Annotated in this window: 51 protein-coding genes (2 of these 51 running past the window's edge); 39 read left to right on the forward strand and 12 right to left on the reverse strand. The window is 72.4% G+C overall.

Annotated elements, in window-relative coordinates:
- The 3 genes in view from ACFY61_RS12500 to mqnP are tightly spaced (each overlapping or abutting the next) and all read left to right on the forward strand, a layout consistent with a single transcriptional unit that may run on beyond the window.
- Positions 1-702, forward strand: partial view of a menaquinone biosynthesis decarboxylase gene (locus ACFY61_RS12500; protein ID WP_389470567.1) — the final stretch only. It extends 756 nt beyond the left edge of the window; the window shows 702 of its 1458 coding nt (coding positions 757-1458); the start codon falls outside the window, past its left edge; it ends in the stop codon at positions 700-702.
- The gene (locus ACFY61_RS12505; RefSeq protein WP_389470569.1) at positions 699-1172 is read left to right on the forward strand and encodes a hypothetical protein; all 474 of its coding nucleotides are present in this window, start codon (positions 699-701) and stop codon (positions 1170-1172) included. Before ACFY61_RS12500 ends, ACFY61_RS12505 begins: the two co-directional genes overlap by 4 nt.
- Positions 1172-2095, forward strand: a complete 924-nt coding sequence (gene mqnP / locus ACFY61_RS12510) for a menaquinone biosynthesis prenyltransferase MqnP (RefSeq protein ID WP_389471276.1) — start codon at positions 1172-1174, stop codon at positions 2093-2095. The genes ACFY61_RS12505 and mqnP overlap by 1 nt, the downstream gene beginning before the upstream one ends.
- A gap of 126 nt (positions 2096-2221) precedes the next feature.
- Here mqnP and ACFY61_RS12515 read toward each other — a convergent pair whose 3' ends face one another.
- Positions 2222-2824, reverse strand: a complete 603-nt coding sequence (locus tag ACFY61_RS12515; protein ID WP_389470571.1) for a rhomboid family intramembrane serine protease — start codon at positions 2822-2824, stop codon at positions 2222-2224.
- 65 nt (positions 2825-2889) lie between these two features.
- Here ACFY61_RS12515 and ACFY61_RS12520 point away from each other — a divergent pair, with 65 nt between their 5' ends.
- On the forward strand, positions 2890-3561 hold the full coding sequence (locus ACFY61_RS12520) for a UbiX family flavin prenyltransferase (protein ID WP_389470573.1): 672 nt from the start codon (positions 2890-2892) through the stop codon (positions 3559-3561).
- Positions 3562-3566: 5 nt separating this feature from the next.
- Here the strand turns inward: ACFY61_RS12520 and ACFY61_RS12525 are convergent, their stop codons facing one another.
- Positions 3567-3701: a hypothetical protein gene (locus ACFY61_RS12525; RefSeq protein WP_389470575.1), complete on the reverse strand. Its 135-nt coding sequence runs from the start codon at positions 3699-3701 to the stop codon at positions 3567-3569.
- A gap of 123 nt (positions 3702-3824) precedes the next feature.
- Between ACFY61_RS12525 and ACFY61_RS12530 the strand changes: the two genes are divergently transcribed.
- The 8 genes from ACFY61_RS12530 (at position 3825) to ACFY61_RS12565 (ending at position 13630) form a co-directional block, all read left to right on the forward strand.
- Positions 3825-4280 carry an Lrp/AsnC family transcriptional regulator gene (locus ACFY61_RS12530; protein ID WP_389470578.1) on the forward strand — a complete coding sequence of 152 codons (456 nt, stop codon included), beginning with the start codon at positions 3825-3827 and terminating at the stop codon, positions 4278-4280.
- An 80-nt stretch (positions 4281-4360) separates the two neighbouring features.
- A complete protein-coding gene (gene mqnE, locus ACFY61_RS12535; RefSeq protein ID WP_389470580.1) occupies positions 4361-5524 on the forward strand; it encodes an aminofutalosine synthase MqnE in 1164 nt (387 codons plus the stop codon).
- Positions 5525-5625: 101 nt separating this feature from the next.
- Positions 5626-6150 carry a GNAT family N-acetyltransferase gene (locus ACFY61_RS12540; protein ID WP_389470583.1) on the forward strand — a complete coding sequence of 175 codons (525 nt, stop codon included), beginning with the start codon at positions 5626-5628 and terminating at the stop codon, positions 6148-6150.
- Positions 6151-6179: 29 nt separating this feature from the next.
- Complete coding sequence (locus tag ACFY61_RS12545; RefSeq protein WP_389470586.1) at positions 6180-7658, forward strand: hypothetical protein; 1479 nt, start codon at positions 6180-6182, stop codon at positions 7656-7658.
- A gap of 53 nt (positions 7659-7711) precedes the next feature.
- Entirely contained in the window at positions 7712-8023 is a 312-nt protein-coding gene (locus ACFY61_RS12550; protein WP_389470589.1) for a DUF4229 domain-containing protein, read from the forward strand.
- A 354-nt stretch (positions 8024-8377) separates the two neighbouring features.
- Positions 8378-9703 carry a dicarboxylate/amino acid:cation symporter gene (locus ACFY61_RS12555; protein WP_389470591.1) on the forward strand — a complete coding sequence of 442 codons (1326 nt, stop codon included), beginning with the start codon at positions 8378-8380 and terminating at the stop codon, positions 9701-9703.
- A gap of 243 nt (positions 9704-9946) precedes the next feature.
- Complete coding sequence (locus ACFY61_RS12560; RefSeq protein ID WP_389470594.1) at positions 9947-11794, forward strand: AMP-dependent synthetase/ligase; 1848 nt, start codon at positions 9947-9949, stop codon at positions 11792-11794.
- 249 nt (positions 11795-12043) lie between these two features.
- Entirely contained in the window at positions 12044-13630 is a 1587-nt protein-coding gene (locus ACFY61_RS12565; protein ID WP_389470596.1) for an alpha/beta hydrolase, read from the forward strand.
- 69 nt (positions 13631-13699) lie between these two features.
- Here ACFY61_RS12565 and ACFY61_RS12570 read toward each other — a convergent pair whose 3' ends face one another.
- Both ACFY61_RS12570 and ACFY61_RS12575 read right to left on the reverse strand, forming a co-directional pair.
- Complete coding sequence (locus tag ACFY61_RS12570) at positions 13700-14893, reverse strand: lipase family protein (protein ID WP_389470599.1); 1194 nt, start codon at positions 14891-14893, stop codon at positions 13700-13702.
- 83 nt (positions 14894-14976) lie between these two features.
- Complete coding sequence (locus ACFY61_RS12575) at positions 14977-16020, reverse strand: AraC family transcriptional regulator (RefSeq protein WP_389470601.1); 1044 nt, start codon at positions 16018-16020, stop codon at positions 14977-14979.
- Between the two features lie 122 nt (positions 16021-16142).
- Here ACFY61_RS12575 and ACFY61_RS12580 point away from each other — a divergent pair, with 122 nt between their 5' ends.
- Together ACFY61_RS12580 and ACFY61_RS12585 are read left to right on the forward strand one after the other, a co-directional pair.
- Positions 16143-17882, forward strand: coding sequence for an AMP-dependent synthetase/ligase (locus ACFY61_RS12580; RefSeq protein WP_389470604.1), 1740 nt, complete (start codon positions 16143-16145; stop codon positions 17880-17882).
- 1467 nt (positions 17883-19349) lie between these two features.
- Positions 19350-21071, forward strand: coding sequence for a lytic transglycosylase domain-containing protein (locus tag ACFY61_RS12585; protein WP_389470605.1), 1722 nt, complete (start codon positions 19350-19352; stop codon positions 21069-21071).
- Between the two features lie 300 nt (positions 21072-21371).
- Here ACFY61_RS12585 and ACFY61_RS12590 read toward each other — a convergent pair whose 3' ends face one another.
- Positions 21372-21575, reverse strand: coding sequence for a cold-shock protein (locus ACFY61_RS12590; RefSeq protein WP_030012116.1), 204 nt, complete (start codon positions 21573-21575; stop codon positions 21372-21374).
- A 237-nt stretch (positions 21576-21812) separates the two neighbouring features.
- Here ACFY61_RS12590 and ACFY61_RS12595 point away from each other — a divergent pair, with 237 nt between their 5' ends.
- The 5 genes from ACFY61_RS12595 (at position 21813) to ACFY61_RS12615 (ending at position 27124) form a co-directional block, all read left to right on the forward strand.
- On the forward strand, positions 21813-22661 hold the full coding sequence (locus ACFY61_RS12595) for a menaquinone biosynthetic enzyme MqnA/MqnD family protein (RefSeq protein ID WP_389470608.1): 849 nt from the start codon (positions 21813-21815) through the stop codon (positions 22659-22661).
- A 132-nt stretch (positions 22662-22793) separates the two neighbouring features.
- A complete protein-coding gene (locus ACFY61_RS12600) occupies positions 22794-23408 on the forward strand; it encodes a hypothetical protein (protein ID WP_389470611.1) in 615 nt (204 codons plus the stop codon).
- Positions 23409-23472: 64 nt separating this feature from the next.
- Positions 23473-25200, forward strand: coding sequence for a serine/threonine-protein kinase (locus ACFY61_RS12605; protein ID WP_389470615.1), 1728 nt, complete (start codon positions 23473-23475; stop codon positions 25198-25200).
- A 63-nt stretch (positions 25201-25263) separates the two neighbouring features.
- A complete protein-coding gene (gene mqnC, locus ACFY61_RS12610; protein ID WP_389470617.1) occupies positions 25264-26463 on the forward strand; it encodes a cyclic dehypoxanthinyl futalosine synthase in 1200 nt (399 codons plus the stop codon).
- 10 nt (positions 26464-26473) lie between these two features.
- Positions 26474-27124 (forward strand): hypothetical protein, encoded by a 651-nt coding sequence (locus tag ACFY61_RS12615; RefSeq protein ID WP_389470620.1) that lies wholly within the window; start codon positions 26474-26476, stop codon positions 27122-27124.
- A 67-nt stretch (positions 27125-27191) separates the two neighbouring features.
- Here ACFY61_RS12615 and ACFY61_RS12620 read toward each other — a convergent pair whose 3' ends face one another.
- Positions 27192-28037, reverse strand: a complete 846-nt coding sequence (locus tag ACFY61_RS12620; protein WP_389470623.1) for a DUF3152 domain-containing protein — start codon at positions 28035-28037, stop codon at positions 27192-27194.
- 196 nt (positions 28038-28233) lie between these two features.
- Between ACFY61_RS12620 and ACFY61_RS12625 the strand changes: the two genes are divergently transcribed.
- The gene (locus ACFY61_RS12625) at positions 28234-28929 is read left to right on the forward strand and encodes a demethylmenaquinone methyltransferase (protein WP_389470626.1); all 696 of its coding nucleotides are present in this window, start codon (positions 28234-28236) and stop codon (positions 28927-28929) included.
- Positions 28929-29840, forward strand: coding sequence for a glutaminase (locus ACFY61_RS12630; protein ID WP_389470627.1), 912 nt, complete (start codon positions 28929-28931; stop codon positions 29838-29840). Before ACFY61_RS12625 ends, ACFY61_RS12630 begins: the two co-directional genes overlap by 1 nt.
- Here ACFY61_RS12630 and ACFY61_RS12635 read toward each other — a convergent pair.
- Together ACFY61_RS12635 and ACFY61_RS12640 are read right to left on the reverse strand one after the other, a co-directional pair.
- The gene (locus tag ACFY61_RS12635) at positions 29837-30757 is read right to left on the reverse strand and encodes an aminoglycoside phosphotransferase family protein (RefSeq protein WP_389470630.1); all 921 of its coding nucleotides are present in this window, start codon (positions 30755-30757) and stop codon (positions 29837-29839) included. The two genes, ACFY61_RS12630 and ACFY61_RS12635, sit on opposite strands and share 4 nt — an antisense overlap.
- A complete protein-coding gene (locus ACFY61_RS12640) occupies positions 30754-31290 on the reverse strand; it encodes a GNAT family N-acetyltransferase (RefSeq protein ID WP_389470632.1) in 537 nt (178 codons plus the stop codon). Before ACFY61_RS12640 ends, ACFY61_RS12635 begins: the two co-directional genes overlap by 4 nt.
- Before the next feature lie 95 nt (positions 31291-31385).
- Here ACFY61_RS12640 and ACFY61_RS12645 point away from each other — a divergent pair, with 95 nt between their 5' ends.
- Positions 31386-32669 carry a geranylgeranyl reductase family protein gene (locus ACFY61_RS12645; protein WP_389470635.1) on the forward strand — a complete coding sequence of 428 codons (1284 nt, stop codon included), beginning with the start codon at positions 31386-31388 and terminating at the stop codon, positions 32667-32669.
- 126 nt (positions 32670-32795) lie between these two features.
- A complete protein-coding gene (locus tag ACFY61_RS12650; RefSeq protein WP_389470638.1) occupies positions 32796-33686 on the forward strand; it encodes a hypothetical protein in 891 nt (296 codons plus the stop codon).
- A gap of 126 nt (positions 33687-33812) precedes the next feature.
- On the opposite strand, the gene ACFY61_RS12655 is transcribed toward ACFY61_RS12650, so the two are convergent.
- Positions 33813-34652, reverse strand: coding sequence for a C40 family peptidase (locus tag ACFY61_RS12655; protein WP_389470640.1), 840 nt, complete (start codon positions 34650-34652; stop codon positions 33813-33815).
- A 725-nt stretch (positions 34653-35377) separates the two neighbouring features.
- Here ACFY61_RS12655 and ACFY61_RS12660 point away from each other — a divergent pair.
- Genes ACFY61_RS12660 through nuoN form a run of 14 tightly spaced genes read left to right on the forward strand, consistent with a single transcriptional unit; the run spans position 35378 to position 51195 of the window.
- Complete coding sequence (locus tag ACFY61_RS12660; protein ID WP_150209166.1) at positions 35378-35737, forward strand: NADH-quinone oxidoreductase subunit A; 360 nt, start codon at positions 35378-35380, stop codon at positions 35735-35737.
- 15 nt (positions 35738-35752) lie between these two features.
- Complete coding sequence (locus ACFY61_RS12665) at positions 35753-36307, forward strand: NuoB/complex I 20 kDa subunit family protein (protein ID WP_389470643.1); 555 nt, start codon at positions 35753-35755, stop codon at positions 36305-36307.
- Complete coding sequence (locus tag ACFY61_RS12670; RefSeq protein ID WP_389470646.1) at positions 36304-37038, forward strand: NADH-quinone oxidoreductase subunit C; 735 nt, start codon at positions 36304-36306, stop codon at positions 37036-37038. Before ACFY61_RS12665 ends, ACFY61_RS12670 begins: the two co-directional genes overlap by 4 nt.
- Entirely contained in the window at positions 37038-38372 is a 1335-nt protein-coding gene (locus ACFY61_RS12675; protein ID WP_389470649.1) for an NADH-quinone oxidoreductase subunit D, read from the forward strand. The genes ACFY61_RS12670 and ACFY61_RS12675 overlap by 1 nt, the downstream gene beginning before the upstream one ends.
- Positions 38369-39115: an NADH-quinone oxidoreductase subunit NuoE gene (nuoE, locus tag ACFY61_RS12680; RefSeq protein WP_389470651.1), complete on the forward strand. Its 747-nt coding sequence runs from the start codon at positions 38369-38371 to the stop codon at positions 39113-39115. The genes ACFY61_RS12675 and nuoE overlap by 4 nt, the downstream gene beginning before the upstream one ends.
- Complete coding sequence (gene nuoF / locus ACFY61_RS12685; RefSeq protein ID WP_389470652.1) at positions 39115-40464, forward strand: NADH-quinone oxidoreductase subunit NuoF; 1350 nt, start codon at positions 39115-39117, stop codon at positions 40462-40464. Before nuoE ends, nuoF begins: the two co-directional genes overlap by 1 nt.
- Positions 40461-42953: an NADH-quinone oxidoreductase subunit G gene (locus tag ACFY61_RS12690; RefSeq protein ID WP_389470655.1), complete on the forward strand. Its 2493-nt coding sequence runs from the start codon at positions 40461-40463 to the stop codon at positions 42951-42953. Before nuoF ends, ACFY61_RS12690 begins: the two co-directional genes overlap by 4 nt.
- Entirely contained in the window at positions 42950-44326 is a 1377-nt protein-coding gene (gene nuoH / locus ACFY61_RS12695; protein ID WP_389470657.1) for an NADH-quinone oxidoreductase subunit NuoH, read from the forward strand. Before ACFY61_RS12690 ends, nuoH begins: the two co-directional genes overlap by 4 nt.
- Positions 44319-44960: an NADH-quinone oxidoreductase subunit NuoI gene (nuoI, locus tag ACFY61_RS12700; RefSeq protein WP_389470659.1), complete on the forward strand. Its 642-nt coding sequence runs from the start codon at positions 44319-44321 to the stop codon at positions 44958-44960. Before nuoH ends, nuoI begins: the two co-directional genes overlap by 8 nt.
- Positions 44957-45775 (forward strand): NADH-quinone oxidoreductase subunit J, encoded by an 819-nt coding sequence (locus ACFY61_RS12705; RefSeq protein ID WP_389470661.1) that lies wholly within the window; start codon positions 44957-44959, stop codon positions 45773-45775. The genes nuoI and ACFY61_RS12705 overlap by 4 nt, the downstream gene beginning before the upstream one ends.
- Positions 45772-46071, forward strand: coding sequence for an NADH-quinone oxidoreductase subunit NuoK (gene nuoK, locus ACFY61_RS12710; RefSeq protein WP_356850827.1), 300 nt, complete (start codon positions 45772-45774; stop codon positions 46069-46071). The genes ACFY61_RS12705 and nuoK overlap by 4 nt, the downstream gene beginning before the upstream one ends.
- A 9-nt stretch (positions 46072-46080) precedes the next feature.
- Positions 46081-47976, forward strand: coding sequence for an NADH-quinone oxidoreductase subunit L (gene nuoL / locus ACFY61_RS12715; protein ID WP_389470664.1), 1896 nt, complete (start codon positions 46081-46083; stop codon positions 47974-47976).
- Position 47977: 1 nt separating this feature from the next.
- Positions 47978-49564: an NADH-quinone oxidoreductase subunit M gene (locus ACFY61_RS12720; protein WP_389470666.1), complete on the forward strand. Its 1587-nt coding sequence runs from the start codon at positions 47978-47980 to the stop codon at positions 49562-49564.
- On the forward strand, positions 49561-51195 hold the full coding sequence (gene nuoN, locus ACFY61_RS12725; protein ID WP_389470669.1) for an NADH-quinone oxidoreductase subunit NuoN: 1635 nt from the start codon (positions 49561-49563) through the stop codon (positions 51193-51195). Before ACFY61_RS12720 ends, nuoN begins: the two co-directional genes overlap by 4 nt.
- Positions 51196-51272: 77 nt before the next feature.
- On the opposite strand, the gene ACFY61_RS12730 is transcribed toward nuoN, so the two are convergent.
- Together ACFY61_RS12730 and fahA are read right to left on the reverse strand one after the other, a co-directional pair.
- The gene (locus tag ACFY61_RS12730) at positions 51273-51890 is read right to left on the reverse strand and encodes a hypothetical protein (RefSeq protein WP_389470671.1); all 618 of its coding nucleotides are present in this window, start codon (positions 51888-51890) and stop codon (positions 51273-51275) included.
- Positions 51891-51990: 100 nt separating this feature from the next.
- On the reverse strand, positions 51991-53214 hold the full coding sequence (fahA, locus tag ACFY61_RS12735) for a fumarylacetoacetase (protein WP_389470674.1): 1224 nt from the start codon (positions 53212-53214) through the stop codon (positions 51991-51993).
- Between the two features lie 156 nt (positions 53215-53370).
- Between fahA and ACFY61_RS12740 the strand changes: the two genes are divergently transcribed.
- On the forward strand, positions 53371-54177 hold the full coding sequence (locus tag ACFY61_RS12740) for an HAD family hydrolase (RefSeq protein ID WP_389470676.1): 807 nt from the start codon (positions 53371-53373) through the stop codon (positions 54175-54177).
- Positions 54178-54329: 152 nt separating this feature from the next.
- On the opposite strand, the gene ACFY61_RS12745 is transcribed toward ACFY61_RS12740, so the two are convergent.
- Positions 54330-56309 carry a CocE/NonD family hydrolase gene (locus ACFY61_RS12745; RefSeq protein WP_389470679.1) on the reverse strand — a complete coding sequence of 660 codons (1980 nt, stop codon included), beginning with the start codon at positions 56307-56309 and terminating at the stop codon, positions 54330-54332.
- A 299-nt stretch (positions 56310-56608) separates the two neighbouring features.
- Here ACFY61_RS12745 and ACFY61_RS12750 point away from each other — a divergent pair, with 299 nt between their 5' ends.
- A protein-coding gene (locus tag ACFY61_RS12750) for a polyprenyl synthetase family protein (protein ID WP_389470682.1) crosses the window boundary here: on the forward strand, positions 56609-57242 show its 5' portion. Its footprint extends 377 nt past the window's final position; the window shows 634 of its 1011 coding nt (coding positions 1-634); it begins with the start codon at positions 56609-56611; its stop codon lies beyond the right edge, outside the window.

Below are 57242 nucleotides of genomic sequence, written 5' to 3' on the forward strand. Positions count from 1 at the left end.
AAGACCGTTCCGCTCCAGGTGCCCGCCAACGCCGAGGTGGTGCTGGAGGGCTGGCTGGAGCCGGGCGAGATGCTGCCGGAGGGGCCGTTCGGCGACCACACCGGCTTCTACACGCCGCAGGAACCGTTCCCCGCCCTGAAGATCGACTGCGTCACGATGCGGCGGCGCCCGCTGCTCCAGTCGATCGTGGTGGGCCGCCCGCCGACCGAGGACGGTCCGCTGGGCCGGGCCACGGAGCGGTTCTTCCTGCCGCTGCTGAAGATCATCGTCCCGGACATCGTGGACTACCACCTGCCCGAGTCGGGCGGCTTCCACAACTGCGCCATCGTCTCGATCGACAAGAAGTACCCCAAGCACGCGCAGAAGGTCATGCACGCCATCTGGGGCGCGCACATGATGTCGCTGACCAAGCTGATCATCGTGGTGGACAAGGACTGCGACGTGCACGACCTGCACGAGGTCTCCTGGCGGGCCCTCGGCAACACGGACTACTCCCGCGACCTCACCGTGGTCGAGGGCCCCGTCGACCACCTGGACCACGCCTCGTACCAGCAGTTCTGGGGCGGCAAGGCGGGCATCGACGCGACGAAGAAGCTGCCGGAGGAGGGCTACACCCGGGACGGCGGCTGGCCGGACATGGTGGAGTCCGACCCGGCGACCGCGGCCCTGGTGGACCGCCGCTGGAAGGAGTACGGGCTGTGAGCGAAGCAGCGGGACCGGCGCTGTTCGTCGGGGACGACACCGCGTACGTGGCGCTGGTGCGCCCCGAGCTGGACCCTGCCGATCCGGACGTCCGGCTGGCCGCGGAGCAGGCCGGGGTGAGCCCCGAGGAGTTCGCCGGCTCCGGCGACGTCTGGGCGCTGCTCTTCGAGGACGGGGAGGGCGGGGGCGACGGCTTCGAGCTGCCCGGGCTGCGGGACACCGAGGCCGTGGGCTTCGCCGAGCAGCTGCGGGCCGAGGTGGCCGGCGGGTCCGCGGAGTTCACCGTCGAGGGCGGCGGGGTGCTGCGCCTGGACGCCGCTCCGGCCGGCCCGGGCGAGTACGCCTTCACGGCGCGGGTCAGCCCGCCGGAGGGCGAGGAGGAGGCGCCGGCGGTGACCGTGCGGACCGGCGCGGTGCCGGCCGCCGGGCTGCTGGCCGACATCGACGCGTTCCTGGAGAGCCTCGCATGATGACCACCGCCGACGGAGTGGTCGGGCCCGGCCCGGCCGCCCCGCAGGCCACCGGGAGGGTCAGGGCCTTCCTGCGCCTCGTCATGATCGAGCACTCGGTGTTCGCGCTGCCGTTCGCCTACATCGCGGCCCTGACCGCGATGTTCGGGGCGGACCGGTCGGTGCACTGGGTGGAGCTGCTGCTGGTGACGGTCTGCATGGTGGGCCTGCGCACCTTCGCGATGGCCGCGAACCGGATCATCGACCGGGAGATCGACGCGCGCAACCCGCGTACGGCGGGCCGGGAGCTGGTCACCGGCGCGGTGTCCGTGCGGTCCGCCTGGACCGGTGCGGGGATCGCGCTCGCGGTGTTCCTCGGCTCGGCGGCGCTGCTGAACCCGCTCTGTCTGGCGCTCGCGCCGGTGGCCGTGGTCCCGATGGTGGTCTACCCGTACGGCAAGCGGTTCACGAACTACCCGCACGCCATCCTGGGGCTGGCGCAGGCGATGGGGCCGGTCGGCGCGTGGCTGGCGGTCACCGGCTCCTGGTCCTGGGACGCGGTGATCCTGGGCCTGGCGGTGGGCGTGTGGATCGGCGGCTTCGACCTGATCTTCGCCTGTCAGGACGTGGCGGCCGACCGCGACGAGGGCGTGAAGTCGGTCCCGGCCCGCTTCGGCGTCCCGGCCGCCCTGTGGGGGGCCCGCGCCTGCCACGTCGTCACCACCGCCCTGCTGGCCTGGTACGCGGTCGCGACGGACGCGGGTGCGCTGTTCTGGGTGGGCCTGGCCGTGGTGGCGGGCGCGTTCGTCTACGAGCACACGATCGTCAAGCCGCACGACCTGTCCCGCCTGAACCGGGCGTTCTTCACGGTCAACGGTGTGATCGGCATCTGCCTGTTCCTGGCGACGCTCGCCGACCTCTTCGCCCGCGGCCTGACGCTGTGACCCGCTGTCGCCGTGACCCTGACGCCGTGACCAGCTGACGCCGTGATCCGCTGACTCCGTGACCCGCACGGGTGAGCGCCGCTCGGCTCCCGCCCGCCGCGCCGCCGTGCCTGCGCCGGACCAGCGCTAGCCGTAGACCCCGGCGCCGTCCGGCCCGGGCGCGCGGCGGGGCCGGGGCAGCAGGAGGGCCGTGGCCGCGCCGGCCAGGAGGCCGATCAGGTGGCCCTGCCAGCTGACGGCGGGGTCGCCGGGGCCGAGGCCGGCCAGGATGGTGCCGCCCCAGATCGCGGCCACCAGCAGGCCCACCACGATGCCCACCGGGTCGCGTTCGACGAAGCCGCGCACCAGCAGGAAGCCGAACAGGCCGAAGACCAGGCCCGAGGCGCCGGCGGTGTTGGAGCCCTCGGGGGAGAGCAGCCAGACGCCCAGGCCGTCGGCGACCACTATCACCGCGCAGACCAGCAGGAAGCGGCGTACGCCGGCCAGGGCGGTGAGGAACCCGAGGGCGAGCAGCGGAAGGGTGTTGGCGGCCAGGTGGTCCCAGCCGAAGTGGATGAACGGCGCGGTGACCACCGAGCCGAGGTCGTCGGGATCGCGGGCCGTGATGCCGTACGCGTCGAGGGCGTGGCCGCCGGCCGCGTCCACCGCCTCCAGCACCCAGAGCAGGGCCACCCAGGCCAGCATGAGCAGGCCCGCGGTCCGCCCCCGCCGTCCCGTGGTCGTCGTCATGGCCGTACAACGTCCGGTACCCCGCCGGGAGTGCCCGCCCGGTGTGGCCGGATAGTCTCGGAGTCATGACTGACGGCAAGCGCACCCCATGGGTGGTGGGGGTTTCCGGGGCGTCGGGCACGCCGTACGCGGCGGCGGTGCTGCGGGGGCTCCTGGCGGCCGGGGAGAGCGTGGACCTGGTGGTCAGCCGGGCGTCGCGGCTCACCCTGCTGGACGAGACCGGCATCGCCTTCCGGGACGCGCACTGGCGCGAGGACCTCGCGCAGTGGCTGGGGCTGGGGGCCGACGGGAAGCCGGACACCTTCACGGACCTCGTGCTGGACGACGTGCGGTACTGGCCGGCCGGTGACCTGGCCGCCGGGCCGAGCAGCGGCTCGTACGCGGTGAAGGGGATGCTGGTGGTGCCGGCGTCCACGGCCTGCGTGGCGGGGGTGGCGCTCGGGCTGTCGAAGGACCTGTTGCAGCGGGTGGCGAGCGTGACGCTCAAGGAGCGGCGCCGGCTCGTGGTCGCGGTGCGGGAGACCCCGCTGAACGGCCAGACGCTCAGGCACCTGGTCGCGCTGGACGAGGCGGGCGCTGTCGTGCTGCCCGCCTCGCCGGCGTTCTACGCGGGTGCGACGCACATCCAGGACCTCGTGGACTTCGTCGCGGGGCGGGTGCTGGACGCGGCAGGGGTGCCGCACCGGCTGTACCGCCGCTGGGAAGGGGACCTCGGTGGTGCTCGGGCCGAGGGTTAGCGGGGCTAGCGCTTCTTGGCCGGGCGCGGCCTGCGGGTCTTGTCGACGCGGTGGGCGGCGGCGGGCTGATCGGCACGGGATCGGTTGGCCAGCTCCTGGAGCTGTCGCATGTGCGCGTAGGCCATCTCGATCGTGTACACGGTGTACCACTCCTGAAGATCGTCATTGATCTGATGAAAGATTTCACAGGGCTCTGACCCTGTGTGCCTTAGATTCTATACGTAAACTTGCGCGATCGCCGAACAATGGAAGGTTCCAGATAGATGGACGCGGTGGACAGGCAGCTCATCCAGGCACTCCGCGAAAACGGACGCGCCTCCTACGCGGAGCTGGGCCGGCTGGTCGGCCTCTCCGGACCGAGCGTCACCGACCGGATCAACCGGCTGGAGACCGCGGGAGTGATCACCGGCTACCGCGCCACCGTCGACGCGGCCTCGCTCGGCCTCGGCGTCACGGCGCTGATCGGCATCTCGCTCTCCGACGCGGCCGACCACGAGGACGTGGCGCGCCGGCTGCGCGACTTCGCGGAGATCGAGGACTGCTGGTTCATCGCCGGCGACGACTCCTACATGCTGAAGGTCCGGGCCGGCGACGTGGACGGGCTGGAGAAGATCATCCGCAAGCTCTCCGGCACCAAGGGCGTCTCCCGCACCCGCACCACGATCGTGCTCTCCACCAAGTGGGAGAACCGGGTCGGCGAGCTGCCCGAGGAGCGCTGAGAGTACGGTTGCTGGGGGTACCCCCGGGCGAAGCCTGGGGGAGGTTGCAGGACGGCAGACACACAGGAGGCGACCGGCCGATGGACGCTGGGCTCAAGCGCGAGCTGGAGGAGAAGGTCCGCTCCGGCGAGCGGCTGACCCGAGAGGACGGAATCGCCCTCTACGAGTCGGACGACCTGGCCTGGCTGGGCGGGCTGGCCCACGAGGTGCGCACCCGCAAGAACGGTGACGTGGTGCACTTCAACGTCAACCGCCACCTCAACATGACCAACGTCTGCACCGCGTCCTGCGCGTACTGCTCGTTCCAGCGCAAGCCGGGCGAGAAGGACGCGTACACGATGCGCATCGAGGAGGCCGTGCGCCTGGCCAAGGCCATGGAGAACGAGAACCTCACCGAGCTGCACATCGTCAACGGCCTGCACCCGAACCTGCCGTGGCGGTACTACCCGCGCTCGCTCTCGGAACTGAAGAAGGCGCTGCCGAACGTCTCCCTGAAGGCGTTCACCGCCACCGAGATCCACCACTTCGAGACCATCTCCGGCCTCTCGGCGTCCGAGATCCTGGACGAGCTGATCGAGGCGGGCCTGGAGTCGCTCACCGGCGGCGGCGCGGAGATCTTCGACTGGGAGGTCCGGCAGCACATCGTCGACCACCGCACCCACTGGGAGGACTGGTCGCGGATCCACCGGCTCGCGCACGAGAAGGGGCTGAAGACCCCCTGCACCATGCTCTACGGGCACATCGAGGAGCCGCGCCACCGCGTGGACCACGTACTGCGCCTGCGCGAGCTCCAGGACGAGACCGGCGGCTTCCAGGTCTTCATCCCGCTGCGGTACCAGCACGACTTCGTGGACATGAAGGACGGCAAGGTCCGCAACACCCTCCAGGCGCGCACCTCGATGGCCACGGGCGCCGAGGCCCTGAAGACCTTCGCGGTCTCGCGGCTGCTCTTCGACAACGTCCCGCACGTGAAGGTCTTCTGGGTGATGCACGGCGTGCAGACCGCACAGCTGGCGCTCCAGCACGGCGCGGACGACATGGACGGCTCGGTCGTGGAATACAAGATCACGCACGATGCCGACGACTACGGCACTCCGAACAAGCTCGGCCGGGAGGACCTCCTGGAGCTCATCCGGGAGGCCGGCTTCCGGCCGGTCGAGCGGAACACCCGGTACGAGGTCATCCGCGAGTACCCCGGCCCGGACGCCTCGCTGCGCGAGTCGCCCCAGCCGATGCGGGTCTGACGGCGCGACCCGCCCCACCTGTAGGAGTAAGCCCTGGCCTGGGTTGCCGGGGCTTACTCTTTTCCCTGGCGCGCAGAGCTTGTAATTACTACCCTAGGCCTATGACCCTTACCTTCACGTTCGATCCGGTGGTCGACCGCGAGCTCGCCGACGGCATCCTCGACCTCTGGGCCGACGTCACCAACGCGGGCGGCGCCGTCGGTTTCGTCCCCCCGGTCACCGCCGAGGACATCCGCCCCGAACTCCTCAAGCACCTGGACGCCGTCACCACCGGCCGCACCCGCCTGCTGGTCGGCCGGGACACCGGCGGCAGGGTCGCCGCCACCGCCTTCCTCGCCCTCAACACGCACCGCCTGATGACGCACTGGCTGTGGGTCTACACCGTGATGGTCCACCCCGACCTCCAGGGCCGCGGCGCCGGCCGCGCCCTGATGGCCGCCACCGCCGACGCGGCCCGCACGATCGACGGCATCGAGGCCGTCCGCCTCACCTGCCGCGGCGGCATGGGCCTCGAACGCTTCTACGAGTCCTGCGGCTACAAGGAGGTCGGCCGCGTCCCCGGCGCCATCCGCGTCGCCCCGGACGACGACCGCGACGACATCACCCTGCTCCTGCCGCTCCTCTAGGCTGAGCGGCCGGGGGAAGGGGGACGCCGGTGACGGGGTGGGCCGGGGCCTGGGACCAGCGGGCGGTGGCACTGGTCGAACTGCGCGGCACCGCCACGGACCACGAGCTCTTCGAATCGGCCCTCCAGGCCCGCGGCTGGCCGGTGCTGGAGCGACGGGGAACACGGGTCACGGCCGTGACCGAGAGCCGCGCCTGGTACGTGGTCGAGCTCCGGTTCCCGGGGTCGTCGTTCCGCGCGGCGGACGGCGGACGGATGCACCTGGAGCTGATGGCCGACGGGCTGGGCCTGGACCTCGTCGTCGAGGCGGTCGACCGGGTCGAACGCGCCCGCAGGGAACCACCGCTGTGGGAGGCGGTCCCGGGTACCCCCGGCCGACGGCCGCGCAGGTACGCCGACACCGCCGTCGGGCATGCGGACCGGGCGCGCCGGATCCGCGCCGTGGGCGAAGGGCCGGCGCGGGCCCTGGCCGCCCGCGTACTGCCGGGCGCGCCGGTGCCCCGGAGCGACGTCCGGGCCGTTCCGGCACTGTCCACGCGGGGCAGGACCGCTCTGCGCCCGCGCCCGCGGCCGCTGCGGGCCGACTTGCTCCTGCCGGCCTCACTGGCGCTGATCGCCGGTTTCGGCCTGGAGCTCCGTTCGCCCGTCTCCCTCGTGATCGGCTCGCTCCTGCTGTCCGCCGCTGTCGCGCTGGGCACGGTGGTCACCGCCCGCAGGCAGCCCGAGCAGCCCGTGCGGGCGGTAGCGCTCCGGGTGGCGGCCCTGTTCGTCCCCGCCGCCCTCGCGGCCGCGGTGGCGCACCACTTCGCTCCGCCGGCCGTGTGGCTGGCCCTGGCGGTAGCGGCGGCCGCCACCGGAGTCCTGGCCGGGCTCGGCCTGCTGGTCCGGCACGCCACCTGGCGGGTGCTGCTGCCGTGGCTGGTGCCGGCCTTGGTGCCGTGCGTCCCCGGCCTGCTGCCCTCCCTCGGGCTCTCCGTGCCCGCCTTCTACCTGCGGCCCTTCGGCATCGACCTGGAGGACGTCGACGTCCCCGCCGTGCACGCCGTGCGGGCCACTCTCAAACTGATCGGGTGCACCTGCCTGTGGCTGCTCGCCCCCGCGATGCTCGGCTACCTGAAGCACTTCCACGCCGCGGTCCGCGACCGCTGGCTCCCCTACCTGGGCTTCGTCCTCATCTCCGCCTACTGCCTCGGCACCGGTGTGTGGGGGCTCGCACTGGCCCCGGCGGAGGAGGCCGGGCGTCGGGCCGTCGAGGCGGCCGCGGCCGGACGGACCCCGGCGCCGTACTACGGCATCAAGCCGGAGTGGATGTGCGTGACCCCCGTGACCGAGCTCGCCAAGGTGCCCGTCGAGGGCGGAGAACTCGACCCCCGGAAGGCGTACGTGCTGCTCGGCGACGCCGACGGGCGGGCCGTGCTGTGGGACGCGCAGGCGAAGGCGGCGCTCAAGATCCCGCTCGCGTCGCTGCGGCTCGTGCCGGCCGGAGCACCCCGGCGGCCCTGCGGGTGAGCCGCCCGTGCTTCACTGGACGGGCACGATCGAGGTAGAGAGAAGGGGTCAGCGTGGCCGGCAAGCCGAACGCAGCCATCCGTTACACCGCGATGCGGCTGGGCATCTTCGTCGCGTGCTTCTTCGTCGTCTTCGCCCTCGTCCGGCTCCAGTGGGTGCCGGCCGGGCTCGGGGACGCCAACCTGGCATGGGTGGTGCTCCTCGCGCTCGTGCTCTCCGCGCCGCTGTCCTTCGTACTGCTGCGCAAGCAGCGCGAGGAGATGTCCCAGCAGATCGAGGGACGGGTCGCGGGCGCGAAGGAGAGGCTCGCCGCCAACCGCAGCCAGGAGGACGCGGCCGACGACGCCGCCCGGGCCGGCTCGTAGGTCTGTTGGCTTCGTCACACGACGAACCGCCCCAGTGCAGGATTTTCCGGTCCTGCGCTGGGGCGTCGTCGTTTTTGCGGGCCCCGCCGCCCCCGCCGGCTCAAAGTAAGCCTTTGAGATTCTCAAAGCATGAGTGTTAGCGTCTTCAACATGTTGACGACAGCTGCGCCTGCCACGGCCATGAGCACCCTGCTCGTGGCGCGCCTGCACGTCGATCTCTGCCGCCGCGTGTCCGCGGCCTGTTGCTGCTCCTGAAGAGAACCAGCAGCGGTCCCGGCCGGGCCTTCCTGGCTGCCGCACCGCAACACCCCCGCAGAACCCCCCTCTTTTGTGCGTCCCTCCCGGAGTGAGCCCGTGTCCGCAACCGCCAGCGGGGCCAAGAAGGCCTCGTTCAAGTTCCCCTTCTGGGCCCAGATCGTCACCGGTCTGGTGCTCGGTGTGCTCCTCGGCTGGCTGGCCCGCAGCCAGGACGTCAGCTGGCTGCACACCACCCTGGAGAAGGTCGGCGACATCTTCGTCCAGTTGCTGAAGCTGGCCGTCGCCCCGCTCGTCTTCTTCGCCATCCTGGTGTCGATCACCAACCTGCGGAAGGTGAACAACGCCGCCCGCCTGGCCGGCCGCACCCTGCTCTGGTTCATGATCACCTCGCTGATCGCGGTCGGCATCGGCCTCGCCATCGGTCTCCTCACCGACCCGGGCGCCGGCACCGGCCTCACCCCGGCCGACGGTAAGCTGCCCAAGCGCCAGGGCTCCTGGATCGACTTCCTGACCGGCATCGTGCCCAGCGACGTCATCACGCCGTTCACCGAGCTGAACGTGCTGCAGATCGTCTTCATGGCCGCCGTCGCCGGTATCGCCGCCCTCCAGCTCGGCGACAAGGCCCAGCCCGTCCTGGCCTTCTCCGAGTCCGTGCTGGCGCTGCTGCAGAAGGCGCTGTGGTGGGTCATCCGCCTCGCCCCCATCGGCACCGTCGGCCTCATCGGCACCGCCATCGCCTCGTACGGCTGGGAGCTCATCGGCAAGTACGCCACCTTCACCGCCGACGTCTACATCGGCTCGGCCCTGGTGATGTTCGGCGTCTACCCGCTGCTGCTCGCCACCGTCGCCAAGGTCAACCCGGTCCAGTTCTTCAAGGGCGCCTGGCCGGCCATCCAGCTCGCCTTCGTCTCCCGCTCCTCGGTCGGCACCATGCCGGTCACCCAGCGGGTCACCGAGCGCCTCGGCGTCCCGAAGGAGTACGCCTCCTTCGCCGTGCCGTTCGGCGCGACCACCAAGATGGACGGCTGCGCCGCCATCTACCCGGCGCTCGCCGCGATCTTCATCGCCAACGTCTTCGACGTGCAGCTGGGCATTAAGGAATACCTGCTCATCGCCTTCGTCTCGGTCGTCGGCTCCGCCGCGACCGCCGGCCTCACCGGCGCCACGGTCATGCTGACCCTGACCCTGTCGACGCTGGGCCTGCCGCTGGCCGGCGTCGGCCTGCTGATGGCGATCGACCCGATCCTCGACATGATCCGCACCGCCACCAACGTGGCCGGCCAGGCCCTGGTCCCGGTCGTGGTCTCCGCCCGTGAGGGGATCCTCGACAAGGAGGCCTACGCCTCCGCCTCCGGCTCCCCGCTGGACGAGCGCACCGCCGCAGACGAGCGCACTCCCGTCGCCGCCACCGCCACTGCCTGAGGCCCGACCGCGCCCCGTCGCACGGCTCATCGCCGCCCCCGCCCCCGTCCGGGCGGGGGCGGCGGTGTTTTCTCCGCGCGGAAACGGAGGCCGGGCTGGCGTGCGTCTCGCGTGGGGATGCCGTGGACGTGCCGTACGGGGCTCGTGCGGGGGAGGTGCGGGGGCCGTGCCAAGGGTGTTCAGCGGCCGGCGGCCGCGCGAGGATTACCGGCGGTAACTCGACCTGGGGCACGAGGAGGCGCCGTGACAGCCGTGGAACCAGAGCCCGTGACGACCGTGCTCGGCGGAGTCGTCCGGGAGGTGTCCGTACCTCCCCTGGCCTCCGTACCCGTCACCGGCTCACTCGGGGACATCCCCTTCGAGAACGCCGAACGGGCCCCCACCGAAGCGGTCCTCGCCCGCAAGGGACCCGGCGGCGACTGGCAGGACGTCACCGCCGCACAGTTCGCCGCCGAGGTCATGGCCGTCGCCAAGGGGCTCGTCGCCGAAGGCCTCCAGCCCGGCGACCGCCTCGCCATCATGGCCCGCACCACCTACGAGTGGACCCTCCTCGACTTCGCCGGCTGGGCCGCCGGACTCGTCACCGTCCCCGTCTACCCCACCTCATCCGCCCTCCAGACCCGCTGGATCCTGCACGACTCCGGCGCCACCGCCTGCGCCGTCGAGGACACCGCCCAGGCCCGCGTCGTCAGCGCCGAACGGGTGAACCTGCCCGGCCTCGTCCACCTCTGGGAACTCGACACCGGCGCCCTGGGCCGCCTCGCCCGGGCCGGCGCGCACCTGCCCGACGAGGTCGTCCACGAGCGGCGCCGCAGCCGCATGCCCGAATCCGTCGCCACCCTCGTCTACACCTCCGGCACCACGGGCACCCCCAAGGGCTGCGTGCTCACCCACGGCAACTTCTTCGCCGAGGTCGACAACGCCATCGAACTGCTCCACCCCGTCTTCAAGGCGGTCAGCAAGGACCCGGCGTCCACACTGCTGTTCCTGCCGCTCGCCCACGTGTTCGGGCGGATGGTCGCCGTCGGCTGCCTCCGCGCCCGGGTCAAGCTCGGCCACGCCCCCAGCATCCAGACCGACGAACTCCTCGCCGACCTCGCCGGCTTCCGGCCCACCTTCCTGCTGGCCATCCCGTACGTGCTGGAGAAGGTCTACAACACCGCCCGCGCCACCGCCGAGAAGGCCGGCCGCGCCGGCTCCTTCGACCGGGCCGCCCGGATCGCGCAGCGGGCCGGCGAGGCCACCGGGGGCGGCACCCCCGGCCTCGGCGTACGCGCCGCCCGCGCCCTCTACGACCCGCTCGTCTACCGGCGGATCCGCGCCGCCCTCGGCGGCCGCCTCCGCTACGTGATCAGCGGCGGCTCCCCGCTCGGGCGCCGCCTCGCCGCCTTCTACACCGGCGCCGGCATCGAGGTCTACGAGGGCTACGGCCTCACCGAGACCACCGGCGCGACCACCGTCACCCCACCCCTGAAACCCCGCCTCGGCACCGTCGGGCGCCCGCTCCCCGGCAGCGCCGTACGGATCGCCGACGACGGCGAAGTGCTCCTCCGCGGCCGGCACGTCTTCGCCGGCTACTGGAACGACCCGCACCCCGCGACGGCCGGCCACTGGTTCGCCACAGGCGACATCGGCGCGCTCGACGCCGACGGCTACCTCACCATCACCGGCCGGAAGAAGGACCTGATCATCACCTCGGCGGGCAAGAACGTCGCCCCCGCCCTCCTGGAAGACCGGCTGCGCGCCCACCCGCTGATCAGCCAGTGCATGGTCATCGGCGACAACCGGCCCTACATCACCGCGCTGATCACGCTGGAGCCGGACGGGCTGGCGCACTGGCGGCAGATGAGGCGGAAACAGGGGGTGCCGGTCGGCGAACTCGTCCACGACGGCGAGCTGCTCGCCGACCTCCAGCGGGCCGTGGACGACACGAACGCGCTGGTCTCGCGCGCGGAGGCGATCCGCCGGTTCAGGGTCCTGCCGGGCGACTTCACGGAGGCGCGGGGGCACCTCACGCCGTCGCTCAAGCTGCGGCGGGGGGTGATCGCGGGGGACTACGCCCGCGAGATCGAAGAGCTCTACCGCGCATGACCCCGCCCGGGCCGCGCCGCCGCGCCCCGCACCCCGCCCGGCCCCCAGGCCGGGGTACCCCGGTCACCGGCCGGGCCCGGGCCCGTGGGTGCTGGTCGCGCAGTTCCTCGCGCCCCTGGGGGCTTCCCGCGCCCCGCGCGGGCCCGGGGGCGTTCGGGGCGCGCACGCGCGGGGGCGATCGTATGGTGGTCCGTGGAATCCGCGGAGCCGCGGGTCCGAGGGGGGCCGGGGCGACCCGAGGAGGGTGCCGTGCGCCGTTCCCGTACCGCCGCCGTCCCCACGGCGGCCGCCTGCGCCCTGCTCGCCGCCCTCGTGGCGCCACCCGCCGGGCCCGCCCAGCGCGAGCGCCCCGCGTCACCCGCCGGGCCGGCCGAGCGCGAGCGCCGCGCGGACGGCCCGGCCCTGGAGCGGTTCTACGGGCAGCGGCTGCGCTGGGGCGACTGCCCCGACCGATCCGCGCCCGCCGCCATGCGCTGCGCCACCCTCACCGTGCCCCTCGACTACGCCGACCCGGCCAAGGGCACCCTCCCCGTCGCCGTGGCCAAGATCCCCGCCACCGGCTCCAAACGCCTCGGCGCCGTCGTCCTCAACTTCGGCGGCCCCGGCGCCTCCGGCATCACCACCCTCGCCGGCGCCCACAAGACCTTCGCCGACCTCGCCGAAACCCACGACCTGGTCACCTTCGACCCGCGCGGCGTCGGCCGGAGCCGCCCCATCAGCTGCGGCGGGTCCCTCCGGCCCCAGGGGCCCGTCGGCCCCGACGCGGCGTCCCAGCTGGCCGCGCTCCGCGAGGTCGCCGCCCGCTGCGCCGCGCACTCCGGCCCGGTCCTGCCGTACATAGGCACCATCCACGTCTCCCGTGACCTCGACGTCCTGCGCCAGGCCCTCGGCCAACGCCGCCTCGACTACCTGGGGTTCTCCTACGGCACCCGGCTCGCCGCCGTGTACGCCACCCAGTTCCCCCGCCGCACCGGCCGGATGGTCCTCGACGGCGTCGACACCCTCACCGAACCCCTCGTCGAGCAGGCCCTCGCCTCCGCGCGCGGCCAGCAACAGGCCCTCGACAACTTCCTCACCTGGTGCGCCCACCAGCGGGAATGCGTGTACGGAAGCAATACCCGCACCGCGAAGCAGCAGGTCAACGCCCTCGTCGACCGACTCGACATCCGCCCGCTGACCGGCGGCGACGGCAGCCTGGTCACCGGCCGGGACGTGACCGTCCTGATAGCCAACGCCCTCTACTCCCGGGCCACGTGGCCCGGCCTGGCCCGCGGCCTGCGGCAGGCCGAACGGAACGGTGACCCCACCGCCCTGCTGACCATCGGCGAGGCGTCGCCCGAAGCCGAGCCGTCCGGCGAACACGAGGACGAAGACGGCCACGAACCGCCCGCCGACAACGCCGACGCCGCCCTGATCGCCGTGAACTGCGCCGACGACCCCGACCGCAGCAAGGACCGGGCCCGTCCCGAGGCCGTGGAGCGGGAGGTCGAAGCGCTCCGCGAACAGTTCCTGAAGGCCTCGCCGATCTTCGGCCCGCTCCAGCTGATGACCGTGCTCGCCTGCTACGGCCGGCCGCCCGGCACCGACTTCATCCGCCGGATCGACCGGCCCGGCGCCCCCCGGATGCTGCTCGTCGGCACCCGCGGCGACCCCGCCACCCCGTACCAGTGGACCGAGGAGACCGCCCGGCGCCTCGGCTCCGCCGTCATCCTCGACTACAAGGGCGACGGCCACACCGGATACGCCTCCTCCGCCTGCGTCCGCCAGCGGGTCCAGGACTTCCTGACCACCGGCCGGCTGCCCGCCGGCACGCAGTCCTGCCCCGGCGAGGACTGAACCGCCGGGGCAGGAACCGGAGCCGGAGGACCCGAGCCGGAGGACCGGAGCCGCAGGAGTCCCGGCGCGTCAGCAGTTGCCCTGCGCCGGGCGGCCCGCGAACCGGTCGGCGAGCCAGTTCTGCGCCTCGAACGCCTCCGTGATCACCCCGCTGACGTGCTCACCGACCCAGATCGTCTCCCAGTGCACGTCCGCACCCCGCCCGCACCAGTCGGCGCGCAGCTGCCGGCCCACCCCGTACGGGATCAGCTCGTCGCCCAACGCGTGGTACTGGTACACCGGCGCGGCCGGGGCCGTCCGGCCGAGCCGCGACTGGTCCAGCCGGGCCTGCCAGTCGGGCCGGTCCAGCGGGTTGCTGGTGGTGAGGTCGGAGATCCGCTTGAAGGACCCGGCGACAGCGTCGACCACCACGCAGTTCTCCTTGAAGAAGCCCACCAGCAACCGGCCGGCCGGGTTGAGGTAGGAGTCCAGGTCCAGCTCGGGGAACGCGGCGTCCTGCCCGGCCGCCGCCATGAAGATCAGACCGGAGCCGTACGAGCCGTCGTTGAAGTCCGCGACCCGCCGCAGGTCGGCGGGCACCCCGCCGGCCGCCGTGCCCTTCACGTTCAGCTCGGGCGCGTACGAGCCGTGCAGCTCCGCCGCCCAGCCGGCCGCCTGCCCGCCCTGCGAGTAGCCCATGACACCGACCGGTCCGTCCGCCGAAAGCCCGGCCTCCGGCAGCCGCTGCGCGGCCCGGGCCGCGTCGAGGACGGCGTGACCGGCCGACCGGCCGACCGTGTACGTGTGCGTGCCCGGGGTGCCCAGGCCCTCGTAGTCGGTGACCACCACGGCCCAGCCCCGCCAGGTCAGCTGCTGGATCAGGTTGGCCTCCATGGAGGTGCCGTCCGGCAGGTTGGCGCTCGGCGCGCAGGAGTCGCCGAGACCGACCGTGCCCACCGCGTAGGTGATCAGCGGGCGCGGCCCGGTGCGGCCGTCCTGCGGCACGATGACCGTGCCGGAGACGACGTTGGGCGCCCCGTCGGCAGTGGTCGAACGGTAGTGGATCTTCCAGGCCCTGGTGCCGGTCGGCTGGCCCGGCAGCGGATGGAAGGCGGACGGTACGGAACTGACGACGTCGCCCGGCGCACCGCCGGCCGCGCCGGCTGTGCCAGTGGCTCCGGCGGCCCCGGCGGCTTCTTGCACCGCGGCGGCCGTCCCGGCCGGCAGCCAGGCGGAGAGGGCGAGTACGGCGACTGCCGCGACGGCAGTGCTTCGGATGCGCATGGGGCGGCTCTCCCATCGGTCCGGTGGGGGTGGGTGAACAGACCGTAGTGACCGACCGGTCGGCACGGCGCTGACCGGTCAGCTCACCTTTGCTGACCCGGCCGCCCACACGGCCCGCCCGGACCCCCCTGCCGGTACGCCCCCGGCGTCGTCCCCGTCCAGCGGCGGAACGCCCGGTGGAACGCCGTGTCCTCGGAGAACCCCAGCCGGGCCGCCAGCTCCGCGATCGGCTCGCCACCCTCCACCAGCCCCGCGATCGCCGCGTCCCGCCGCACCTGGTCCTTCAGCTGCTGGAACGAGGTCCCCTCCTGCCGGAGCCGCCGCCGCAGCGTCGCCGGCGACACCGCCAGCCGCCCCGCCACCTCACCGAGCACCGGCAGCCTCGGCGAACACCGCAACTCCCGTGCCACCGCCCGGCGCACCTGCTCCGCGACCGTCGTCCCGTACTCCGGCCGGTACAACAGGTCGAAGGGCGCCCGCCGCAGCATCTCGTCCAGCGCCCGCTCGTCCCGCACCAGCGGCGCCGCCAGCCAGTGCGCGCCGAACACCGCACCCGTACGCGCCTCCCCGAACCGCACCGGACAGCCGAACAGCACCTCGTACTCGTCCTCGTGCGGCGGCGGCGGATACGCGAACGCGGTGTGCCCCAGCGGGATCCGCCGGCCGATCAGCCAGCTGCACAACCGGTGCCAGATCGCCAGCACGCACTCCGTCAGGAACCGCTCCTCGTCGCGCGCCAGGTCATTGCGGACCGTCAACCGCGCCTCGTCCCCGCACACTTCCAGCGCCAGATCAGGACCGCCCGGGAACAACCCGTAGAACGCCGTCCCCCGCCGGATCGCCGCACCCAGGTCCCGGCAGCCGAGCGCCGCGTGGCACATCATCGCGAACGTCCCGGGACGGCTGGGCGGCCCGCCGCCCAGACCCAGGAACTCGTCCTGCGTGACCCGGTACAGCGCCCGGAACAGCCGCACGAACTGCGCCGCGGTCACCCTGGCCCGGTCGTCCCCCAGCAGCAGCGGAGGGATCCGCGCCTCCTGCAACAACGGCACGGTGTCGATGCCGCTGCGCCGCGCCCCCGCCAGCACGGCACGCACATGGTGCACGGTGACCGTCCGCTTCCCCATGACCCGAAGGTAGCCGCATTGAGCGCTGCGGTCAGCGGGGGTGACGCCTCCGGTCATCCCGCCGGGCGCCGCGCCCCGCCTAGCTTCGGTGGAACGGCCTTGGAGACCCGGGGAGGCGTGCCGTGGACGTACGACCGCAGACGCTGGCGGTGTTCACCGAGTGGACCGCCGAACGGTACGGCCGGCAGACCGCGCTGCGGTTTCGCACGGCCGGCACCTGGCGGACCCGCACCTACGACCAGCTCGCCGAATCGGCGCGCGCGGCAGGCTCGGCCCTGCTCGACCTGGGCGTCGGACCGGGCGAGCGGGTGGCCGTACTGGCCGAGACCCGGCCGGAATGGACCTGCACCCACTTCGGGGCACTGGCGGCGGGCGCGGTGGTCGTGCCCGTCTACCCCACGGCCGGCGACCGCGAACTCGCCTGGGTGCTGTCCGACTCCGCGGCGGCGGTGGCCGTCTGCGACGACCGGACGCAGGCGGACCGGGTGGCCGAGCTCCGCGCGGACGGACGGCTGCCCCGGCTCCGCGAGGTGGTCCTGATGGACCCGCTCACCGCACCGCGGACCGCCGACCACGACCGGCTCCGGGCCCGTTCGCGAGCGGTCCGGCCCGGCGACGACGCGGCGATCGTCTACACCTCCGGCACCACCGGCCTCCCCAAGGGCTGCCGGCTCACCCACGGCAACCTGGGCGCCGTCCAGGACGCCACGCTCCCGCTGATCGCGGGCGGGCCCGGCGACTCCACCTACCTCTACCTCCCGCTGGCCCACCTGCTCGCCCAGCTCGTCCAGTTCACCACCCTGCTCCAGGGCGGCGAACTCTGCTACTTCGGCGGCCGCATCGAGGACGTCGTGGGCGAACTCGAGGAGGCCCGGCCCACCCACCTGCCGTCCGTGCCGCGCCTCTTCGAGAAGATCCACTCGGTGGTGCTCTCACTGGCGGAGTCCGCCGAAGGCGGCCGGGAGCGCTTCGAGGAAGCGGTCCGGCTGGGCGTCCTCGCCGCGGACGGCCGCCTCCCCGACTCCGCCCGGCCCGCCTGGGAGGCCGCCGACGCCGCCCTGTACGCGCCGGTCCGGCAGGCACTGGGCGGCCGGCTGCGCTGGGCCCTCACCGGCGGCGCCCCGATCGCCCCGGCCACCCTGGACTTCCTGCGGGCCTGCGGCATCGCGGTCTTCGAGGGCTACGGAATGACCGAGTCCGGGGGCGTCATCGCCCTCAACCACCCCGGCGCGGTGCGCCACGGAACGGTCGGCCGCCCCGTCGCCCGCTGCGAGGTACGGATCGCGGCGGACGGCGAGGTCCTCGCCCGCGGCCCCATGGTGTTCCCCGGCTACCACGCCGACCCGGCCGCCACGGCGGAGGTGCTGGACCCGGAGGGCTGGCTGCACACCGGAGACCTCGGGGCCCTCGACCCCGACGGGTTCCTGACCATCACCGGCCGCAAGAAGGAAATCCTGATCACCTCGGCGGGCAAGAACATCACCCCGTCCGAGGTCGAGTTCGCCGTCCAGCACAGCCGCTACGTCTCCCGCGCGGTCCTCGTCGGCGACCGCCGCCCCCACCCCGTCGCCCTGATCACCCTGGACGCGGACGAGATCGCCGCCTGGGCCCGCCGCGAGGGCATCGACCCCGGGCCCACCCCGGCCGCCCACCCCGGGGTCCGCGCCCTGATCGAGGAAGCCGTGTCCGAGGCCAACACCCACGTCTCCCGCCCGTCCCGCATCCGCGCCTTCCACCTCCTCGACACCGACTTCACGGTCTCCGCCGGCGAACTCACCCCCACCCTCAAACTCCGCCGCCACACGATCGAACGGCGCTACGCGCCGCAGATCGCGGCACTGTACGAGGGGCCCGGCACCTGAGGCCGGGGGCATGGGGGGCGGGGTGAGGTGGCAGGGGGGCTTTGTCAGCGGGGCGGGGGTGGGGGCGGGTCGGCCCACGGGGGCGGGACCTGGATCCCGGGCGGGGGTGGGGTAGCTGGGCCCGCTCGGGCGGGGGCGTTGGGTGTGTCGGGGTGGTTGCCCGTCCGTCCCATCGTCCTTCCGGGGCGTGCGTCGGCGTCAAGGGCGCTCCTTCGTCGCGTCGCTGCGCGATGGCCTTCGGCCACCCTTGACCCCGCCGCCCGCCCCGGAAAAACGACAGACGAACGGACAACCCAAAACAAGGGCAAGGGGTGCCCGTTCCCTACGGGTCCGCCCGTTTGCGGTCCGGCGCCGGGGGCGGCGGCCCAACCCGCCCTCCGGGCGGGAAGCCCCACCTTCACCCACCCGGAAGGTGCATGAGACGGGCCTGCCGGGAGGGCACCCCGGATCGCTACGCGCTTCGGCCGTCTCAGTGTCCCCGTCTGGTCGGTGGCCGGACATAGACCGCCCGAGGGCGGAGGGTCATCGGCTGTATTGGCGGCCTCCGGGGCCGGGTGGGGCCGAGTGCGGCGGTATGGGGTCGTTAGTGAGCGCCAGACGGTCCTGGGATGACGCAAGGGGACCGGTCGAGCCGAAATGGCTCGCGATATGCCCTATTTGAGACGCTTTGCCACCCCTCACGTCGGCCCGAGGGCCGCCTGACTGCAACCCACGACGCGCCAGACGGTCTTCCGGTGAGGGCATCGGCCCCGGACGGCCTTTCGGCCGCCGAGACGGCCGGAGCGCGTAGCGATCGATGGCGGTCTATGTCCGGCCACCGACCACACGGGGACACTTTGCCGAGTGGAGGGTGTAGCGGTGTGGGGTGCCCTGGGGCGGCCCGTCTGATGCACCTTCCGGGTGGGTGAAGGTGGGGCTTTCCGCCCGGAGGGCGGATTGGGCCGCCGCCCCTGGCCCCGGCCAGCGACCGGGTACACCCGAAGGACAGGGTGACCCCTTGCCCTTGTTTTGGGTTGTCCGGTCGTCTGTCGTTTTTCCGGGGACGGCCGCCCTGTCAAGGGTGGCCGAAGGCCATCGCGAAGCGACGCGACGAAGGAGCGCCCTTGACAGGGCGGACGGCCCCGGAAGGACGATGGGACGGACGGGCAACCACCCCGACGCCTCACCAGCGCCGCCCGAGTGAGCCCACCCACCCCACCCCCGCCCCGCGTTCACGCTCCGGTCCGGTGGGCTCACCCACCCCCACCCCCCGCCCCGCATCCCCACCCCGCCCGAGCACGCCCCCCCATACCCGCCCCGAACTCCCAAACCGGGCGCGCCCGGAGGGCGTGTGGGTCGGTCGCGGCGTTCGGTGTCGTGCGGATCGTGTGCACGGTGTGTCACAAAGGGCAGGGGGGCCGCGAGTCTTCGGCGAGGACCTGATAAACAGTGGATATTCACAGATCGTCTTGGGGGGATCGCCGCACTGTGAAGCCGATTCGACGCCACCTCGTCAGTACGTCCCGCAAGGTGCTCTGCACCGCCGCGCTCGCCGCCAGCCTCACCACCGCCGCCGTCGTGACCAACACCCCGGTCGCCGACGCCGGGGAGGCCGAACCGACTCCGGACAGCCCCCAGGCGCAGGACCGCGGTAACGCGCGCCTCGACCTGCCCGACCTCGTCGCCGACCCGGCGGCCCCGGGCGCCGTCGCCGGCGCCGACGCGGCCTCGGGCATCCCGGCGACCGCCCTGGACGCCTACCAGCGGGCCGAGACCGCGGTGGCGGCCGCGCTGCCGGGCTGCAAGCTGCCCTGGCAGCTGCTGGCGGGCATCGGCCGGGTCGAGTCGGTGCACGCCTCCGGATACGGGCTGAAGACGGACGGGTACACCGAGAAGCCCATCCGCGGCCCCCGTCTCGACGGCAACGGCTTCGCCGAGATCCGGGACACCGACAAGGGCGAGTGGGACGCCGACACCGAGTACGACCGCGCGGTCGGCCCGATGCAGTTCATCCCCTCCACCTGGGCGACCTGGGGCGCGGACGGCAACGCCGACAGCAAGCGGGACCCCAACAACATCTACGACGCCGCGCTCGGCGCCGGTCTCTACCTGTGCGCCGGGGACAAGAACCTCTCGAACCCCAAGCACCTCGACCGGGCGATCCTCAGCTACAACGCGTCCCGCACCTATGTGAACTCCGTCATGGGCTGGATGAAGCGGTACCAGAACGGCGCCGACACCGTTCCGAACCCGCCGGCGACGAACGTGCCCACCCCGACCCCGCCGGTCGTCCCGCCGTACGTTCCGCCGGTCACGCCCACCCCGCCGGTGACCCCGCCGTACGTCCCGCCGACCCCGACCCCGCCCCCGACCGTGCCGCCGACGCCGCCGGTCAAGCCGACCCCGCCGCCGGCCACCGTGGCCGGACTGGAGGCGCTGGGCGCGCCCCTCATCACCGTGGAGGCCGGGGCCGAGGTCCAGGGCGACCAGAAGGTCAAGGCGGTGCTGGACGACGGCAAGCCGGCCGCCCGCGAGGTCGTGATCTTCGAGGTCGAGGGCGACACCAGCGGTGGCACCGTCTTCGCCGCCACGGGCAAGGCCCACCACGTCGCCAAGACGGCCGCCGACGGCACCGTGGCCGTGCCCGGGATCAAGGCGGCGGACAACGGGAAGGGCGGCACGTTCACCCTCCGCGCGACCCTCTACGGGACCCGTGAGTTCACCGTGAAGTACGACGGCAAGGTCACCCCGCGGGTCGCCGACCGGATCGCCCGGGTGGACACCACGCCGCTGACGGCGGTCGTCGGCAAGACCTTCGCCGCCCAGGAGCTGCTGGTCACCGCGAAGGACAAGCCGGTCTTCCAGGCCGCGGTCACCGCGACCCTCGCCGAGCGGAAGGACGAGACCGGCAAGTGGGTCCCGGTCGACCCGCAGGCGGGGGAGGGCCCCTACTTCGAGGCGGCGGACGGCAAGCACGTCCGGACCATGGAGCTGGCCGCCACCGGCAGGGACGGCAAGGCCACCCTGCCGGAGCTGCACACCACGGGCGTCACCACCGGCACCTACCGGCTGCGCCTGACCACCCCGGAAGGGGTGGAGCTGGTGCTGGAGCTGGAGGTCGTCAAGGCGCCGGACCTGGAGACCAAGCCCACGACGCCCACCACCCCCACCACCCCCACGACGCCCACCGCGCCCGCCCGCCAGGGCTGAGGCCGCGCCGACGGGCGGGTACGAGGACGGGCCGTGAGTTCGCTCACGGCCCGTCCTCGTACCCGCCCGTCGTACGCGTCGGCCCCGCGCCAGTTGGGGTAAAGAATCGGTAAAGGCGGCCCTGGTGGTCCTGGGTGGCCCTCGGTGGCCCCAGGCGTGCCGTCCGCGGGGGTGGATCCGGGGCCGGGGACGGCCGAAGAGGGGCGGAAAAAGGCAGGAGCCCTGCCTCCTCCGTTCGCACGGAGGAGGCAGGGCTCCTTGGGTACTGCTATCCAACCGCGATCCGGTTGGCCCGGGCGATTAGGCCGGGGTGACGTTCTCCGCCTGCGGGCCCTTCGGGCCCTGGGTGACGTCGAAGTTCACGGTCTGGTTCTCCTCCAGGGAGCGGAAGCCAGACGCGTTGATCGCGGAGTAGTGGACGAAGACATCCGGGCCGCCGCCGTCCTGGGCGATGAAGCCGAAGCCCTTTTCAGCGTTGAACCACTTCACGGTTCCGGTAGCCATGAGCCCTCCTATGGGCCAAAGGGTCGCCCTGCTCCAGAACCTGCTAAGAAGTCTGAAAACTACAAAAGCCTGCGGGTTACAAGCTCCGCAGGCTCCGTACTGCAAGGGAAACCAAACTGCAACTTGCGTCGAGCCTAGCACGCACAGTCCTCAGGAGACCAGAGGGAAAGATCACGTCACCCGGACGTTTGAGACCCTCGAAGATGCTGACGGGGGCCCGGCGGCTAGTCTCGCGATGTGGACCCCTATCGCAGCCGGCCGCGGGTCGGCCACATTCAGTTCCTGAACTGCCTGCCGCTCTACTGGGGGCTGGCCCGGACCGGAGCCCTGCTGGATCTGGAGTTGACCAAGGACACTCCGGAGAAGCTCAGCAGGCAGCTGGTCGACGGGGAGCTGGACATGGGTCCGATCACCCTCGTGGAGTTCCTGCGGAACGCCGACGACCTCGTCGCGTTCCCCGATCTCGCGGTCGGCTGCGACGGCCCCGTCATGTCCTGCGTGATCGTCTCGCAGGTGCCGCTGGAGCAGCTCGACGGCGCCCGGGTGGCCCTCGGGTCCACCTCCCGCACGTCCGTGCGACTGGCCCAGCTGCTGCTCGCCGAGCAGTACGGGGTCCGGCCCGAGTACTACACCTGCCCCCCCGACCTGGGGGTGATGATGCAGGAGGCCGACGCCGCGGTGCTGATCGGCGACGCCGCCCTGCGCGCCTCCCTGCACGACGCGCCCCGGCTCGGGCTGGAGGTCCACGACCTGGGGCTGATGTGGAAGGAGTGGACCGGGCTGCCGTTCGTGTTCGCCGTCTGGGCGACCCGGCGCGACTACCTCGACCGGGAGCCGCAGCTGGTCCACAAGGTGCACGAGGCCTTCCTCGCCTCCCGCGACCTGTCCCTCGACGAGGTCGCCAAGGTGGCCGAACAGGCCGCCCGCTGGGAGGCGTTCGACTCGGGTCTGCTGGAGCGCTACTTCACCACGCTGGACTTCCGATTCGGACCCGACCAGCTCGCCGGCGTACGGGAATTCGCCCGCCGGACGGGTCCGACGACCGGCTTCCCGGCGGATGTCCGGGTGCAGTTGCTGACACCTTGACCCGGTGCTAATTCCGGGTGGAATTCATCCGGCTTCCGGTCGTGCCAATTCATCGGCACGACCGGTGGGCCGGGTACCGATATTGCCTGCGGGGCACGCGGAGTGGAGAGGGCCACGGTGGTGGGGAACGCGATGAGGGCGGACGAGCAGGGCATGGAGCGGATACGCCGGATCCAGGCCCGGCGGCAGCGCCCGCGCCGGATGTCGGTGACCGTCGGAGCGGCGGTCCTGCTGCCGGTGCTACTGACCGGCAGTGCCTGGCTGGCCCAGCCGGTGGGCGTGGTGTGGCCGCTGCTGGCGACCGCGGTCTCGCTGACCGTGCTGTGCACGGCGTGGGTGCTGAGCGGGGCCTGGCCGGGCGCGGTCGTGGCCGTGTCCGGGATCGCGTTCACGCTCTTCCTCGGCCCGGCCCTCGAGAACGGCGTGCTGGAGCAGCGGGGCGTGCGCGTGCAGGCCGTCGTCACCGAAGCCGAGCGGTACGACCCCACGAAGGGACCCGACCGGTACACCTGCCGGGTCGCCACCGCCGCGGGCGAGTCGTACGAGCTCGGCTGCGAGGCCAGGCACACCAAGGGCTTCCCGGTGACCGTGGTCGTGGACCCGCAGGACTGGCTGGGCCCGCGGCTCGCGGAGCGGTCCGGCGGCCCGTCCGCGCCGACGCTGGCCGTGATCGCCGGGCTGTTCGCGGTGATGGAGGCCGCCTTCCTGTTCGGCCGGCTGCGCAAGCGGCCCGACGCCCGGGCGTAAGGCCCCCCGCTCCCGCTACTGTCGGGCTGTCAGTCACGGTGGGGGAGTTGGGGGAGGGGGCGCCATGCTGCCGCTGGAGGCCGCGGATCCGCGGGCCGTCGGGGCGTACCGGCTGCTCGGCCGGCTCGGAGCGGGCGGAATGGGCCGGGTCTACCTGGGGCGCAGCGCCGGCGGCCGGACGGTCGCGGTGAAGGTCGTGCACCCCCACTTCGCCTCCGACGACGAGTTCCGGGCCAGGTTCCGCCGCGAGGTGGACGCGGCCCGCCGGGTCGGCGGCGAGTGGACCGCGCCGGTGCTGGACGCCGACCCGGACGCGGCGGTCCCGTGGGTGGCGACCGGGTACGTGGCCGGGCCCTCGCTGGACCGGGCCGTGGCCGCGCACGGACCGCTGCCGGAACGCACCGTGCGCGCGGTCGGGCTGGGGCTGGCCAGGGCGCTGGTGGCGGTGCACGGGCTGGGGCTCGTCCACCGGGACGTGAAGCCCTCCAACGTGCTGCTGGCCCTGGAGGGCCCGCGGCTGATCGACTTCGGCATCGCCCGGGCCACGGAGGGCACCGCCTCGCTGACCTCGACCGGGGTCTCGGTGGGCTCGCCGGGCTACATGGCGCCCGAGCAGATCCTGGGCAAGGGGGTCACCGGGGCGGCGGACGTGTTCTCGCTGGGCGCGGTCCTGGCCTTCGCGGCCACCGGGCGGCCGCCGTTCAGCGGGGACAACTCGGCGACCCTGCTGTACAAGGTGGTGCACGAGGAGCCGGACCTCGACGAGCTCCCGCCCGGCCCGCTGCGCGAGCTCGTCGCCGCCTGCCTGTCCAAGGCGCCGGCCGGGCGGCCCGCTCCCGCGGCGGTGGCGGACGTACTGGACGGAGCGCTGGGCGCGTCCGGGTGGCTGCCGGCACCGCTGGTGGAGGACGCGAGCCGGGCGGCCGTACGGCTGCTCGACCTGGACGCGGCGGACGGGCCGGTGCCGGGGCCGGCGGGCCCGGACTCCGGTCCCCTCCCCGGCCACGGCCCGGGCCCCGGCCCCCTGTCAGGGCCGATCCCGTTCACGGAGCCGTCGTCGGGCGGCGGCTTCGGCCCGGCGGACCCCTCGTACGGGCACCTGCCGACGCAGACCTCGGGCGGCGGCACCGGTTCCGCCGGCCCCTACGGCCCGCCCGCCCCGGCGGGGGCGGGCACCGCCCCCGCCGGCGTCCGGGAGGTCAGCGTCCGCGCGGCGGGGCGCCGGCTCAGCTGTGCCGTGGTCCTGTCGGCGGCCGCGGCCGTTGCCGTCCTCGCCGGCGGCCTGTACTGGGCGGAGCTGCTGCCCGGCACCGGCGGCCGCGCACGGGACCTGGCGGACGGCGGCCCGAGCGGCGGCGGCCGTACCTCCTCGGCCACCCCTCCCGCCGCGAGCGAACCGACGGCCTCCGCGAGCCCCTCGGGCAAGGCCCGCGACGAGGTCCCGAAGGCCTTCGTCGGCACCTGGAAGGGCACGGTGACCACCGGCCGCCTCGGCGTGGCCGGCGAGTTCGAGATCACCATCAGGGGCGGGCGGACCGGGCAGGTCGTCGCACGCGACAGATCGGTCCTCCCCGTCCTCGGCACCGACTGCAGCGGCGACTGGAAGCTGCTCTCCGCCACCGACACCTCGCTCGTCCTGGACACCTCCGGCGGCCCCAACCCGGCCCCGGGGATCTGCTCCGGCGGCTCCGCGAACGAGCGCTTCACCCTGAACGCGAACGGCACCCTGCACTACGAGTCCGGGGACGTCCCGGCCGGGAACCCGCGGGGAGACCTCACCCGCAGCCCTTGACGGCGCTGGCGTAGGCTGGGCCGGTCCGGACCTCTTGACACACCGCCGAAAGGTGACGCACCGGTGACCGACCAGGCCGCTCTCCAGTCTGTCCTCGACCGTGCCGCCGCGGGGGGCCGGATCTCCGCCGAGGAAGCGCTCGACCTGTACCGGCACGCGCCGCTGCACGCCCTTGGTGCCGCGGCCGACGCGGTCCGCCGCCGCCGCTACGCGGGCACCGAGCACATCGCGACGTACATCATCGAGCGGAACATCAACTACACCAACGTGTGCGTGACCGCCTGCCGGTTCTGCGCGTTCTACGCGGCGCCCAAGGACACCGCCAAGGGCTGGACCCGCGACCTCGACGACATCCTGCGCCGCTGCGCGGAGACCGTGGAGCTCGGCGGCACCCAGGTGATGTTCCAGGGCGGCCACCACCCGGACTTCGGCGTGGAGTACTACGAGGAGCACTTCTCCGCGATCAAGAAGGCGTTCCCGCAGCTGGTCATCCACTCCCTCGGTGCTTCCGAGGTCGAGCACATGGCCCGCATCTCCGGGGTCTCGGCGGAGGAGGCGATCCGCCGGATCCACGCGGCCGGCCTCGACTCCTTCGCGGGCGCGGGCGCCGAACTGCTGCCCGCCCGGCCGCGGAAGGCGATCGCGCCGCTGAAGGAGTCCGGCGAGCGCTGGCTGGAGATCATGGAGCTGGCGCACGGCCTGGGCGTGGAGTCCACCTCCACCATGCTGATGGGCACCGGCGAGACCAACGCCGAGCGCATCGAGCACATCCGGATGATCCGTGACGTCCAGGACCGGACGGGCGGCTTCCGGGCCTTCATCCCGTACACGTACCAGCCCGAGAACAACCACCTCAAGGGCCGGACGCAGGCGACGGTCTTCGAGTACCTGCGGATGATCGCGGTGGCCCGGCTCTTCCTCGACAACGTCGCGCACATCCAGGGCTCCTGGCTGACCGTCGGCAAGGAGGCGGGGCAGCTGTCGCTGCACTACGGAGCGGACGACCTGGGCTCGATCATGCTGGAGGAGAACGTGGTCTCCTCGGCCGGCGCGAAGCACCGCTCGAACCGGCACGAGATCATCGACCTGATCCGCAAGGCGGGGCGGGTGCCGGCGCAGCGCTCCACGACGTACGAGCACCTGGTCGTGCACGAGGACCCGGCGAACGACCCGGTGGACCACCGGGTGGTCTCGCACATCTCCTCCATCGCGATCGAGGGCGGCACGGCCCACCCCGAGCTGAAGCTCATCTCCTCGAACTGAGCCGCCGCCCATGCTCACCCTGCACACCGCCGACCTGCTGGTGACCGGGGCCGCCGCCGGTGCCGCGCCGCTGGCCGGCGGCGCGGTCCTGGTCGAGGGCGACCGGATCGCCCGGGTCGGCCCGTACGAGGAGCTGGCCGCCCGGCACCCGCACGCCCGGGTCCGGCGCTGGCCGGGGCTGCTGACGCCGGGGCTGCTGGTGGGCTCCGCGGACGAGCTGCTGGAGCGCACGTACTACCCGGACGACCCGTACGAGGTCACCGAGCTCGGCGCGGAGCCGATCAGCGGGGAGGCGCTGGCCGACCTGAAGCTGACCGAGGCGCGCTGGGGGCACAGCGCCCGGCGGGGCACGCAGAAACTGCTGGCCCGGGGTGTGGTGGCGGTCGCGGGGCGCTTCACCGTGCCCGCCGTCCGCACGGCCGTGCTCCGCTCGGGGCTGACGGTCGTCCCGCCGCTCGGCAGCGAGCCGGCGGGGGCCTCGCTGGACCCCTTCGCCCCGCACGAGTCGGCGTCCGCCGCGTACCACGGGACGCTGTCGGCGGGGGGCCCGGCGCGGTTCGCGGTGTTCGCGGTCCCGGACGAGCGGGCGCTCCTGGCGGAGGGCGCCACGACCTGCGTGGCCACGGTCATCACCGGCCGTCTCCTCCACCGCCGCCGCTGACCCGCGGCCGGGCGCCCTGCTTCGCTCAATCGCCGCTCGGGCCTGAAGTACCCCCGCGCGGTGGGGGCTAGGGGACCGGGGGGCCCGCCAGGTACGTGCCGGTGGGGGTGTACGGCCAGGCGTTGGCCTTGCAGCCCTGGAGCCCCTTCAGCTGCTGCATCATCGCCGGCGCCGGCTTCCCCGCCCCCGGGCACCCCTCGTGCCCCCGCCCTATCTCGTGTCCCACCTCGTGGTTGACGATCAGCGCCCGGTACTCCTCCACCGGCCCGTCGAAGTTCGGCGAACCCTGCTGCCACCGCTTGAGGTTGACCACTACGGTGTGCCCGGCCCGGCAGTTCGTCTCGCCGACCAGCTCGGGCGTGGTCACCTCGCACAGCCGGTCCGTCGTGGACGGCGTCGCGATGCGGACCGTGAAGTCCACCGGACCCTGCCCGGCCAGCTGGAACCCGTACCGCGGGTCGCGTATCCAGCCGCGCCGGTCGCCGAGCACGGCGTCCACCTCCCGCGCGGCCTGGTCGGCGTCCACACCGGAGCCGTCCTCCACCTCGACCCGGTACCGCCGCACCTGCCCGGACCCGTGCCGGTCGCCGGACAGCGCGGAGGCGGTGAACGTGCCCGGCCCCGAGCGGGGCACGTCCCCGCGCGAGGCCCGGGACGGCTCCGACGAGGGCCGGGTGCTCGGCGCGGGCGGCGGGGGCGGCGTGGGCGTCGGTGCCGCCGGGGTGGGCCGCAGGGCCGCGGCCGGTGGTGCCGGCGCGTCCTCCCGGTCCCAGACCAGGACCCCGGCCGTCGCCGCGCCTGCCGCGCACACCACGGCCAGGGCGGTCCGGCGGAGCCGTCTGCGGCGCTCGGCCCGGGCGCGGGCACGCGCGGCACGACGGCTTCCACCGGGTTGTCTGTACGACTCTGGCATACGTTCGCCGTCCGGAACTGGTTCGTGGGTGCGGGTGGGGAACTCGCACACTATTTCGTTTAGTAGACGTCCCAGGAGGCCCGGAGGTTTCACCCGGGGGCGGGCGCACCGCCCCGGGGCCGCCTGCCAGAATGGGCCCCGCACCCCCCGGCACCGCCCGGAACCACCCGAACCGAGACGAGCGAGGCGAAGGCCAGTGACCCGCGCACACCTGGACAAGAAGCCCCACGAAGTCGCCTCCATGTTCGACGGCGTGGCGGCGAACTACGACCTCACCAACGACGTGCTGTCGCTCGGCCAGGCCCGCCTGTGGCGCCGCGAGGTCGCCCGCGCCGTCGACGCCCGCCCGGGGCAGAAGGTGCTCGACCTGGCCGCCGGCACGGCCACCAGCTCGCTGCCGTTCGCCGCGACCGGCGCGTACGTCGTGCCCTGCGACTTCTCCCTGGGCATGCTCCGCGAGGGCAAGCGCAAGCACCCGTGGCTGCCGCTGACCGCCGGAGACGCCACCCGGCTGCCGTTCAAGGACGACACCTTCGACACGGTCACCATCTCCTTCGGGCTGCGCAACGTGCAGGACACCGACGGCGCGCTGCGCGAGCTGCACCGGGTCACCAAGCCCGGCGGCAAGGTGGTCATCTGCGAGTTCTCCCAGCCGACCTGGGCGCCGTTCCGGACGGTGTACACCGAGTACCTGATGCGCGCCCTGCCGCCGGTGGCCCGCGCCGTGTCCTCCAACCCGGACGCGTACGTGTACCTCGCCGAGTCCATCCGCGCGTGGCCGGACCAGCCGGCGCTGGCGGGCCTGCTGCAGAAGGCCGGCTGGGAGCGGGTGGCGTGGCGCAACCTCAGCGGCGGCATCGTCGCACTGCACCGCGGGGTCAAGGCGGGCTGATGGACTACCAGGCCCTGCTGGAGCGGATCGAGTCGGACATCGCCCCGCTCGTCGGCAGCGGCACCCCGGCCGCGTACATCCCCGCGCTGGCCGACGTGGACCGGCAGCAGTTCGGCATGGCCGTCGCCGACCTCGACGGCAACGTGTACGGGGTGGGGGACTGGCGGACCCCGTTCTCCGCCCAGTCCATCACCAAGGTGTTCGCGCTGGCGCTGGCCCTCGCCGAGGGCGGCGACGCGCTGTGGGAGCGGGTGGGCCGGGAGCCCTCCGGCAACCCGTTCAACTCGCTCGTGCAGCTGGAGTACGAGAACGGCATCCCCAGGAACCCGTTCATCAACGCGGGCGCCCTCGTGGTCACCGACCGCCTGCAGACCCTGACCGGCGACGCGAGCAGCGAAGTGCTCACCTTCCTCCGGCAGGAGAGCGGCAACCCGGACCTGGCCTTCGACCCCGAGGTCGCCGCGTCCGAGCACGACCACGGCGACCGCAACGCGGCCGTGGCCCACTTCATGGCCTCGTACGGGAACATGGACAACCCCGTGCCGGCCCTGCTGGACCACTACTTCTGGCAGTGCTCCATCGAGACCAGCTGCGCCGACCTGGCGCTGGCCGCCCGCTTCCTGGCCCGGCACGGGCTGCGCGCGGACGGCTCCCGGCTGCTGACCCGCAGCGAGGCCAAGCAGATCAACGCGGTGATGATGACCTGCGGGACGTACGACGCGGCCGGCGAGTTCGCCTACCGGGTCGGTCTGCCCGGCAAGAGCGGCGTGGGCGGCGGCATCGTGGCCGTGGTCCCGGGCCGCTGCACCCTCGCGGTGTGGAGCCCGGGCCTGGACGCGCGGGGCAACAGCGTGGCGGGCGTGGCCGCCCTGGACCGCTTCACCACCCTGACCGGCCTGTCCGTCTTCTAGGCCGGCACCCCGCCCGCGTCCCGTACGTCCTCCAGCACCGCCCGGATGACGTGCCGCGCGTTGTCCGCCATGGCCGGGTTGGTCCCGCGGTGGTGCGGCAGGGCGATCAGGGCCTGGGAGAGGGTCCGGGCCCGGCCCCGGGTCCAGGTGGCGTCGTCCACGCCGACAGCCCTGCGGAAGACCTCGCGGGCGCCGGCCGGCAGCAGGTTCCACGCCGGGAACAGGTCGCAGGCCGGATCGCCCACCCCCGCGCAGCCGAAGTCGATGACCGACGCCAGCCGGCCGCCGGCCACCAGCAGGTTGCCGGGCATGAGGTCGGCGTGCAGCCACACCGGCGGCCCCTCCCACTCCGGGGCGCGCAGGGCGTCCTCCCAGACGGCGGTCACCGCGTCGCAGTCCACGCCCTCCGCGGGCAGCCCCCGCAGCCGGGAGACCGCGGCCCGGGTGGCCGCGTCGAGCGAGGCGAGGGGACCGCCCCGGTAGGCCGGCGGTGCCCCCGGCAGGTCCACGGCACGTACGTCCGCCACGAAGCCGGCCAGGTCCTCCGCCAGCCGCCCGGGCTCGGCGAGCGCGCCCGCCCGCGGGTTCTCGCCGGGCAGCCAGCGGTACACCGACCACGCGAACGGGAAGCCCTCGGCGGGGTCCCCGGTTCCCAGGACCTCCGGGACGGGCGTGCCCAGCCGGGGCGCGAGCCGGGGCAGCCACTCCCGTTCCCTGACGAGGTCCTCGGCACCGCCGGCGCTCAGCGGGAGCCGTACGAGCATCTCCCCGCCGAGCCGGAACACGGCGTTGACCGTGCCGCCGGAGGGGAACCGCCGCACCGGCAGACCGGCCCACCGGGGGAACCGCCCGGCGACCAGCCGCCGTACGAGGCCGGTGCCGACGGGGTGCGGCCGGCCCGGGTCCGCGGAGCTCATCCGGCCGCCAGCCGCAGCACGTACCGCAGGCCGGTGTTGCCGGCCGGGGTGGTGCGCTCGTCGGCCAGGGTCATGCCCAGGCGTTCCGCGACGGCCACGGAACGGGAGTTGCGGGCGTCGATCATCGCGCAGACCTCGCTCAGGCCCGCCGCCCGCACCCGCTCGACGGTCGCCTCGGCCGCCGCCGTGGCGTAGCCGCGGCCCCAGTGGGCCCGGCCCAGCCGCCAGCCGATCTCGATCTCCCCGACCGGTCCCCACGCCTTCTCCGCGGGCCACGGCTGGGCGCCGGTGAACCCGACGACCTGGCCGTCCTCGTCCAGGAGGGTCCACAGGCAGAACCCGTACCGGGCGTCGTGCATGCGCTGCCGGGCGGACAACTCCTGGTAGGTGGAGAGCTCCGCGGGTCCGCCGAGGAACTCCATCACGTCGGGGTCGTCGAAGACGGCGTGCCAGGCGTGGGCGTCCTCGTCGGTGGGCACGCGCAACCGGACGGCCGGGACCGGCCGGAGGGGCGAGGTGGGCGAGGTCGTCATCGGCAGCCCTTCTGATCGTGATCTCTCTCGCTGCATAGACTGCACGTGTCCCGTGCCGTTCGGCACCCCTTATCGAGCCTTCGGGAGATCCCGCAGTGACCGAGCCCCTCTCCGAACACACCGCGGATGTGATCGTCGTCGGGGCCGGGCCCGCCGGCTCCACCACCGCCTACTACCTGGCCAAGGCCGGGCTGGACGTCCTGCTGCTGGAGAAGACCGCGTTCCCGCGCGAGAAGGTCTGCGGCGACGGGCTGACCCCGCGCGCCACCAAGCAGCTGGTGGCCATGGGCATCGACATCTCGGAAGAGGCCGGCTGGCTGCGCAACAAGGGCCTGCGCATCATCGGCGGCGGGCAGCGGCTCCAGCTGGACTGGCCGGAGCTGGCGTCCTTCCCCGACTACGGACTGGTCCGCAAGCGCGACGACTTCGACGAGACGCTGGCCCGGCAGGCGCAGAAGGCCGGCGCCCGGCTGTACGAGCGCTGCAACGTCGGCGAGCCGATCCGTGACGAGCGCACCGGGTACATCACGGGCGTCCACGCCAAGCTGGGCGAGGAGAAGACGGCCGTCACCTTCCGCGCCCCGCTGGTGGTCGCCGCCGACGGCAACTCCTCGCGGCTGTCGCTGGCGATGGGCCTGCACCGGCGCGAGGACCGCCCGATGGGCGTCGCGGTGCGCACGTACTTCAACTCGCCGCGGCACGACGACGACTACCTGGAGTCGTGGCTGGAGCTGTGGGACCGGCGCGGCCCGCAGGACCGGCTGCTGCCCGGCTACGGCTGGATCTTCGGCATGGGCGACGGCACGTCCAACGTGGGTCTGGGCATCCTCAACTCGTCGTCCGCCTTCCGGGAGCTGGACTGGCGCGAGGTGCTCAAGGCGTGGTGCGCGTCCATGCCGGAGGACTGGGGCTACACCCCGGAGAACATGACGCAGCCGATCCGCGGCGCGGCGCTGCCCATGGCCTTCAACCGGCAGCCGCACTACACGCGGGGCCTGCTGCTGGTCGGCGACGCGGGCGGGCTGGTCAACCCGTTCAACGGCGAGGGCATCGCCTACGCGATGGAGTCCGGGCGGATCGCCGCGGACGTCGTGGTGCAGGCGCACGCCCGGTCGACGCGGGCCCAGCGCGAGCTGGCGCTGCACAACTACCCGAAGGTGCTCAAGGAGACCTACGGCGGCTACTACTCGCTGGGCCGGGCCTTCGTGAAGCTGATCGGCAACCCGAAGGTCATGAAGGTGGCCACCCAGCGCGGTCTGACCCACCCCGTCCTGATGCGGTTCACGCTGAAGATGCTGGCGAACCTGACCGACCCGGCGGGCGGCGACGCCATGGACCGGATCATCAACGGCCTGTCGAAGGTGGCCCCGCGCGCCTGACGGATGCCCGCCCGGGGCGGTCGACCGCCCCGGGCCGCATACCTGTTGCCCCGTTCGTGCCCCTGTTGGCAGACTCGCGTCGATCACTGTCGATCTTCACGGGGGGTACACACAGTGGGATTCCGCATGCGCGCGCTCCGGCGCACCGCCACCGTCCTGGCCGCGCTCGCGCTGCCGTTCACCGCCTTGTCGGCCGGGGCCGGCACCGCGCAGGCCGCGTCGATGCCCCAGGGCGAGTTCCAGTGGGCCGGGGACTCGGGTGACGGCTGGGACGACAGGGCCGTCTGGTACAACCCGACGGTGTACGGCGACACGATCGACGTCACCGCCTCGGCGGACCGCAGCTCGCTGCGCGTGGTCATCACGCGCCCGGGTGACTCCTGGACCATGGACCTGGCCGCGCCGGCCGGGCAGCCGCTGGCGCCCGGCACGTACGCGGACGCGGTGAAGACCCCGGAGACGGCGGGCACCGTCCTGGACCGGCCCAGCATGTTCGTCAACGGCTACCACGGCGGCTGCGCCACGCTCACCGGCCGGTTCACGGTCAAGGAGCTGGTCTTCGGCGAGGGCTCCGCCGTCAGGAAGGTCGACCTCTCCTACCAGCAGGACTGCGACGACCGCGGCCTGCTCACGGGCTACCTGATGGCCAGTGACGTCACCCCGCCCAAGCCCGTGGTCCTGGGCGTGACCGTCAACGGCAGCGGCAAGCTCTCCGCGACCGGCGGGGCCACCGTGAGCGGCACGCTCACGTGCACGAAGCCGGTGAAGGTGGCGATCGGCGGCTCGGCGAGCCAGGAGCAGCCGAAGTTCGTCCAGGGGTCCCTTGGGGCCGAGGTGGACTGCGTGCCGGGCAGGACCCTCACCTGGCAGGCGCCCGTCACGGTGCACACCCCGGAGACGGACACGCCGTTCGTGAAGTCCGAGCCGCTGAAGGTCCTCGGCCACGCCTCGGCGACGGACCCCGACACCGCCCAGTACGTCTCCGTCTCCGCCGACAGGTGGGTGAAGCTGCGCTAGGCCGGTACGGCCCGGCACGGCGAAGGGCCGGCACTCCGCCCCCGAGCGGGGGAGTGCCGGCCCTTGCTTCGTGTCCGTGGGGCCCGTGGAGGCCCGTGGTGGCCCCCTGCGGGGCCGGGGAGCCCGTCAGAGGATGCGGACGGCGCCCGTGGGCATGTCGTAGCTCAGGGAGCGCTCCACGATGCCGGTGCTGGGGTTCTGCGCGCCGACGAACTTGCCGCCGCCCACGTAGATCGCCACGTGGTAGGCGCTGCCCCGGCTGCCCCAGTACAGGATGTCGCCCGGCTGCAGGTTGCTCAGCGAGACCTTGGTGCCCTGGAGGGACTGGTCCTGCGACATGCGCGGCAGGGAGATGTTCGCCTGCTTGTAGGCGGCGCGGACGAGGCCGGAGCAGTCGTACGCCGAGGGGCCGGTGGCGCCCATGACGTACGCCTTGCCGACCTGCGCGCGGGCGAAGCTCACGATGGCGGCGGCGGAGCCGGTGGCCACGGAGTCGTTCGCGGAGTCGTCGGAGGTGGAGCCGCCCTCGTCCGAGGTGGACTTGGAGGAGAGGGAGGAGCGGCCGTCGTTGCGGGAGGCACGCTCGGCGGCGGCCTTGCGCTCGGCCTCCTCCTTGGCCTTCTTCTCGGCGTCGGCCTTCTTCTGGGCCTCTTCCTTGGCCTTCTTGGCCTCGGCGGCGGCGCCGGTACGGGCGTTCTCCTCCTGGGCGTTGAGCTCGCCCTCGACCGCGGCCGCGCGGCTGTTGTCGGCGGCGGTGGTGACGGCGGAGGAGACCTCGGAGCCCAGGTCCATGTTCAGGACGGGCATTTCGAGCGTCTCGGTCACGGGCTCCACGGGCGTCGCGCTCGCCGTGCCGGCCATGGCCAGGGTGCTGAGGACGCCACCGGCAACTCCGGCGCGGACCGCGAGCTTCGAGGCGCTGCGGCGCGGCTTCCGGTGGCTGGGTATGTGAGCGGTGTGGGACATGAGGACAACCGCTATCAGGGTGTCAGGGTTCCCTTCAAGAAACGTGGTCTGCGCCACAGTTGCGTCCGGATGGCCTGAACGGTGCGCTCCGCTCCCCTTATTGACGCCGTAACGGGCGAAACGGACACTGTCCCGCAAGCCTGTGATCATGCACTTTCCATGATTCGTCCGATTTGATCCGGCGCCTACCATCACCCCGCACAGTTGGCCAAGCCCCCTTTCGCGGGCCCGGATCCGGGGTGACGCAGGTCACAGTGGGATCACGTTGTGTGGGGCTCGTGGAGTTCGTGAACGGACTCACGCGTCCACTCGCGTCCGCCGACCCTCCCCCGACCGGGCGACGGCGGTTTCCTTTACCGGATCGGCCACCCTGGCGCAAATTTGCATGCAGGTGCCAGCTTTTGGTAGTGCATCTCGCCTCCTACCTGCGGTAACGGGGCCGGATGTCACTTTTGGTGATCATGCGGCTGCTTCGCGTATGAAGATCACCACTCATCGGACTTCATGATCGTTCGTCAGGTGGTGGAGATCACAAACTCGTTGTTGTTACCCGTGTCGCAGATCACAGACCGCCGGGCATAGGATGCGCACCAGTCCGGCTTGTGAACTGCCTCACATGTACACGATCTTCGCGAGGCGGGACACGCCCCAGAGCTCCGCGGGGAGGGGACCCCCAGCCGGCACAGCGGTCCAACGGTCAAGGACGACTGGAAGGAGCGAGGAGCGTGAATGCCTACGCGCCCATCCTCGTGCTCGGCGCCCTCGGGGCTGGGTTTGCGATCTTCTCCGTGGTCATGGCCACGCTGATCGGCCCAAAAAGGTACAACCGGGCGAAGCTCGAAGCCTATGAGTGCGGTATCGAGCCGACCCCGCTTCCGGCCGGCGGCGGCCGCTTCCCCATCAAGTACTACCTGACGGCGATGCTCTTCATCGTCTTCGACATCGAGATCGTCTTCCTCTACCCCTGGGCCGTCACCTTCGACGCCCTGGGGATCTTCGGGCTCGTCGAGATGCTGCTCTTCGTGCTCACCGTCTTCGTCGCCTACGCGTACGTCTGGCGGCGCGGCGGCCTGGAATGGGACTGAGGGGCTGAGTTTTCCATGGGACTGGAAGAGAAGCTGCCGAGCGGCTTCCTGCTGACCACCGTCGAACAGGCCGCGGGCTGGGTGCGCAAGTCATCCGTCTTCCCCGCCACCTTCGGCCTGGCGTGCTGCGCCATCGAGATGATGACCACCGGAGCCGGCCGCTACGACCTGGCCCGCTTCGGCATGGAGGTCTTCCGCGGCTCCCCGCGGCAGGCCGACCTGATGATCGTCGCCGGGCGGGTCAGCCAGAAGATGGCGCCGGTGCTGCGGCAGGTGTACGACCAGATGCCCGCGCCGAAGTGGGTCATCTCCATGGGGGTGTGCGCCTCCTCGGGCGGCATGTTCAACAACTACGCGATCGTCCAGGGCGTCGACCACATCGTCCCGGTGGACATCTACCTGCCCGGCTGCCCGCCCCGCCCCGAGATGCTGATGGACGCGATCCTCAAGCTCCACCACAAGATCCAGACCTCCAAGCTCGGCGTGAACCGGGAGGAGGCCGCCCGCGAGGCGGAGGAGGCGGCCCTCAAGGCGCTCCCCACCATCGAGATGAAGGGGCTGCTCCGGTGAGCGAGACCCGCGAACCCAACCCCGACAAGGAACTCAGCGCCCAGAACCTGCCCGGTCAGCGCGGGGACCACGGCGAGGAGATCCGCGTCCAGCGCGGCATGTTCGGCGCCCGCAACGGAGGGGACACCACCGGCTACGGCGGGCTCGTCCGCTCCGTCCGGCTGCCCGGCCCCGCCACCCGCCCCTACGGGTCGTACTTCGACGAGGTCGCCGACGAACTCGAAGGAGCCCTGGAAGAACAGGGACTGGTCCCCGAGAACGCCATCGAGAAGACGGTCGTCGACCGCGCCGAGCTCACCTTCCACATCGCGCGCGAGCACCTGGTCCGCGTCGCCCGCACCCTGCGCGACGACCCCGCCCTGCGGTTCGAGCTCTGCACCGGCGTCTCCGGCGTCCACTACCCGAACGACAAGGGCCGCGAGCTGCACGCCGTCTACCACCTGCGCTCGCTCACCCACGGCCGCACGGTCCGGCTGGAGGTCTCCGCCCCGGACGCCGACCCGCACGTCCCCTCGCTCGTCCCCGTCTACCCGACGAACGACTGGCACGAGCGCGAGACGTACGACTTCTTCGGCCTGGTCTTCGACGGGCACCCGGCCCTCACGCGGATCATGATGCCGGACGACTGGCAGGGCTTCCCGCAGCGCAAGGACTACCCCCTCGGCGGCATCCCCGTCGAGTACAAGGGCGCCCAGATCCCGGCTCCCGACCAGCGGAGGTCGTACAGCTGATGTCCACCTCGAACCACACGGCCCACGCCTCCTCCCGCGAGACCACCGAGGGCACCGTCTACACCGTCACCGGGGGCGACTGGGACGAGATCGTCCAGTCCGCCGCCAAGGCCGACGACGAGCGGATCGTCGTCAACATGGGCCCGCAGCACCCCTCCACCCACGGAGTGCTCCGGCTGATCCTGGAGATCGACGGCGAGACGGTCACCGAGGCCCGCTGCGGCATCGGCTACCTGCACACCGGGATCGAGAAGAACCTCGAGTTCCGCAACTGGACGCAGGGCACCACCTTCGTCACGCGCATGGACTACCTGACCCCGTTCTTCAACGAGGCCGCGTACTGCCTGGCCGTCGAGAAGCTGCTCGGCATCACCGACCGGGTCCCCGACCGGGCCACGGTCATCCGGGTGCTGCTGATGGAGCTCAACCGGATCTCCTCCCACCTGGTGTGCATCGCCACCGGCGGCATGGAGCTCGGCGCCACCACGATCATGATCTACGGCTTCCGGGACCGCGAACTCATCCTGGACATCTACGAGCTGATCACCGGCCTGCGCATGAACCACGCGTTCATCCGCCCCGGCGGCCTCGCCCAGGACCTCCCGCCCGGCGCCGTCGACCAGCTCCGCGAGTTCGTGAAGACCTTCAAGAAGAACCTGCCGGAGTACGACAAGCTCGCCACCGGCAACCCCATCTTCAAGGCCCGCATGCAGGACGTCGGCTACCTCGACCTGGCCGGCTGCATGGCCCTGGGAGCCACCGGACCCATCCTCCGCTCCGCCGGCCTGCCGCACGACCTCCGCAAGACCGACCCCTACTGCGGCTACGAGACCTACGAGTTCGACGTGCCGACCACCGAGACCTGCGACTCCTACGGCCGGTTCCTGATCCGGCTGGAGGAGATGCGGCAGTCCCTGCGGATCGTCGAGCAGTGCCTGGACCGGCTGGAGCCCGGCCCGGTCATGGTCGCCGACAAGAAGATCGCCTGGCCCGCCCAGCTGGCCATGGGCCCCGACGGCCTCGGCAACTCCCTCGACCACATCAGGAACATCATGGGCACCTCCATGGAAGCGCTCATCCACCACTTCAAGCTGGTGACCGAGGGCTTCCGGGTACCGGCCGGCCAGGCCTACAGCGCAGTCGAGTCCCCCAAGGGCGAACTCGGCGTGCACGTGGTCTCCGACGGCGGCACCCGCCCCTACCGGGTCCACTTCCGCGACCCGTCCTTCACCAACCTGCAGGCCATGGCAGCGATGTGCGAGGGCGGCCAGGTCGCCGACGTCATCGTCGCCGTCGCCTCCATCGACCCCGTGATGGGAGGCGTCGACCGATGACGGACAGCACCCCCACGACCCTGGGCATGCCGCAGCTCCCGGCACCGGACTACCCGGCGGACGTACGCGCCCGGCTCGAAGCGGACGCGAAGGAGGTCATCGCCCGCTACCCCGGCAGCCGGTCCGCCCTGCTGCCGCTCCTGCACCTGGTGCAGTCCGAGGAGGGCCACGTCACCCGCACCGGCATCCGCTTCTGCGCCGAGATGCTGGACCTCACCACCGCCGAGGTCACCGCGGTCGTCACCTTCTACACCATGTACCGCCGCAAGCCGTCCGGCGACTACCAGGTCGGCGTCTGCACCAACACCCTGTGCGCGGTCATGGGCGGCGACGCCATCTTCGAGGAGCTCAAGGAGCACCTCGGCGTCGGCAACAACGAGACCACCGCCGACGGCAAGGTCACCCTCGAACACATCGAGTGCAACGCGGCCTGCGACTTCGCCCCCGTGGTGATGGTCAACTGGGAGTTCTTCGACAACCAGACCCCCGACTCCGCCAAGGCCCTCGTCGACGACCTCCGGGCCGGCCGGCCCGTCCAGCCGACCCGGGGCGCGCCGATGTGCACGTACAAGGAGACCGCCCGCATCCTGGCGGGCTTCCCCGACGAGCGGCCGGGCGCGGTCGAGGCGAGCGGCGGCGCCGGCCCCGCATCCCTGGTCGGCCTGCGGCTCGCCCGCGGCGAGGTCGCGCACGCCCCCATCGTCCACCCGCGCGGTGAGGCCGGAACCGAGGGAGCGGAGTGATGAGCGTGTCCACCGAGCTGAGCAAGAACGGCACGTCGCCGGAGAAGCTGCTGGCGCCCGTCCTCTCCGCCTTCTGGGACGACCCCCGGTCGTGGACGCTGGAGACCTACCTCCGGCACGAGGGCTACGAAGGCCTGCGCAAGGCGCTCGCCATGTCCCCCGACGACCTGATCGCCTACGTGAAGGACTCCGGTCTGCGCGGACGCGGCGGAGCGGGCTTCCCCACCGGCATGAAGTGGCAGTTCATCCCGCAGGGCGACAACAAGCCGCACTACCTCGTCGTCAACGCCGACGAGTCGGAACCCGGCACCTGCAAGGACATCCCCCTCCTCTTCGCCAACCCGCACTCCCTCATCGAGGGAATGATCATCGCCTGCTACGCGATCCGCTCCACGCACGCCTTCATCTACCTGCGCGGCGAGGTCGTGCCCGTCCTGCGCCGCCTCCACGAGGCCGTCCGCGAGGCCTACGCCGCCGGCTACCTGGGCCGCGACATCCTGGGCAGCGGGCTGGACCTCGACATCACCGTGCACGCCGGCGCCGGCGCGTACATCTGCGGCGAGGAGACGGCACTCCTCGACTCCCTCGAAGGCCGGCGCGGACAGCCCCGGCTGCGTCCCCCCTTCCCCGCGGTGGAAGGCCTGTACGCCTGCCCCACCGTGGTGAACAACGTCGAGTCCATCGCCTCGGTTCCCGCGATCCTCAACAAGGGCAAGGACTGGTTCAAGGCGATGGGGACCGAGAAGTCCCCCGGCTTCACCCTGTACTCGCTCTCCGGGCACGTGGCCACCCCCGGCCAGTACGAGGCCCCGCTCGGCATCACCCTGCGCCAGCTCCTCGACATGAGCGGCGGGATGCGGCCCGGCCACCGGCTGAAGTTCTGGACCCCGGGCGGCTCCTCCACCCCCATGTTCACCGACGAGCACCTCGACGTCCCGCTCGACTACGAGGGCGTCGGCGCGGCCGGCTCGATGCTCGGCACCAAGGCCCTCCAGTGCTTCGACGAGACCACCTGCGTGGTCCGCGCGGTGACCCGGTGGACCGAGTTCTACGCCCACGAGTCCTGCGGCAAGTGCACCCCCTGCCGCGAGGGCACGTACTGGCTGGTCCAGCTGCTGCGCGACATCGAGGCCGGGAAGGGCGTGATGTCCGACCTCGACAAGCTGAACGACATCGCCGACAACATCAACGGCAAGTCCTTCTGCGCGCTCGGCGACGGCGCGGCCAGCCCGATCTTCTCCTCGCTGAAGTACTTCCGCGAGGAGTACGAGCAGCACATCACCGGCAAGGGCTGCCCCTTCGACCCCAAGAAGTCGACCCTGTGGGCCGACACGGAGGTGACCGCATGACCGCCCCCGCAGAGGACCTGGTCTCCCTGACCATCGACGGGGTCGAGCTGTCCGTCCCCAAGGGGACCCTCGTCATCCGGGCCGCCGAACAGCTCGGCATCGAGGTACCGCGCTTCTGCGACCACCCCCTCCTCGACCCGGCCGGCGCCTGCCGGCAGTGCATCGTCGAGGTGGAGGGGCAGCGCAAGCCGATGGCCTCCTGCACGATCACCTGCACCGACGGCATGGTCGTCAAGACGCAGCTGACCTCGCAGGTCGCCGACAAGGCGCAGCGCGGCGTGATGGAACTGCTGCTGATCAACCACCCGCTGGACTGCCCGGTCTGCGACAAGGGCGGCGAATGCCCGCTGCAGAACCAGGCCATGTCCCACGGCAACGCCGAGTCCCGCTTCGACGGCAGGAAGCGGACCTACGAGAAGCCCGTCCCCATCTCCACCCAGGTGCTGCTCGACCGGGAGCGGTGCGTGCTGTGCGCCCGCTGCACCCGGTTCTCCAACCAGATCGCCGGTGACCCGATGATCGAGCTGGTCGAGCGCGGCGCCCTGCAGCAGGTCGGCACCGGCGAGGGCGACCCGTTCGAGTCCTACTTCTCCGGCAACACCATCCAGATCTGCCCGGTCGGCGCGCTCACCTCCGCCGCCTACCGCTTCCGCTCCCGCCCCTTCGACCTGGTGTCCTCGCCCAGCGTGTGCGAGCACTGCGCCGGCGGCTGCGCCACCCGCACCGACCACCGGCGCGGCAAGGTCCTGCGCCGGCTGGCCGCCGAGGACCCCGAGGTCAACGAGGAGTGGATCTGCGACAAGGGCCGGTTCGCGTTCCGGTACGCGCAGCGCCCCGACCGGCTCACCACCCCCCTCGTCCGCGACCCCGAGTCGGGCGAGCTGCGGGAGGCGAGCTGGCCGGAGGCCCTGGAGGCGGCGGCCCGCGGCCTGACCGCGGCCCGCACCGGCGGGGCCGGCGCCGGCGTCCTGACCGGCGGCCGGCTCACCGTCGAGGACGCCTACGCCTACGCCAAGTTCGCCCGGGTCGTGCTGGACACCAACGACATCGACTTCCGGGCCCGCGTCCACAGCGCGGAGGAAGCCGACTTCCTCGCCGCCGAGGTCGCCGGATACGGCGTCGACCTGCCCGCCCGCGGCGTCTCGTACGCCGACCTGGAGGCGGCCCCCGCGGTCCTGCTCGCCGGCATCGAGGCCGAGGAAGAGGCCCCCGGGGTCTTCCTGCGGCTGCGCAAGGCCCACCGCAAGCGCGGGCAGCGCACCTTCGGGCTGGCGCCGTTCGCCACCCGGGGTCTCGCGAAGGCCGGCGGCACCCTGCTGGCCGCCGCCCCCGGTACCGAGCCGGAGTGGCTGGACGCACTGGCCTCCCGCACCGGCTTGGAGGAGGGCGGGCACGAGGCCGCCGAGGCGCTGCGCGAACCCGGCGCGGTGATCGTCGTCGGCGAGCGGCTGGCCGGGGTGCCCGGTGCGCTGACCGCCGCCGTACGCACGGCCGCCGCGACCGGTGCCCGCCTGGTGTGGATCCCGCGCCGGGCCGGCGAGCGGGCCGCGGTCGAGGCCGGCGCGCTGCCCTCGCTGCTGCCCGGGGCCCGCCCGGCCACCGACCCGCGGGCCCGCGAGGAGGTCGCCGCGGCCTGGGGCCTGGACGAACTCCCGCACCGCTACGGCCGCGACACCGGCCAGATCCTCGCCGCCGCCGCCCAGCACGAGCTGGGCGCGCTGCTGGTCGCGGGCGTGGAGGTGGCCGACCTGCCCGACCCGGAGCAGGCGCGGGAGGCGCTGCGGGAGGCCTTCGTCGTCTCCCTGGAGATCCGTCCCGGCGAGGTCACCGACCACGCCGACGTGGTGCTCCCGGTGGCCGCCGTGGCCGAGAAGCCCGGTGCGTTCATCAACTGGGAGGGCCGGCTCCGCCCGTTCGAGGCGGCCCTGAAGCCCGACCAGATGACCCGGCGCCTCGCCCCCGCCGACGCCCGCGTGCTGCACATGCTCGCCGACGCCGCCGGCCGGCCGCTGGGCCTGCCCGACCTGCACGCCGTACGCCGTGAGCTCGACCGGCTCGGCCACTGGACCGGCGAAGGCGCCTCCGAGCAGTCCGCCGCGACCGTCCCGGTACCCCGGCCCGCGGCCGGCGAGGCGGTCCTCGCCGGCCACCGCCTGCTGCTCGACCAGGGCCTGCTCCAGCAGGGCGACGACGCCCTGGCCGGCACCCGGCACGAGGCGAGCGCCCGGCTCTCGGCGGCCACGGCGGCGGAGACCGGCGTCAAGAACGGCGACGTGCTGGCCGTGACCGGACCGGCCGGGTCGGTGGAACTCCCGCTGCGGATCACCGACATGCCCGACCGGGTGGTCTGGCTGCCGCTGAACTCGGTGGGCGGCGGGGTCCTCTCGGACCTGGGCACCCGCCCCGGAACCCTGGTCCGGATCGGCCCGGCGACCCCCGCGGCGGGACCGGCCGGCACCGGTGACATGACTGCGGAGGTGGGTGCGTGAACGCGGTACACAGCGACTTCGTACAACTTGCCGCCGAGGACCTCTCGCTGTTCGGGCGGGACGTCTGGTGGCTCGTGGTGATCAAGGCGGTGTTCTGCTTCGCCTTCCTGATGGTCACCGTGCTGTTCTCCATCGTCTGGGAACGCAAGGTCGTCGCCTGGATGCAGCTGCGCATCGGCCCCAACCGGCACGGCCCCTGGGGCCTCCTGCAGTCCCTCGCCGACGGCATCAAGCTGATGCTGAAGGAGGACATCGTCGTCAAGCGGGCCGACAAGGTGGTCTACATCCTGGCCCCGATCGTCGCGGCGGTCCCCGCCTTCATGGCGATCGCGGTGATCCCCTTCGGCCCGGCCGGCAACGAGGTCTCCATCTTCGGCCAGCGCACCACGATGCAGCTGACCGACCTGCCGATCGCGATGCTCTACATCCTCGCGGTGGCATCGGTCGGCATCTACGGCATCGTGCTGGCGGGCTGGTCCTCCGGCTCCACCTACCCGCTGCTCGGCGGACTCCGCTCCTGCGCCCAGATGATCTCGTACGAGATCGCCATGGGCGCCGCCTTCGCCTCGGTGTTCCTCTACTCCGGGTCGATGTCGACCTCCGCGATCGTGGAGGCGCAGGCGGACCGCTGGTTCATCGTGCTGCTGCCGGTCTCCTTCCTCATCTACGTGGTCACGATGGTCGGCGAGACCAACCGGGCCCCGTTCGACATGCCCGAGTCCGAGGGCGACCTGGTCGGCGGCTTCAACACCGAGTACTCCTCCATCAAGTTCGCGATGTTCATGCTGGCCGAGTACGTCAACATGGTCACCGTCTCGGCGGTGGCGGTCACCCTCTTCCTGGGCGGCTGGCGGGCCCCGTACCCGATCAGCACCTTCTGGGAGGGCGCCAACCACGGCTGGTGGCCGCTGCTCTGGTTCGTCCTCAAGGTGCAGCTGCTCCTCTTCTTCTTCATCTGGCTGCGCGGCACCCTGCCCCGGGTCCGCTACGACCAGCTGATGAAGCTCGGCTGGAAGGTCCTGATCCCGGTCTCCGTGGTCTGGCTGATGCTGGTCGCGACCGTGCGGGCCCTGCGCAACGAGGCCTACGACTTCAGCGAGATCGTCCTGTACGTCGGCGGCGGCGTGGTCGCGCTGCTGCTGCTCTCCCTGGTCGTGGACGTCATCCGGGACCGCAAGGGCAAGCAGGCGGGGGCAGCCGCCCCGGCGGCCGAGCCGTTCGACCCGATGGCGGCCGGGTTCCCGGTGCCGCCGAAGCCCGGGCAGCACATGGAACCCGTACCGCGCAGGCGGCCCCGCTCGGAGCGGCAGCTGATCGCCAGCGGCGGGTCGAATTCCGACAGTGACCGAGAGGAGGGTGCCGGTAATGCCTGACGAGAACGAGAAGTGGCAGAACCCGGTGGCCGGCTTCGGCGTGACCTTCAAGGCCATGTTCAAGAAGCGGCTCACCGAGCAGTACCCCGAGCAGCAGAAGACCACCGCTCCGCGCTTCCACGGACGGCACCAGCTCAACCGCCACCCGGACGGCCTGGAGAAGTGCATCGGCTGCGAGCTGTGCGCCTGGGCCTGTCCCGCCGACGCGATCTACGTGGAGGGCGCGGACAACGAGCCGGAGGAGCGGTACTCCCCGGGCGAGCGGTACGGCCGCGTCTACCAGATCAACTACGCCCGCTGCATCCTGTGCGGCCTGTGCGTGGAGGCCTGCCCGACCCGGGCGCTGACCATGACCAACGAGTTCGAACTGGCCGACGCCAGCCGCGAGTCGCTGATCTACACCAAGGAGCAGCTGCTCGCCGGGCTGACGGAGGGCATGGTCGAGGCGCCGCACGCCATGTACCCGGGGACGGACGAGCAGGACTACTACCGGGGTGCGGTGACCGGAGCGGCTCCGGGCACGGCCCGGCAGGTGGCCGTCTCCAAGGGCGAGGGACCCGGCGGGGAGCCGGCCGTGCCGGGTGCCCCGGCCGGGACCGGCGCGGAGAGCTCCCCCGAGGAGGTCGGGGCATGAGCGGGATCGCCGCCGCGGCCTCCACCGGCGAGGCCGTGCAGTTCTGGGTGCTCGGCACCATCGCCGTGATCGGCGCGCTGTGCACCATCCTGATGAAGAAGGCCGTGCACAGCGCCCTGTGCCTGGCCGGCACCATGATCATCCTGGCGGTGTTCTACCTGGCCAACGGCGCCTACTTCCTCGGCGTCGTGCAGGTCGTCGTGTACACCGGCGCGATCATGATGCTGTTCCTCTTCGTGGTCATGCTGGTCGGCGTCACGGCCGCGGATTCGCTGAAGGAGACCATCAAGGGCCAGCGCTGGCTGGCCGTCCTGTGCGGGCTCGGCTTCGGCATCCTGCTGGTCACCGGCATCGGGCAGGCCGGCCTGAGCCGGTTCAACGGCCTGGGCCGGGTCAACTCCGGCGGCCACGTCGAGGGCCTCGCCGAGCTGATCTTCACCAAGTACGTGTTCGCGTTCGAGCTCACCGGCGCCCTGCTGATCACCGCGGCGGTCGGCGCGATGGTCCTCACCCACCGCGAGCGCACCGAGCGCGCCGCCACCCAGCGCGAGCTCGCCGAGCGCCGGGTCCGCGAGGGCGTCCAGCTCCCGCCGCTGCCCGCGCCCGGCGTGTACGCGCGGCACAACGCGGTGGACGTGCCCGGCCTGCTGCCGGACGGCACCCCGTCCGAGCTGACCGTCAGCAAGACGCTGCGGGCCCGCGGCCAGGTCCGGGACGTGTCCGGGCAGGCGCTGGCCGACCTGAAGGCCCTGGAGCAGGCCTCGGCCGAGCGGCTGGGCCGGGACGCCGACGACCGTGAGGAGGCGGCGAAGTGAACCCCGTCAACTACCTCTACCTCTCCGCGCTGCTGTTCACCATCGGCGCGGCCGGGGTGCTGATCCGGCGGAACGCGATCGTGCTGTTCATGTGCGTGGAGCTGATGCTCAACGCCTGCAACCTCGCCTTCGTGACCTTCTCCCGGATGCACGGCAACCTCGACGGCCAGATCATCGCCTTCTTCACGATGGTCGTCGCCGCCGCGGAGGTCGTGGTCGGCCTGGCGATCATCGTGTCGCTGTTCCGTACCCGCCACTCGGCCTCGGTCGACGACGCCAGCCTGATGAAGCTGTAAGGGGCGAACGTGGAGAACCTGATTGCGCTGCTGGTCGCGGCGCCCCTGCTCGGGGCGGCGGTGCTGCTCTGCGGCGGCCGGCGCCTCGACCGGGCCGGGCACTGGCTCGGCACCCTGCTGGCCGCCGTCTCCTTCGGGATCGGCGTGGCCCTGTTCACCGACATGCTCGGGCGGACCGCGGACGACCGCACCCTGACCCAGCACCTGTTCAGCTGGATCCCCGTCGAGGGCTTCCAGGCGGACGTCGCCTTCCAGCTGGACCAGCTGTCGATGACCTTCGTCCTGCTGATCTCCGGCGTGGGCACCCTCATCCACCTGTACTCCGTCGGGTACATGGAGCACGACGAGCGGCGCCGCCGCTTCTTCGGCTACCTCAACCTCTTCCTCGCGGCGATGCTGCTGCTGGTCCTCGCCGACAACTACCTCCTGCTGTACGTCGGCTGGGAGGGCGTCGGCCTCGCCTCGTACCTGCTGATCGGCTTCTGGCAGCACAAGCCCAGCGCGGCCACCGCCGCCAAGAAGGCCTTCCTGGTCAACCGGGTCGGCGACATGGGCCTGTCCATCGCGATCATGCTGATGTTCACCACCTTCGGCACCTTCGCCTTCGGCCCGGTGCTGAGCTCCGTGGGGGAGACCTCCGAGGGCACGCTCACGGCGATCGCGCTGATGCTGCTGCTGGCCGCCTGCGGCAAGTCGGCCCAGGTCCCGCTGCAGTCCTGGCTCGGGGACGCGATGGAGGGCCCGACCCCCGTCTCGGCCCTGATCCACGCGGCGACCATGGTCACCGCCGGCGTCTACCTGATCGTCCGGTCCGCGGCCGTCTTCAACGGCGCGCCCGACGCCCAGCTGGTCGTCACCATCGTCGGCGCGGTCACGCTGCTCTTCGGTGCGATCGTCGGTTGCGCGAAGGACGACATCAAGAAGGCGCTGGCCGGCTCGACCATGTCGCAGATCGGCTACATGGTGCTCGCCGCCGGCCTCGGCCCGATCGGCTACGTCTTCGCCATCATGCACCTGGTCACGCACGGCTTCTTCAAGGCCGGGCTGTTCCTCGGGGCCGGCTCGGTCATGCACGGCATGAACGACGAGGTCGACATGCGCAAGTACGGGGCCCTGCGGAAGTACATGCCGGTCACCTTCGTCACCTTCGGCCTGGGCTACCTCGCGATCATCGGCTTCCCCGGCCTGTCCGGCTTCTTCTCCAAGGACAAGATCATCGAGGCGGCCTTCGCGAAGGGCGGCACCGAGGGCTGGATCCTCGGCGGCGTCGCCCTGCTGGGCGCCGCCATCACCGCCTTCTACATGACCCGCGTGATGCTGATGACCTTCTTCGGCGAGAAGCGCTGGCAGCCCGACGAGCACGGCCACGAGCCGCACCCGCACGAGTCGCCGAAGTCGATGACCGTCCCGATGATCATCCTGGCCTTCGGTTCGGTCTTCGCCGGCGGCCTGTTCTCCATCGGCGACCGCTTCCTGAACTGGCTGGAGCCGGTCACCGGCTACGAGCACGGCCACCCGCCCATCGGCGCCGCGGCCGTCACCGCGGCCACCGTCGTCGCCCTGCTCGTCGGCGTCGGCATCGCCTGGGCCCAGTACGGCCGCAAGCCGGTCCCGGTCGTCGCCCCGCGCGGCAGCCTCGCCACCCGGGCGGCCCGGCGGGACCTGTACCAGGACGACTTCAACCACGTCGTGCTGGTGCGCGGCGGCGAGCACCTGACCCGCTCGCTGGTCTACGTCGACCACACCATGGTCGACGGCGTGGTCAACGGCACGGCCGCCTCGGTCGGCGGACTGTCGGGCCGGCTGCGCAAGCTGCAGAACGGCTACGCCCGCTCGTACGCGGTGTCGATGTTCGGGGGCACGGCGATCCTCATCGCCGCGACCCTGCTGATGAGGGCGGTGTGACATGGACTTCCCGCTTCTGACGGTCACGGCCGCGGTCCCCGCGGCCGGAGCGGTCCTCACGGCGGCCGTACCGGCCGCCCGCCGGACCGCCGCCAAGTGGCTGGCGCTGCTGGTCTCGCTCGCCACCCTGGCGCTGGCCGTGCTGATCGCCGTCCGCTTCGAACCCGGCGGCGCCCGCTACCAGCTCACCGAGTCGCACGCCTGGATCCCGGACTTCGGGGTCAGCTACGAACTGGGCGTGGACGGCATCGGGGTGGCGCTGATCGCGCTGACGGCGCTGCTGATCCCGTTCGTGATCGCGGCCGGCTGGCACGACGCCGACCCGCTGGAGACCTCCTCGAAGAGGTGGCGCCCGACCCAGGGCTTCTTCGCCCTGATCCTGATGGTCGAGGCGATGGTGATCATCTCCTTCGCCGCCACCGACGTCTTCGTCTTCTACATCTTCTTCGAAGCCATGCTGATCCCGATGTACTTCCTCATCGGCGGCTTCGGAGACCGGGCGCACGCCGGCACGGACGAGAACGCGGCCGCCCAGCGGTCGTACGCCGCGGTCAAGTTCCTCCTCTACAACCTGGCCGGCGGACTGATCATGCTGGCCGCCGTCATCGGGCTGTACGTGGTCGCCGGGACCTTCTCCCTCACGGAGATCGCCGACCTGCGCGCCGCCGGCAAGCTCGACATGGCCGTCAACACCGAACGGCTGCTGTTCCTCGGCTTCTTCTTCGCCTTCGCGGTGAAGGCGCCGCTGTGGCCGCTGCACACCTGGCTGCCCAACGCCATGGGCGAGTCCACCGCCCCGGTCGCCGTACTGATCACCGCGGTGGTCGACAAGGTCGGCACCTTCGCGATGCTCCGCTTCTGCCTCGGCCTGTTCCCCGAGGCCAGCAAGTGGGCCACCCCGGTCGTCCTGGTCCTCGCCCTGATCAGCATCGTCTACGGCGCGCTGCTCGCCGTGGGTCAGCGGGACATCAAGCGGCTGGTCGCCTACGCCTCGATCTCGCACTTCGGCTTCATCATCCTGGGCATCTTCGCGATGACCTCCCAGGGCCAGTCCGGCGCCACCCTCTACATGGTCAACCACGGCCTGTCGACGGCGGCCCTGATGCTGGTGGCCGGCTTCCTGATCTCCCGGCGCGGCTCCCGGCTCATCGCCGACTACGGCGGTGTGCAGAAGGTCGCCCCGGTGCTCGCGGGCACCTTCCTCATCGGCGGCCTCGCCACCCTCTCGCTGCCGGGCCTGGCCCCGTTCGTGAGCGAGTTCCTGGTCCTGGTCGGCACCTTCGCCCGCTACCCCGTCGCCGGCATCGTCGCCACCTTCGGCATCGTGCTGGCCGCGCTTTACACCCTGGTGCTCTACCAGCGCACCATGACCGGGCCGGTCAGGGAGGAGGTCCGGGCCATGCCCGACCTGCGCCTGCGGGAGCTGCTGGTGGTGGGCCCGCTGATCGCCCTGCTCCTGTTCCTCGGCGTCTACCCGAAGCCGCTGACCGACATCGTCAACCCGGCGGTCGAACACACCATGTCCGACGTCAAGCAGAAGGACCCGGCACCCGCGGTGCCCATCGACAGCGTGGAGGCGGCGAAGTGAGCGCAGTGAACGTGCTGGGCGCCGACGCGATCGACCGGATCCCCACACCGCACATCGAGTACGCCCAGCTGGCACCCACCCTCATCGTGGTGGGCGCGGCGATCCTCGGCGTCCTCGTCGAGGCCTTCGTACCGCGCAGGTCCCGCTACCCCGTCCAGGTGTTCCTCACCGTCGCCGCGCTCGCCTCGGCCTTCGCGGCCGTGGTCGCCCTCGCGGCCGGCGGGTACGGCACCACCAAGGCGCAGATCGCCGCGATGGGCGCCATCGCGGTGGACGGCCCCGCGCTGTTCCTCCAGGGCACGATCCTGCTGGCCTCGGTGGTCGCCGTGTTCACCTTCGCCGAGCGCCACCTCGACCCGAAGGCCCACGGCAAGCGGGTGGACTCCTTCGCCGCGCAGGCGGCGTCCGTGCCCGGCAGCGAGAGCGAACGGGCCGCGGTCAAGGCCGGCTTCACCACCACCGAGGTCTTCCCGCTGGCCCTGTTCGCCGTCGCGGGCATGCTGATCTTCCCGGCGGCCAACGACCTGCTGACGCTGTTCATCGCCCTGGAGGTGTTCTCCCTCCCGCTGTACCTGCTCTGCGCCCTCGCCCGCCGGCAGCGGCTGATCTCGCAGGAGGCCGCGGTCAAGTACTTCCTGCTGGGCGCGTTCTCCTCCGCCTTCCTCCTCTTCGGCATCGCCCTGCTGTACGGCTACGCGGGCTCCGTCTCGTACGCCGTGATCGCCGACGTGGTCGACGGCACGGTCACCGCCATGGACCCGGCGCTCGCCGCCACCATGGGCAACGACGTGCTGCTGCTGATCGGCGGGGCGCTGATCCTGATGGGCCTGCTGTTCAAGGTCGGTGCCGTCCCGTTCCACATGTGGACCCCGGACGTGTACCAGGGCGCCCCCACCCCGGTCACCGGCTTCATGGCCGCCGCGACCAAGGTGGCCGCCTTCGGCGCGCTGCTCCGCCTGCTGTACGTGGTGCTGCCGGGCCTGCGCTGGGACTGGCGCCCGGTGATGTGGGGCGTGGCGATCGTGACCATGCTGGCCGGTGCGGTCATCGCCGTCACCCAGACCGACGTCAAGCGGCTCCTGGCGTACTCGTCGATCGCGCACGCCGGGTTCATCCTGGCCGGTGTGATCGCCACGACGCAGGAGGGCGTCTCCTCGGTCCTCTTCTACCTGGCGGCCTACTCCTTCGTGACCATCGGCGCCTTCGCCGTCGTCACGCTGGTGCGGGACGCGGGCGGGGAGGCCACCCACCTGTCCAAGTGGGCGGGACTGGGCCGTCGTTCCCCGCTGACCGCCGCGGTGTTCGCGGTGTTCCTGCTGGCCTTCGCCGGCATCCCGCTGACCTCGGGCTTCACCGGCAAGTTCGCGGTGTTCAAGGCCGCGGCCGAGGGCGGCGCGGGTGCGCTGGTGGTGGTCGGCGTGGTCTCGTCGGCGATCGCCGCGTTCTTCTACGTCCGGGTCATCGTCCTCATGTTCTTCAGCGAGCCGAAGGAGGACGGCCCGACGGTCGCGGTGCCCTCGCCGCTGACGATGACGACCATCGCGGTCGGTGTCGCCGTCACCCTGGTGCTGGGCGTGGCCCCGCAGTACTTCCTGGACCTGGCGGGCCAGGCCGGTACGTTCGTCCGCTGATCCGGCGGCCGCACACGCCGCAGGGCCCGGTACCCCTCGGGTGAGGGGGGCCGGGCCCTGCGGCGTGTGCGGCGCGCTCAGTGGGCGTGGCCGTGGCCGGGCGCGGGGGTGGCCGGGACGGCGGGCTTCTTGGCCCCGGGGCAGGTGACGTCCGGGTTCCAGTTGTGGAAGCGGCCGGCCGGGTTCTTCTTGTACGCCCACAGGTGCAGGTCGTAGTGCTTGGGGTTGCCAGCCCAGTGGCCCGGCATCGGACCGTCGAAGGGCAGCCCGAACATCGACGGCCGGTCCTCCTTGGTCGTCAGGTCCTGGTCCTTGTCGGACACCATCCACTCCACCGCGTACAGCCGGCGCTTGCCGTGCCTGTCCTTGTCCGGGCTGTAGACGAGGGCGGTCGGCCTGCGGGGGTCCGTGGAGCCCCAGTTGGCGGCCTTGACGTAGTGGTAGCCCATGGCGCCGGCGCCGAACGGGTTGTTCAGGCACTCCCCGTGCGGGACGTAGCCGTCCTTGACCGCCTGCGCCTCGTCCACGTACCTGGCCGTCACGCGGATGGCGGTGGCCAGGTCGCGCATCGCCCGGGTGTTCCGGGGGTCGGGGGCCGGCCCCTCGACCGCCACGGCGGCGGGGGAGAGGACCGGGACCAGGGCGAGGGCCACGGTCGCGGCGGCGAGGGCCGGCGGGCGGGCGGGCATGGGCATGGCGGCTCCTCCGCGGTCGGGTGCGGCGTCTGACGAACACCATGCGCGGAGCCCGTTCCGGCCCGCCACGCGGGCGGGCCGGACGGATGAACCGGGGGGCCTAACGGGCGGCGACGATCCGGCCGGTGACCTCGCCCAGGCCGATCCGGGTGCCGTCCGGGCCGGGGGCCCAGGCGGTGAGGGTGACGGTGTCCCCGTCCTCAAGGAAGGTCCGCTTGCCCTCGCCGAGCTCGATCGCGTCCCGGCCGTTCCAGGTCAGCTCCAGCAGGGAACCGCGCTGGCCGACCTCGGGGCCGCTGACCGTGCCGGAGCCGTAGACGTCGCCGGTGCGCAGGGAGGCGCCGTTGACGGTCATGTGGGCGAGCTGCTGGGCGGCCGTCCAGTACATGCTGGCGAACGGCGGGTGGGCGACCTCCTGCCCGTTGATGGCGACGGTGATGCGCAGGTCGTAGCCGGCCGGCTCGGTGTCGGCGTCGTCGAGGTAGGGCAGCAGGGGGAAGGTGCGCGCGGGGGGCGTGGTCCTGGCGTCGTCCAGGGCGTCCAGGGGGGTCACCCAGGCGGAGACGGAGGTGGCGAAGGACTTGCCGAGGAAGGGGCCGAGCGGCACGTACTCCCAGGCCTGGATGTCGCGCGCGGACCAGTCGTTGAGCAGGAACAGCCCGAAGACGTGGTCGCGGAAGTCGCCCAGCGCGACCGGCCTGCCGAGTTCGGTGGGGGTGCCGACGACGAAACCGACCTCGGCCTCGATGTCGAGCTTGACGCTCGGGCCGAAGACGGGGGCGGGGTCGGTGGGTGCCTTCCGCTGCCCGGAGGGCCGTACGACGTCCGTCCCGGACACCACGATGGTGCCGGACCGGCCGTGGTAACCGATGGGCAGGTGCTTCCAGTTGGGGGTGAGCGCGTCGCCGTCCGGCCGGAAGATCCGGCCCACGTTGGTGGCGTGGTGCTCGCTGGCGTAGAAGTCGACGTAGTCGGCGACCTCGTACGGCAGGTGCAGGGTCACCGCGTCCAGCGGGAGCAGGTGCGGTTCGACGGCGGAGCGGTGCGCGGGATCGGTCACCCAGGCGGTGAGCTCGCGGCGCACCCCCTGCCATGCGGCGCGGCCGGCTGCGAGCAGCGGGTTGAGGGAGGCGGCCCCGAGCAGGCCGGCGTACGGGGAGCCGAACGCCGCGGCGACGGCACCCGCGTCGAGCACGTGTCCGCCGATCCGCACGCCGATGCGGCGCCGCTCCGCTTCGCCGGCGGTGCTGAACACGCCGTACGGGAGGTTGTGCGGGCCGAACGGATCGCCCTCGGGGACGTCGAGGGGGCTCTGCTGGGGCATGGGGTGCTGCCTCGCTTTCCACGCGGTCCGGGGGTGTCCCGGGTGACACAGTGAGGGTCGATGTGGTTGACACGTTACGTGGCCGGTGGGGCCTGCGGGAGGCCGGATTGGGGCGCTATTTGTAGGACTTGTCCGCGCAGGTCCTATCCTTGCGCCGTGACTCGCGCCCTCCCCTACACCCTGATCGCCACCGACCTGGACGGCACGCTGCTGCGCGCCGGGGACACCGTCTCACCGCGCTCGCACACCGCGCTCGCGCTGGCGCGCGCGGCGGGCGCCCGGCACATCGTGGTCACCGGGCGCCCCGTGCCACAGGTCCGCCACGTCCTGAACGGGCTCGGGTACGGGGGGCTCGCGGTGTGCGGGCAGGGCGCCCAGGTGTACGACGCGGCGCGCGGGCGGATGCTGCACTCCGTGGCGATGGACCGGGAGCTCGCGGAGCTGGCCCTGGGGAAGATCGAGGCGGAGATCGGGGAGGTCTACGCGGCGGTGAACGGGGCGGGCCTGAACGCGGCGATGCTGATAGGGCCGGGCTACCGCATGCCGCACCCGCACCTGGCGACGGTCCGGGTACGGCGCCGCGCGGACCTGTGGGCGGCCCCGATCAACAAGGTGCTGCTCCAGCACCCGGAGCTGGACGACGACGAACTCACGCGGATCGCCCGGCAGGTGGTCGGCGACCTGGTCAACGTGACGATGGCGGGGGAGCACACGGTGGAGCTCCAGCCGCCGGGGGTCTCGAAGGCGACGGGCCTGGCGGTGGCCGCGGCGGAACTCGGCCTGAGCGGGGACGACACGATCGCCTTCGGCGACATGCCGAACGACGTGCCGATGTTCACGTGGGCGGCGCACGGGGTGGCGATGGCCACGTCGCACCCCGAACTGCTGGCGGTGGCCGACGAGGTGACCCTCTCGTGCGACGAGGACGGCATCGCAACGGTCCTGGAACGCCTCTACGCCTGACGCGGCCCCCGCGCCTCAATCGCCGGCGGGGCTGGAATTCCCCCGGGCGGCGCCCATCAAGCCCGAGCGGCGTTTGAGCGGGCCCCGCCGGAGGCGCCGGAGGGCCGGCGGGACCGTGGCCGGGGCGGAGCCCGGGCTGCCGGGCGGCAGGGTCAGGTCGCGGCGCGGGGGAAGCGGCGTTCCCAGGTCCGGTGGAACACCACCTCGCCCCCCTCCCGGCACACCACCTCGGACACCGTGGCGAAGCCACCCCCGTCGCACGACACCTCCGACCGCGTCTCCACCCGCACGTCCCACCCCCGCTCCGCCCGGTGCAGCCGGATCCGCCGCTCCGCGCCCGCCCGAGCCGACAGCGGGTCCGCGTCCTGGATCTCGTACACCTCCAGGCCGTCCTCCTCGTACTCCAGGCCGTCCGGGTACACCCACGTGCCCCCGGCCGGCGGCTCGTCCTCCAGCCGCCACACCCCCCGCGCCACGTCCCGGACCACCACCCGCTCCGGCCGGGGGTCGTCGAGCGTCGCCCGGGACGAGACCCCCAGCGGCTCGGCCCGCTCCGGCGGGTCGAAGACCACCCCCGCGTCCTGAGGCGCGGGGCTCCGTACCGGCAGGGACAGCGAGCTGCCCGCCGGGTCCACCGTCCAGCCCGCCTCCGAGCCGGCCCGCGGCCAGACCCACGGCCAGTACGCGGAGGACAGCGCGAGCCGGATCCGGTGCCCCGGCGGGAACGCGTGCCCGGCGCCGCCCAGCTCGAAGGAGACCGCCTCCCACGTGCCCGCCGGCCACGGCTCCGCCCGGTCCCGCCCGGCCCGGGCCGACAGGTTCAGCACGCCCCGGGTCACCAGCGTCGAGGCCCCGTCCGGGGCGACGTCGCACAGCCGGGCGACGACCTGCCCGTACGGCACGTCCATCCGCAGCCGGACGGTGACCGCCGGCCGTCCCAGCACCTCCACCGCACCGCCCTCCGGCACCGGGAACTCGAAGCACGCCGACTTCGCGTCCTCCTCCCGCTGGTCCGGCGGCAGGTCCGCCTCCTCGCCCAGGGGGACGAACCGGCCCGCGTCCAGCCCGGTGTGCTGCGGCGACCGCACCAGGACCGGCGCGCCCCGCAGGGCGTACACGACGGGCCGTACGTGCGGCGAGGGCCAGGCGGGGTCGGCCACCCACCGGCCGGGCAGCTCCGCGTGGACCGTCCGCGGCGGGTGCGCGGCGCTGATCCAGGAACGCAGCAGCGGCGCGTCCATGACCCCGTTGTCCGCGTCCTTCAGCCAGTGGTCCCACCACCGCAGGGTCTCCTGCAGGAAGCCGATCGCGGGGCCGGGTGGCAGCCCGCTGTCCGGGTACTGCCGGGACCACGGCCCGATCAGGCCCCGCACCCGGTCCGCGGGCAGGTGTTCGACCAGCCGGAGCACGGCGTCCCGGTCGGGGTCCTGCCGGCCGCCCACCGCCAGCACGGCCGCGCGGACCGCCCCGTAGTCCTCGCGGACGCTGCCGTGCTTCCAGTACGCGTCCCTGGTCTGGTGCGACAGCCAGGTGTGGACGAGCGGTTCGACCGACTCCAGCCGGTTAAGCCACTGCTCGCGCCAGCCCTCCCCGGCGTACTCGGGGTCCGGCGGCCGGGAGGCGAGGGCGAGCACGGCCGCCGCCCGGGCGTGCAGGCCGACCGCGAGCCCGGCACCGTAGCGGTCGTCGGTGGAGCAGACCGTGACCACGGCCTTCAGCGGCTCGGGCGCCAGCGCCGCGATCTGCAGGGAGTTGCAGCCGCCCCAGGCGATCCCGAACATGCCGACGGAGCCGGTGCACCAGGGCTGGGCGGCCAGCCACTCCACCACCGCGACGCCGTCGGCGAGTTCGCGCGCCGAGTACTCGTCGCCGGGGGCGCCGCCGCTGTTGCCGTGGCCGCGGACGTCGACGCGCACGGAGGCGTACCCGTGCCCGGCGTACCAGGGGTGGCGCTGCCGGTCGCGGGGCGCGGTGCGGTCGGTGAGCCGGTGGGGCAGGTACTCCAGCAGCGCGGGCACGGGCGCTTCGGTGACCGGCCGCCAGACGCGGGCGTACAGCCGGATGCCGTCGCGCATCGGGATGAGCACGTCCTCGTGCCGCGTCTCGTACGGGAACTCGGTACGGATGGTCATCAGTGCTCCCAGACGGGTGGCCGGCGTCGGCTGCCCGGGGCGGCCCGGCCCGGCCGGAAGCAGCCTGCCCGAAGCAGCCGTGGACGAATCACGATCCAGGGGATCAACCGGAAGATATCGCCCTCGCACGAACATACCGGCCTGCTTCGGGCGGCGCGTGGAACGCGGGTCCGGCATGGAGCGCCGGGCGCTCACGGTGATCGAAAATGGACGGGATACGCTGGCTTGAGCGAAGGCAGCGACACATCGACAATCCGGGTGATCGTCACCGTGATCGGCAGCAGACAGGAGTACCCCTCGTGACCGTCGTCGGGCCGTTCGGACTGAGCGTGCGGGACCAGGCTCTTGAGACCGATGTCCAGGCCGGACTGGCCGCCGTGGAGGCGGGTCTGCTGGAGGCCACCAAGAGCGAGGTCCCCTTCATCACCGAGGCAGCGCAGCACCTGGTGCGGGCGGGCGGGAAGCGCTTCCGCCCCCTCCTGGTGATGCTGGCCTCGCGGTTCGGTGACCCCTACGCGCCCGGGATCGTGCCTTCCGCCGTGGTGGTCGAGCTGACCCACCTGGCGACCCTCTACCACGACGACGTCATGGACGAGGCGGAGGTCCGGCGCGGTGTGGCCAGCGCCAACGCCCGCTGGGGCAACTCGGTCGCGGTCCTCACGGGTGACTTCCTGTTCGCCCGCGCCTCGCACATCCTGGCCGACCTCGGCCCCGAGGCCGTCCGCATCCAGGCCGAGGCCTTCGAGCGGCTGGTCACCGGCCAGATCCTGGAGACCGCCGGCCCGCGCGACGGGCGGGACCCGGTCGAGCACTACCTCGACGTCATGGCCGGCAAGACCGGCTCGCTGGTCGCCGTCTCCTGCCGGTTCGGCGCCCTGATGTCCGGTGCCGACGAGCAGGCCGTCGACATCCTGACCCAGTACGGCGAGCGGC

It is taken from the genome of Streptomyces sp. NPDC012888 (assembly GCF_042900645.1).
Lineage (GTDB): Bacteria > Actinomycetota > Actinomycetes > Streptomycetales > Streptomycetaceae > Streptomyces.

What these genes read in the sequence shown, in the direction of transcription:
- ACFY61_RS12690 (WP_389470655.1), top strand. Translation starts at nt 40,461, where the DNA reads ATGACCGCCCCCGCAGAGGACCTGGTCTCCCTGACCATCGACGGGGTC.
- mqnE (WP_389470580.1), top strand. Translation starts at nt 4,361, where the DNA reads ATGGACGCTGGGCTCAAGCGCGAGCTGGAGGAGAAGGTCCGCTCCGGC.
- ACFY61_RS12640 (WP_389470632.1), bottom strand. Translation starts at nt 31,290, where the DNA reads ATGACGACCTCGCCCACCTCGCCCCTCCGGCCGGTCCCGGCCGTCCGG.
- nuoI (WP_389470659.1), top strand. Translation starts at nt 44,319, where the DNA reads ATGCCTGACGAGAACGAGAAGTGGCAGAACCCGGTGGCCGGCTTCGGC.
- mqnP (WP_389471276.1), top strand. Translation starts at nt 1,172, where the DNA reads ATGACCACCGCCGACGGAGTGGTCGGGCCCGGCCCGGCCGCCCCGCAG.
- ACFY61_RS12720 (WP_389470666.1), top strand. Translation starts at nt 47,978, where the DNA reads ATGGACTTCCCGCTTCTGACGGTCACGGCCGCGGTCCCCGCGGCCGGA.
- ACFY61_RS12705 (WP_389470661.1), top strand. Translation starts at nt 44,957, where the DNA reads ATGAGCGGGATCGCCGCCGCGGCCTCCACCGGCGAGGCCGTGCAGTTC.
- ACFY61_RS12675 (WP_389470649.1), top strand. Translation starts at nt 37,038, where the DNA reads ATGTCCACCTCGAACCACACGGCCCACGCCTCCTCCCGCGAGACCACC.
- nuoF (WP_389470652.1), top strand. Translation starts at nt 39,115, where the DNA reads ATGAGCGTGTCCACCGAGCTGAGCAAGAACGGCACGTCGCCGGAGAAG.
- ACFY61_RS12620 (WP_389470623.1), bottom strand. Translation starts at nt 28,037, where the DNA reads ATGCCAGAGTCGTACAGACAACCCGGTGGAAGCCGTCGTGCCGCGCGT.
- ACFY61_RS12600 (WP_389470611.1), top strand. Translation starts at nt 22,794, where the DNA reads ATGAGGGCGGACGAGCAGGGCATGGAGCGGATACGCCGGATCCAGGCC.
- ACFY61_RS12615 (WP_389470620.1), top strand. Translation starts at nt 26,474, where the DNA reads ATGCTCACCCTGCACACCGCCGACCTGCTGGTGACCGGGGCCGCCGCC.
- ACFY61_RS12655 (WP_389470640.1), bottom strand. Translation starts at nt 34,652, where the DNA reads ATGTCCCACACCGCTCACATACCCAGCCACCGGAAGCCGCGCCGCAGC.
- nuoE (WP_389470651.1), top strand. Translation starts at nt 38,369, where the DNA reads ATGACGGACAGCACCCCCACGACCCTGGGCATGCCGCAGCTCCCGGCA.
- ACFY61_RS12540 (WP_389470583.1), top strand. Translation starts at nt 5,626, where the DNA reads ATGACCCTTACCTTCACGTTCGATCCGGTGGTCGACCGCGAGCTCGCC.
- ACFY61_RS12515 (WP_389470571.1), bottom strand. Translation starts at nt 2,824, where the DNA reads ATGACGACGACCACGGGACGGCGGGGGCGGACCGCGGGCCTGCTCATG.
- ACFY61_RS12520 (WP_389470573.1), top strand. Translation starts at nt 2,890, where the DNA reads ATGACTGACGGCAAGCGCACCCCATGGGTGGTGGGGGTTTCCGGGGCG.
- ACFY61_RS12605 (WP_389470615.1), top strand. Translation starts at nt 23,473, where the DNA reads ATGCTGCCGCTGGAGGCCGCGGATCCGCGGGCCGTCGGGGCGTACCGG.
- ACFY61_RS12730 (WP_389470671.1), bottom strand. Translation starts at nt 51,890, where the DNA reads ATGCCCATGCCCGCCCGCCCGCCGGCCCTCGCCGCCGCGACCGTGGCC.
- fahA (WP_389470674.1), bottom strand. Translation starts at nt 53,214, where the DNA reads ATGCCCCAGCAGAGCCCCCTCGACGTCCCCGAGGGCGATCCGTTCGGC.
- ACFY61_RS12745 (WP_389470679.1), bottom strand. Translation starts at nt 56,309, where the DNA reads ATGACCATCCGTACCGAGTTCCCGTACGAGACGCGGCACGAGGACGTG.
- ACFY61_RS12635 (WP_389470630.1), bottom strand. Translation starts at nt 30,757, where the DNA reads ATGAGCTCCGCGGACCCGGGCCGGCCGCACCCCGTCGGCACCGGCCTC.
- ACFY61_RS12570 (WP_389470599.1), bottom strand. Translation starts at nt 14,893, where the DNA reads ATGCGCATCCGAAGCACTGCCGTCGCGGCAGTCGCCGTACTCGCCCTC.
- ACFY61_RS12630 (WP_389470627.1), top strand. Translation starts at nt 28,929, where the DNA reads ATGGACTACCAGGCCCTGCTGGAGCGGATCGAGTCGGACATCGCCCCG.
- ACFY61_RS12650 (WP_389470638.1), top strand. Translation starts at nt 32,796, where the DNA reads ATGCGCGCGCTCCGGCGCACCGCCACCGTCCTGGCCGCGCTCGCGCTG.
- ACFY61_RS12590 (WP_030012116.1), bottom strand. Translation starts at nt 21,575, where the DNA reads ATGGCTACCGGAACCGTGAAGTGGTTCAACGCTGAAAAGGGCTTCGGC.
- ACFY61_RS12665 (WP_389470643.1), top strand. Translation starts at nt 35,753, where the DNA reads ATGGGACTGGAAGAGAAGCTGCCGAGCGGCTTCCTGCTGACCACCGTC.
- ACFY61_RS12575 (WP_389470601.1), bottom strand. Translation starts at nt 16,020, where the DNA reads ATGGGGAAGCGGACGGTCACCGTGCACCATGTGCGTGCCGTGCTGGCG.
- ACFY61_RS12530 (WP_389470578.1), top strand. Translation starts at nt 3,825, where the DNA reads ATGGACGCGGTGGACAGGCAGCTCATCCAGGCACTCCGCGAAAACGGA.